The following is a 57,671-nucleotide window of genomic DNA, read 5'->3' on the forward strand; positions in this document are numbered from 1 at the left end:
ACCCTAGCTCTATTTCTTGAACAACTTGTAGTTTTAGACTTAAACTGTAGTCCTTTTGCGTGCGCTTTTTGTAATTTGATTCTTGTGGTTCCATGAATGATTAAGTGTTAAGTGTAACACTATTCTAGGACGTCACAATTACTTTAATTTAAAAGCCTCCTGTTTACAGGAGGCTTTTTTAATTCAATTCATTACTAATGTTATAATTTAATAAGCTTACTGGTGCTTTGTTCACCCAAACTATTGGTTATTTTTATTAAATACATACTTTTTGGAAGACTTGAAACATTAAAATTGTAACCTATTTCAAAATTGCCTTTGAATGATTTAATGCGCTTTCCAGTGATATCGTAGATATTTAGTTCTTCAACTGTTTTGTTTATTGAAAACGAATCGTTCACTGGGTTTGGGTGTAATATAAGATTTAAATTTCTTTCTATTGAATCTGTACTTAAGGTAGCCTGTTTATTTCCATAAATTTTAAATTGACCTGCTTCTAAAGGGATTAATGCAGTAGTGTTAGTAACGTTCATCGAGGTGTTATCCATTAAATTAAACCATTCGCCAGTATAAGGGAAATTTGGATTTACGCTTTGTGCTTGAATATCGAAATTGGCAAGTACAACTATGTTTTTAAGTTCTGTTGAAGGGAGGCTATCATCAAAAACATAGATTTTAGGTGTTAAGGTTCCGGATTCAATTGTGTAATCTCCTTCAAATACAGCTTCTTGTGTTTTTAATTGAATAAGCCTTGACCAGTCATCATATACTTGTTTTCTATTAGGATTTCCAAGCCAATTTTCAGACCATTGAGGTTGTGGTTTCGTACTCAACTTACAATCACCAGAACTGCCATCATAATCCGTGTTTACCGTAATGCCATCTGAACATAACCAGATGGAATCATCCATTCCTAAGTCGGCAAAATGCCATACCATTTTTGGTCCAGGAATGGTTAATGTGATAGCGCCAAGCGCAGACATTCTTGATAAGGCTGTATTTAAATCTTTAATATTATAACTGGTTCCTGTTTTTCCATAAGTTACCATTTCATACATGATTCGGTCTTTATCGTGGCTTTCTGGGTAACCTAATGTGCGTTTTTCTGTAAAACCATGAGCAACATGCCCCATTCTGTCGAAAGAACTTGCATTTCCATTGGATAGTTCTTTGTAATCATTCCACATTTCATTCCACATCATGATACCTTTGCCCTCATCAATTCTGTAATTTGCCCATTGTTGCTCTTCCGCATCAGATCCTAAATGCTCAAAAATCACATAATGTTCTGGATCAATACTCCAAGAATAATCAGCATAGGTTTTTAAAACAGCAACTCTATCCGTCTGTAAACTGTTCGTGCAATTTTCATCGGTTCCTGAACAATTTTGTGTAAATCCTTTAGTTAAATCCCAACGAAAGCCATCTATTTTAAATTCTTCAATCCAATGTTTAATAACGCGTTTTGTGTAATTTTGAGTTGAATTTTTTTGATGATTAAAGTCGTTTCCAACGCTGTAAGCATGTTTAGCTACTGTGTTGAAATATGGGTTTTCGGTGTTCGGCTCGCCATAACTGTCGCCATATCTATTGTCATTCCACATTCTTACCATGGGGTTTTGGCCGAAAGCATGATTAAGTGCAAGGTCTAAAATTACTGCAATACCGTTTTGATGGCAAACATCAACCAGTTCTTTTAATTTATCTTTTGTACCATAATATTTGTCTAAAGCCAAATGGAAAGAGGTATTATAACCCCAACTTTCATTGCCTTCAAACTCCATAATAGGCATTAATTCAATGGCATTGATATTTAAATTTTTAAAGTAAGATATTTTATCAATAATATCTTGGAAATTTCTATTAGCATCAAAATCTCGTAATAAAACTTCATAAACCACTAAATCTTCTTTTTTAGGTTTATTAAAGTTTGTAATCTGCCAATTGTAAGTAGATTGATTTGTTTGCAGTACTGTTACAGCATAATTTTGCCCCGACGGATACGCAGGTAAATTAGGATATGTTGAAGAAGGTATGTATTGGTCATCATTTGGGTCTAATATCAAAGTAGAAAAGGGATCGGCAACTTTAACTAATGATAATGCAGACCCTAAAGGGGTTTTATCAACAACCCAATACTGGTAGGTTTCAATTTGTCCTGGTGTTAATCCAGATAATTTAATCCAGTGTTTACTTCTTGTAGGGTCGTAACTCATTGCATAGCTAGAGCTTGGTTGCCAATTATTAAAGCTACCAGCTACATATATAAAATCCTTACCAGGCGCATATAACACTAATACGGCTTCAGTATCACTTAAATAAGTTATCCCATCCTGATAAGTAGTTGGCATGATAGCAGTAGCCGTTGTATGATTTACTAAAACATCAAAATTTTTCGATTTCACTCCTGTACCCGGTAGGGTTATTTGTAATTCATAATTTTGATATTGCGTAATGTTAGTGTGTGTAAATGTATAGGATGAAATGTTATTTTGAGTATTAATTACGGTGCCATTTGCGGTTAAAACATAATTGGCATTTCCGCCAGTATTTGAAGCGGAAATGTTAAATGACTCTCCGGAATTTAACATGGTTGTTGAGTTTTCAGCCGGATTATTTAACACCACCTGAAATAAACCTACAGGAATCTTTAAATCGGTTGTTTGTTGTGAAGCATCAGCACTTCTTAAAACAATATTTATAGAAGTAATAGTTCCTGAGCCCGTATAAGAATAATATGCCTTTATTGAAGGTGTTAAATCTAGTTTGTAGATATTTCCAGAAACCAATTGTAGCACAGGTTGGGTGGCATTATTGCCCCAGCTTCCTATAACGTTTTGCCAATCGGTGTTATCGTTAATTGTTACCCCAGTATGAGCATAAATGTCACCTGAATAAGACGCTAAACCCGTACCTGTTTTGTCAAATAGTAAGGTCGCAGAATTTGTTTCTTCTGGTATTGTACCTCCTTGCCATGAAATTTGAGCGGAGGTAGTAATGGTGTAAATTGTTAAGGATAGTAAAAGTAAAAGCTTTTTCATAGGATAGAAATTAATTAATAAGCAAAATGGGGTTGCATTTTTTTTTTTACAACCCCGTTTTGAAATAAAATATTAATGGAAACTATCATTTAGTTTCTTTTTCCTAAATAATACTTAGGACCTGAAGGATCGTTAAAATCAATTGAAATAACATAGTTTCCTGCTACTGTTGGAATGTTATTTTCAGCTTCTTGATCTAGAATATTATCGAGAGGCGCTAAATCTCCATAGTCACCACCCCAATTATTGTTAGGTCTAAATTTAATTAAGCCATCTAATAAGTTGATGTTTTCAGCATACCACACTCCTGGTTGTATTTCTGTAAGTGCTGCATCTGAAACTTTTACTTCAGGGGTGCTTGCATCGCCATCATGATTCCAGGTGTCTTGTCCCCAATTGTTGTAACCAGAACCAGTAATTCCCATAACTGTTGTAGGTTCTATAGTGTAGCTATTGTCCTTTAAGTTTAAGGTAATTAGGTAATGGCCCTCGGTAACAGCTATATTGTTATCGGAATCGGTATCCAAAATGCCATCAAGGTTTGCATCACCCATGTCGCCCGACCATGTGTTTAAGGGTCTGAATTTTATAAAACCATCAAAAAGTTTTACACTAGTTTTAAAGGTGTCCGTTGTGTAATCGTAATAAAATTTAGCATCTATTACACCAGGTGTATTGCCCCAGTTATTGAATCCAGAGCCAACAATTCCCCAAGAAAATGGTTCAATGGAGTAAGACATATCGTTGGTGTTTATTGTTATTTTATAATCTCCTGCTGTAACTGGAATATTATTTTCAGCATCTGAATCTAAAATGCCATCAAGGTTCGCATCACCTAAATCGGATCCCCAAGTATTATTTTCGCGGAATTTAATTTCACCAGTTAATAAGTTTACATAAGAAACAATAACACCAGCTGTTGCAGTTGTATAAAATTTGGCATCTGCAAATTTTCCCCAATCGTTATAACCTGAACCAACAATTCCCCAAGAAGAAATAGCAAGACCTCCACTGGTACTTTGTTCTGGTAAGTACAAACTTAAGGCCTGAATTGGAGATGTTATTTGTAAAGCATCGGTACCTACAGAAGCATTTAATCTAAAATAAACCAAACCTGTATCGGGATTTGCTGTGTTTGGGTCGTTATCTAAACCTATCTCTGTGGCGTAAGTTAATAATTTCCCTATGGTTACTGCTATTTCATTTCCAGTAGTTTCACCAACTATTTCGGCGTCGGTAAAATCTCCGATTATCGATTTTTCAAGTTTATAGGTCACTACCGTTGGAACTCCATAATTAGCACTGTTCCAGGTAAAACGTTCCCCTATGTTACTTGAAGTTGCTGTTGTAAGTATGTAAGATTCAAGAAAAGTATTTGTAAAACTTATTTCAGTTGAAGGTTCTTGAGCTGTAAACATGAAATCATCATCCTGCTCGCAGGCGATTAAGCCAATAACAGCTAATATTAAAAGTCCTAGTTTTTGTATATTTTTCATTTTTATCGAGTTTTATTTAGTAACCTGGGTTTTGTTGTAAGTTGGAATTTGCTTCTAAAGCGGTAAGAGGGATTGGAAATAAATTATAAGTATCTGGTATCGATGTACCATTTAATGTATTTCCTTTCCAAGGCCATAAGTAACTGCCTCCCGTAAATTTCCCGAATCTGATGAGGTCTGTTCTTCTTTGTCCTTCAAAATTTAATTCTCTTCCACGTTCATCAATAATGAAATCTAGTGTTAAAACGGATTGTGTTATTGGGCTGGCATGAGATCGTGTTCTTACATTGTTAACATATTGAGTGGCCGTGCTCAAATCGGTTCCGGCAGCTCCTCTTACAGCGCATTCTGCATAAATTAAATAAGCATCTGCAAGTCTAAACAACGGGAAATCGGTTCCTGAAAAAGATGTTGGGCTTGATGTTGAGTTGAAATTTGAGTTTCTAAATTTGATGGAAGGATAACCGTCAGTCCATTTTTTGTAATCTGTCATTTCATAGGAATGTCCAGTAGTCCAAAAAAGTTTAGCTCTATCATCGGTAGATGTGGCTAAATCACCAAATAAACCATACCATGCTTTAGTAGTTCTATGTCCTCCCCAACCTTCTGAAGCGCCATAATTCGACAAGGTCATTGTTTCTGCGCTAAGGCTACCATTAACGATGTAAGTTGTGTTACCGTAACTTTGGCTGTTCACAGCATCGGCAATTAATGGGAATATTATTTCAGGAGATGTATTGTTGTCTCCAGAAAAGATTGCAACGAAATTAGGGTCTAAAGTATACCCGCCTTCATTAATTACTTTTTTAATATATATGGCAGCATCATCATATCTTTGGGTTCCCACATAAACGTTGGCGTTTAAATAGAGTTTTGCCAATAGCATTTGTGCAGCGGCTTTATTTGCTTGCCCATAACCGTTGGTTTGAGGTAAGGCTTCAATGCTTTCTAGTAATTCAGTTTCAACAAAATTGAATAATTCTGCTCTACTTGCTTCTGGTAGTGATTCAGACGTTCCGAAGTTATCTTCGGTAGCTAAAACACCTTTACCGAATACATCAATAAGATAATAATAAGCTAGAGATCTAATAAATCGAACTTCGCCAATTACCTGGTCTTTATTATCTAAATTCACATTTTCCAATACAGATAATAAGTTGTTACATTGTGGAATTGTATAATAGATTCTGTTGTATAAGTATTTAAAAAACTTATTGTTTTCATCCCAATCAGATGTGGTTGTAAGTTGGTCCAAACCATCATCTCCCCATCGGTTTTTTAAGGCATCGGCCGTAAAGTCTTGAAGATTTATAATCCCTCTTAAAAAGGGAGATTCTCCTGCATCATCACTTACATCTGAACTTCCAGGACCGTTAGGGCCCGACAATGCAAAGGATGCATAAAGTCTAGAAACTATACCAGAAACGGCATCTGGGTCTTTAGCTAAAAGCTCATCCAAGGTAAGTTCTACTTTTGGATTTGTATCTAATTCATTGGTGCATCCTACAAAGGAAAACACGGTTAGAACTAGAAAGGTATAAATTATTTTTTTCATGATTATTTTTTTAAAAGTCCAGATTAATACCCAATGTGTATACTGTAGGTCTTGGATAAAAATTATTATCTATCGCGTTAAAGTTTTCCGGATCCTGTCCACTGTAGTTTGTAAATATGAATGGATTATTAACCGACCCATAAATGCGTAATGTGGTGTCCTTCAGTATACTATCTAATCTACAGCCTAATACAATGTTTTCGCAACGTAAGAATGAAGCATCTTCAAGAAAGTAGTCTGAGAATGGTACATTACCTATTACATTTTGAAACACAGGGTTAGCAGTACCAGAATAGAAATCTAATACATTACTTAAGCTATTAGAGTTAACAGGTATAGCTTTGTCAATCCATCCGGAAGTAAGGCGTCTTGAGTTATAAACTAAACCGCCAACTTGACCTCTTAAACTTGTGCTTAAATCCCAGTTTTTATAGTTTACTGTCATACCAAAACCATATGTCCAATTTGGGCGCATTGTTTTGTAATATCTATCGTCATTGGATATCTCGTTATCGCCATTCTTATCTACAAAACCATTAAATACGGGATTACCATCAACATCATAAAGTTGCTTGTATACCCAAGCGGAGTAAGGTTGGTAACCTACTGCGTGGTATCCAATAAGTACTCCGGTTCCAGTAGGAATTCCAGATTCGCTTGCAGTAATTCTTGATGATCCTTTTAAATCGGTAACCTCTGTTCTGTTATATCCAACATTGGAATTAAATTCGATATTGAAATTATCAGTTTTAATTGGGTTTAAATTAAAATTTACTTCAAATCCTTTACTCTCTGTTGAACCAACGTTTTGAACAAAAGTATCAGACAAACCTTGTCCTGGAGGTAAAGAAGTTCTAGCTAATAAATCATTGGTTTCTTTTTGGTAGAAGTCAACAGATCCACTAATAATATTATTATTGAAGAAAGCAAAATCAAGTCCAATGTTAGAAGTCGTTGTTTTCTCCCAGGTTAAATCTGGGTTAAAGGCACTTGCCGAGTACAATGATACACCTGGTAAATATTGGCTTGTGCTAGAACCTGCTATGAATAATGGAGATGATGGATAGAATCCTACGGCTCCTGTTATGTCTTGTTGTCCGGTTTTACCAAAACCAATGCGAAGTTTTAAATCGTTCACAAAGTTAACCTCTTTTAAGAAACTTTCTTCTTTCACTTTCCAAGCAAGGGCTGCAGCTGGGAAATAACCCCATCTGTTTTCTTTTGTGAATAGTGAAGAAGCATCAGCTCTTAATGATAAGGTTACAAGATATTTATTTAGGATATTAATGTTTGATCTTCCAAAGAAGGATTGTAAGTTTAGTACATTGTAATATCTGTTATTCGGATTATCAAGATTTTCTTGTATTTCTCTTAAACCAGTATCATTGTTGTATTGATAAATCTCTTTATTACCATCATTTTTAAAATTTTGATAAGAGTAACCTCCTTGTATTTCAAATCTCGTAATAACATCATTAAGTTCAGTTGCGTAAACCAAATAACCATCCATTGTTGTGTTGGTAATGGTTTGATTTTCTAAATAATTAACACCAGGATTAAATAAATAGTTTGTATTTATATCAGTATCGCTATTATCAAACTTATAAGTTGCAATTGAGTTGTCCGAATAAGTTTCTTTTATTTTTGCTTTAGACGCTTCCAACCCGAAGTTTGCTACAGCTCTTAATTCTGGTAAAAAAGGCATTTTATAGTCAAATTCTATATTACTTAGAATTTTATATACATTTTCAGGTCGTTGGCGTTGTTCTAAAATAGCTAAGGGATTCCATTGTCCATCTAGAATTAATCTGTTTCCATCAACACTTGTCGGGATATTATAACCACCAAAGCGGTTATCGGAGGCATAATTATATACGGGTTTTGTTGGGTCCATATTAACGGCTCCTCCTATAGCTCCACCCTCATCAATAGCATTTTTTTCAGAATAAAGTCCTTTAGCGTTAAAGTCTATTTTTAAATTATCATCTAATAATGTTGGCGTTAATTTAACCGACATACTATAACGTTCGTAATCATTAGTTTTTACAATACCTTCATTTTTAGTGTATCCCAACGATCCTCTGAAAGGAATATTACCAAAAAGGTTAGCCCGTGCGCTAAAGTTGGTATTGCTCGATATGGAAGTTCTGTAAATTTGATCTTGCCAATCTGTATTGTAAATGGCTCGGCCATTAATAATTTGAGCAATTGGCTCGTTCGTTTGAACACTGTTTACAGGAACCCCTAATAAATTAATATAACTAGGGTGATTTTCTTGGATAAAGGTGACAAACTGATTACCGTCCATTAAATCGATTTTATCACTTACATTACTTATAGAAACATCAGTAGAGAAGTTGTATTGAACATCTCCAGAAGTTCCTTTTTTAGTAGTAATAATAATAACACCGTTGGATGCTCTAGAACCATATATTGCGGTAGCAGAGGCATCTTTTAAAACACTGAAGCTTTCTATATCATTAGGATTAATTAACGATAAAGGGTTGCCAACCCCAGCAGGATTTGTATTATCGATGGGAATACCATCAATTACAATAAGCGGATTGTTGTTGGCAGATAATGAAGAGCCACCTCTAATTCGAATATTTGGGGAAGCATCTGGTTGTCCGCCATTGGATGTAATTCTAACACCGGCCAATTTTCCAGTTAGTAATTGGTCTGCGGAAAGTACAGCCCCTTTGTTAAAATCCTTGGAAGAAATAACGTCAACCGAGCCCGTTAAATCCTCTTTTTTAACACTTCCATAGCCAATTACTACAATTTCTGCTAATTGTGAAGCATCTTCTCTTAACTGAATGTTTAAGGTGGCTTGTCCGGCATATGTTATTTCCACGGGTTGGAAACCCACATAGGAGAATACAATAACATCACCTTTTTTTGCTTCAATTTGATAATTCCCATCAAAGTCTGTTGCAGTACCCGTTGTGGTGTTTTTAATTACAACATTTACACCGGGCAGTGCAATTGAGGTTGATTGTTCTGTTACTGTTCCTTTTAGCCTTGTTTGCCCAGATAAGAGTACCGGACTTAAGAGCATAAAAAACAGAAAACTAAATGCAGTTGTTTTCATAAAACCTTATTAAATTAATGTTTAGTTTAGTTCATTATATTTTCACTTCTCACCTCAAATCTATGTAAATTTATTGTAAAGAAATAAACGAAAATTATTGAATTAACAACGAAAACGTTTTCGTGTTGACAACTTTTTATTATAAATAAGATATTTTGAATATTTAACAATGCAACTCGTTTTTGAAACCAATAGACAACAAAATAGAATTACACTTTTTAAGCCCTTTTATACTTAAAGATTTTTATATTTAAAGAATCTATTAAAGAACTATATTTTTAGCATGAAACGTAAAATAACCCTAAAACAAATCGCAAAAGAATTAGATGTTTCCATATCAACAGTTTCCAAAGCCTTAAGTGGTAGTAAAGAAATAAGTGAAGACACTACCCAGAAAATTCAAGCATTTGCAAAACTGTATAATTACAGGCCTAATAACATAGCATTAAGCCTAAAAAACAGAAAAACAAAAACCATCGGAATCATTATTCCTGAGATAGTTCATCATTTTTTTTCAACTGTAATTCGAGGTATAGAATTGGTTGCTAATAAACGGGGTTATAACGTAATCGTAGGCTTATCCAATGAGTCTTTCACCAAGGAAATTATAAATATGGAAATGTTGGCTGGTGGTAGTATTGATGGGTTTATTTTGTCTATTTCCAAAGAAACCTTACTAAAACAAGATTATCACCATTTTAATGCCACAATAAACCAAGGGATGCCCATTGTATTGTTTGATCGGGTTGTAAATGAAGTTGATTGTGATAAAGTAATTGTCGATGATTTTAAGGGGGCTTCAAAAGCTGTAAAAAAACTGTTGTCAACAGGTTGCAAAAACATAGGACTTATTACAACAATGGATTATGTTAGTGTTGGCAGACTAAGAACCCAAGGGTATTTAGAAGCATTGCAAGAAGCTGAAATGAATGCAGATCCTAATTTAATTTTGAAAATTGACGACAGCATAAATGTTGAAGGTCATTTAGATATTTTAGAAAACGAAATTGAAAGATTCTTTAAAAGCAATAAAAAAATTGATGGTGTTTTTGCGGTTAACGAGTTGTATGCCGTAACCGCCATGAAGGTAGCTCGTAAACTCGGTTTTAAGATTCCTGACGATATTCAGGTTATAGGCTTTACCGACGGCGTATTGTCTAAACATGCCACGCCAAGTTTAACTACGGTAAGTCAGCATGGTCAGAAAATAGGAGAGCAATCTGCTGATTTGTTGATAGATAGATTGGAGTTAGATAACGAGGAAAATGACATGTATTTTGAAGAAAATGAATATGAAGAACATTTTAAAACCATAGTAATTGAAACTGAATTGATAGAAAGAGATTCCACCAAATAAAATTTTTATTAGGTTGAATTAAAAACTTTTATATCTTTGTTGCAATCAAAACTTATATTTTCACTTCTCACCGAAATTAAGTTTTGATAAGTTAATCGCTTATCAAATAGTATCAATTTAAACATACTATTTAATGGAAAAGCGTAAGTTAAGTTTCTGGCAAATCTGGAACATGAGTTTTGGATTTCTAGGAATTCAAATGGGTTTTGCCCTACAAAATGCCAACGCAAGTAGAATTCTTCAAATTTTCGGAGCCGATGTTCACGAGCTTTCTTGGTTTTGGATAATAGCCCCACTTATGGGTTTAATTGTTCAACCCATTATAGGGCATTACAGTGATAAAACGTGGAGTAAATTTGGCCGAAGAAAACCTTATTTTTTAATTGGAGCCATCTTAGCATCTGTTGGATTGGTTCTTATGCCGCAAGCAGATATTTTTATTGCATTCTTACCAGCTTTATGGGTAGGTGCAGGTATGCTCATGATTATGGATGCCTCGTTTAACATTGCCATGGAACCTTTTCGTGCTTTGGTAGGCGACAATCTTAGAACTGACCAACGTACTCTGGGCTTTAGTGTACAAACAGCCCTTATTGGTTTTGGAGCTGTAATTGGTTCATGGCTGCCTTATGTTTTAACTAATTGGTTTAATATTTCAAATGAAACAGCACAAGGAACGGTTCCTTTAAATTTAATTATGTCGTTCGTAATTGGAGCTGTTATTTTAATAGGTTCCATTTTAGTAACGGTTTTAACCACAGATGAATATTCTCCAGAAGAATTAGACAGTTTTGTTGATGAATCTGCACATGAAACAACCAATGCTACAGATGAAGAAATTAAGGAATCTAGGCTTTGGGATATTATTGAAGATTTCAAAAAAATGCCAGATACTATGCGTCAACTTAGTTGGGTGCAATTCTTTTCCTGGTTTGGTTTATTTGGAATGTGGGTTTTCGCTACACCAGCAATTGCTCAACATTTATACGGGTTACCATATACCGATAGTAGCAGTGCTTCCTACCAAGATGCCGGAGACTGGATCGGGATTCTTTTTGGAGTTTATAATCTAGTGTCGGCATTTTATGCTTTTGCTTTACCGTATATCGCTAAAAAAATAGGTCGTAAAAAAACGCACGCCATATCTTTAATTATTGGTGGTCTTGGGTTATTGTCTATCTATATCATGCCCGATAAAAACTGGTTAATTATTTCTATGGTAGGTGTTGGTATTGCTTGGGCAAGTATTTTGGCTATGCCTTACGCTATCTTAGCAGGTTCTATACCACCTAAAAAAATGGGTGTATACATGGGGATTTTCAATTTCTTTATTGTGATTCCACAAATTATTAATGCCTTTATTGGCGGTCCTCTAATAAAATACGCATATAACAATCAGGCAATTTTTGCTTTAATGCTAAGCGGTGCAAGTTTTCTTATTGCAGCAGCATTGGTGTACAAAGTGAAGGATGTTGATGATGTAATACAATCTTAATTAATGAGTAAAAAAGGATTTATATTCGATTTAGATGGTGTCATTGTAGACACCGCCAAATATCATTATTTGGCTTGGAAAAAATTAGCAAACCAGTTAGGTTTCGAATTCACCGAAGAACAAAATGAAATGTTTAAAGGTGTTAGTCGTAAACGCTGCTTAGAAATATTACTCGAAATAGGCGGTGTTAAGGCCACGCAAGAACAATTTGATACTTGGATGATTGATAAAAATGTAGATTATCTACAATATATCGAAAAAATGGATGCATCCGAAATTCTGCCTGATGTTGAAAAAATATTAAATTTTCTTGTAGCAAATAAACAGCCAATTGCATTGGGTTCCGCTAGTAAGAATGCGCAGCCCATTTTAGAAAAAGTAGGACTATTATCCTATTTCAATGCTATTGTAGATGGTAATAGCGTAACAAAAGCAAAACCAGACCCGGAAGTGTTTTTAATTGCTGCAAATCAATTAGGGGTTAATCCGCAAGATTGTGTTGTTTTTGAAGATGCCATTGCTGGTGTAGAAGCAGCGAAAAATGCAAATATGATGGCCATAGGAATTGGAGAAAAAGACGTGCTTGTTAAGTCGGATTTTGTCTTTAAAGACTTTACAGAACTAAGTCTGGAGTTTCTTGAAGGACTAGTAAAAAAATGAAGTAATTAATCCTGTTAATTAGGGAGTTACACAGGAATTAAAATACAACAGATTCCCTTTGATTAGGAATTTAAGAAAAGAAAAAAACAAAATGAATCAAGATTATATCATACCAGATAACTGGTCAATAATAGAGGAGGGATTTGATGCGGCACGTGTTGAATCTTCAGAAAGCCTTTTTAGTATTGGTAATGGAGCCATGGGGCAACGCGCCAATTTTGAAGAGCATTATTCGGGTGAAACCTTTCAGGGAAGTTACATGGCTGGGGTTTACTATCCAGATAAAACCCGTGTAGGATGGTGGAAAAATGGCTATCCCGAATACTTCGCGAAAGTGTTAAATGCACCTAGTTGGATTGGAATAAATGTGTCTGTAAATGGAGCACAACTCGATTTACATACCTGTAAAAAAATTGAAAACTTTAGAAGAGAGCTTAACATGAAAGAAGGTTGGTTGTCTAGAAGTTTTACTGCGGTTTTAAAAAACGATATGCAAGTTGAAGTAATCTCCAAACGTTTTTTAAGTTTAGAACTGGATGAAGTTGGTGTTATCAATTATTGTGTAAAACCTTTAAATAACGATGCAACTATAATTTTTCAACCTTATTTAAACAGTGGTATAACCAATAAAGATACGAACTGGGATGATAAATTTTGGGATACTTTAGAAGTAACTCACAAAAATCAACAAGCTTTTATTCAGGCCAAAACTATGAAAACAGGTTTCCATACGTGTACGTTTATGGAATCGAAACTATTCTTAAATAATGAAACCTTAGCGATTGAGCCAACAATTGAAACTGCCGAAAATTTTATTGCTTTTCGCTATAAACAAGAGGTGAAAAAAGGAGAAGTGATTTCCATTCATAAATTTGGTGGCTATACGGTAGATAGAAATCATGACAAAAATGAGTTAATTTCTGCCGCTAAGAATGCTTTAAAAACAGCCACAGATTTAGGTTTTTATGGCCTTTTAGAAAAGCAAAAGGAATCTTGGGCAACCATTTGGGATATGGCCGATATCGGTATTCAAGGCGATGTAAAAGCACAACAAGGTATTCGCTTTAATATTTTTCAACTCAACCAAACTTATTTGGGTAAAGATTCACGATTAAATATTGGTCCAAAAGGGTTTACGGGCGAAAAATATGGCGGAAGTACCTATTGGGACACTGAAGCCTATTGCATTCCTTTTTATATGGCAACAAAAGACCAGCAGGTGGCTAAAAGTCTTTTAGAATATCGCTACAATCATTTAGAAAAAGCAATCGAAAACGCCCAAAAATTAGGCTTTAAAAACGGTGCAGCTTTGTACCCGATGGTAACCATGAACGGTGAAGAATGCCATAACGAATGGGAAATTACCTTTGAAGAAATTCATAGAAATGGCGCAATTGCATTTGCTATCTATAACTACCACCGCTATACGGGCGACTATTCATACATTCCAGAAAAAGGACTAGAAGTGTTAATAGGAATTGCACGATTTTGGCAACAGCGCGCCACGTTTTCTACCCATAAAAACAAGTATGTGATTTTGGGAGTAACGGGCCCAAATGAATACGAAAACAACGTTAATAATAATTTTTACACCAATTATATAGCACAGTGGTGTATTAATTATGCTTTAGAAACCATTGAAAAAGTAGCCTCGGAATATAACTCAGATTATAACCGAATTATGACTAAAACTAATCTGTATAAAGCCGAATTAGAGCAGTGGAAATCGGTGGCTGATGGCATGTATTTTCCATATTCAGAAGAACATCAGGTTTATTTACAGCAAGATGGGTTTTTAGATAAAGAGTTGATTACCGTAGCAGATTTGGATAAATCACAAAGACCAATTAATCAGAAATGGAGCTGGGATAGAATTTTACGTTCTCCCTATATAAAACAAGCAGATACTTTGCAAGGTTTTTACTTTTTTGAAGATCAGTTTACTAAGGAAGAATTGGAACGTCATTTTGATTTTTATGAACCTTTTACGGTTCATGAAAGCTCGTTGTCGCCATGCGTACACAGTATTCAAGCGGCAAAATTGGACAGAATGGAGCAAGCTTACACCTTCTATTTAAGAACTTCTCGTTTAGATTTAGATGATTATAATCATGAAGTCCACGAAGGATTACACATTACTTCTATGGCAGGAACTTGGATGAGTATTGTTGAAGGTTTTGGTGGTATGCGAATTAAAAATGATATGCTGTCTTTCACGCCAAAAATTCCAAAACAATGGGAGGCGTATTCCTTTAAAATTAATTTCAGAAATAAAATTTTAAAAGTGCATGTAAGTCAGGGCCAAACAACGTTTACCGTGGAGGCTGATTCGGATTTGCAGATTGAGGTTAATGGTAAACAACTTACTATTAAGCCTTATAATTTGGTAGTTATTTAATCCATTATAATATTAAAACATGAGGTCATTCATAAGTATATTAACATTTTTCCTATTCACTTTTAATGCTGTTTTTGCACAAGAATTAAAATCTCCAAATGGGGAATTAGTCATGCAATTTTCGCTAAAAAGTGATGGAATACCTACATATCAATTGTCCTATAAAAACAAAGCTGTTATAAAAACGAGTAGCTTAGGTTTGGAATTGAAAAATGATGAGAAATCCTTATTAAATGATTTTGTTGTATCGAATTCGCATTCAACAACTTTTAATGATACTTGGTCTCCAGTGTGGGGAGAAGATAATGTTATTAAAAATCATTACAACGAATTAGCTGTAACCTTAAAGCAGAATATAACCGATAGAATTTTAGTAATTCGTTTCAGGTTATTTGATGAAGGTTTGGGTTTTAGATATGAATTTCCTTCCCAAAACAATCTGGTATATTTTGTAATTAAGGAAGAGAAAACGCAATTTGCTATGACTGGCAATCATACGGCATTTTGGATTCCAGGTGATTATGATACTCAGGAATACGATTATACCGAATCTAAATTGTCTGAAATTCGTAGCAAATTTGACGCTGCTGTAACTTCAAATGCTTCCCAACAGCAATTTTCTAAAACAGGTGTACAAACAGCATTGATGATGAAAACCGATGATGGATTGTATATTAATCTTCATGAAGCAGCATTAATCAACTATTCTTGTATGCATCTTAATTTAGATGATAAAAATATGGTTTTTGAATCTTGGTTAACCCCAGATGCTATTGGCGATAAGGGCTACATGCAAGCACCGTGCAACTCTCCTTGGCGAACCATAATAGTAAGTGATGATGCACGCGATATATTGGCGTCTAAAATAACATTAAACTTAAATGAGCCTTGTAAAATTGAAGATACCTCATGGATAAAGCCTGTAAAATATATGGGTGTTTGGTGGGAAATGATAACGGGAAAAAGCTCCTGGGCTTATACCGATGAATTGCCTGCAGTACAGCTAGGTGTTACAGATTATACCAAGGTACAACCAAATGATACGCATGCTGCAAATAACACAAAAGTGAAACGTTATATAGATTTTGCCTCACAACATGGTTTCGATGCTCTTTTAGTTGAAGGCTGGAATGAAGGTTGGGAAGATTGGTTTGGGAAGTCTAAAGATTATGTTTTTGACTTTGTTACGCCTTACCCAGATTTTGATGTTCAGGAAATCCATGAATATGCAAAATCTAAAGGTATCAAAATGATGATGCATCATGAAACATCAGGATCGGTTAGAAATTATGAGCGCCACATGGATCGAGCTTATCAATTCATGAAAGACAATGGTTATGATGCTGTAAAAAGTGGTTATGTAGGCGATATTTTACCTAATGGTCAAAATCATTACAATCAATGGGTTAACAATCATTATCAATACGCCATTGAAAAGGCGGCCGACTATAAAATTATGGTAAATGCCCATGAAGCTGTTAGGCCAACAGGTATTAGCAGAACTTACCCCAATTTAATTGGGAATGAATCGGCCAGAGGTACAGAATATCAGGCTTTTGGTGGCTCCAAACCCAATCATGTTACTGTTTTGCCATTTACCAGATTAATAGGAGGTCCCATGGATTATACGCCTGGAATTTTCGAAATGAATATTAGTAAATTCAGTCCTAATAATAATTCACATGTAAATAGTACAATTGCAAATCAATTGGCTTTATATGTAACCATGTATAGTCCGTTACAAATGGCTGCCGATTTGCCTGAACATTATGAGCAATTTATGGATGCATTTCAATTTATAAAAGATGTGGCAATAGATTGGGATGAAAGTATTTATCTGGAAGCAGAACCTGGAAAATATATTACGGTAGCCAGAAAAGCTAAAGATAGTAATAACTGGTTTGTTGGAAATGTGAATGGGGTTAATAAGAGAACCTCCAATATTCAATTTGATTTTTTGGATAAGGGTAAAAAATACACAGCCACCATTTATGCTGATGCTAAAGATGCACACTATAAAACCAATCCGCAAGCTTATACCATTCAAACAAGAAAAATAACAAGCAAATCTAAATTATCTGAAGTGTCTGCACCTGGTGGCGGATATGCAATTAGTATTATAGAAATAAAATAGGAATAAGGATTTTGTAGGGGTTTTACAGGTTTTGTTAAAAGTGACATTTATTTGTGAAGTTTCAATTAAAATGAAGAAAATATGATAAAGGTAATTGGTATATTTATTCTTTCTCTGACGGTTTTAAATTTGCCTCTGAGGCATATAAAAGCAGGAAGTGTTGTTGCTAATAATAAAAACACTGAAATAGTGGAATACAACGAGATTGAACGGATAGAGCCATCCAATTGGTGGATAGGTTTTAAAAACACTGAATTACAGTTGCTTGTAAAGCATCCGGATATTATTAATGCTAGGCCAGAAATCAATTATCCTGGGGTTTCCATTAAAGAAGTACACAAGGCAGATAGTCCGAACTATTTGTTCATTGACTTAAATATCGATAAAACAACAAAACCAGGTAAATTTAATATTGTATTTAATTTTGAAAATGGTTTAAAAAACACACATACTTACGAATTAAAATCAAGGAAAAAACCTGCAGAATCTTATGTGGGTTTTAATAGCTCGGATGTAATTTATCTTATTACGCCCGATCGGTTTTCAAACGGCGATCCTTCAAATGACATAAATGAAAATTTACTTGAAAAAACTATTGATAGAAAGGATAATTATGCCAGACACGGCGGTGATATAAAGGGGATAATAGATCATTTGGATTATATTGAGAGTATGGGGTTTACAGCTATTTGGTCTTGTCCTTTACTAACAAATGATATGCCTAGCGGTTCTTACCATGGGTATGCCATGACCGACTTTTATGAAATCGATCCGCGTTTTGGAAGCATGGAAGATTATTTGGAATTAGCCGATAAAGCTAGAGAAAAAGGCATAAAGTTAGTTATGGATCAGGTAGCAAATCATTGCGGATTGGAGCATTGGTGGATGAAAGATTTGCCCTTTAAAGATTGGGTAAACTATCAGGAAAATTATGAAGAAAATTTAGATTCTTGGGGCAAGAAAGCAACCATTACTTCAAATCATCGTCGTACAAGTAACCAAGATATTTATTCTTCGAAAATTGATAAAGAAGAAATGAGTGATGGCTGGTTCGTTTCTGGAATGCCAGATTTAAATCAACGTAATCCATTTATGGCAAAATACATCATTCAAAATAGTATTTGGTGGATTGAAGCAGTTGGTTTGGGAGGTATTCGTCAAGATACCTATCCGTATTCAAATAAAGAATTCATGAGCCAATGGGCAGGCGCTATTATGGAACAATACCCAAATTTTAGCATTGTTGGCGAAGAATGGAGTTATAACCCATTAATAGTTGGTTATTGGCAAGATGGTGCAAAAAACAGAGACGGTTATAAATCTAATTTAAAATCGCCTATGGATTTTCCCATGCAAAGGCAAATAGTAAACGGGCTGAATGAGTGGGAAGACTGGGATACGGGTTTAGTTAAAATGTATGAAGGTCTGGCTAACGATTTTCATTACGCATCTCCAAAAGACATTATGATTTTTCCAGACAATCATGATATGAGTCGTATTTTCACTCAATTAATGGAAGATCTTGTTAAAACAAAAATGGCCATAGGTTATCTGTTAACCTTACCAAGGATTCCTCAAATATATTACGGAACTGAAATTTTAATGAGCGATTCGGCAAACCCTGGAGACCATGGCTTAGTACGATCAGATTTTCCAGGTGGTTGGGACGGTGATCCTGTAAATGCTTTTACAGGTAAAGGTTTGAGTGATGATCAAAAGGATATGCAAGGTTTTATTAAGCAAATATTAAACTACCGTAAAACCAGTAAAGCCATACATGAAGGTAAAACAGTACACTTTGCACCTTTGATGGGTGTATATATGTTGTTTAGAATTTTTGAAGGTGAAACCGTTGCAGTGATAGTTAACAAGAATGAGCAGCCCATTGATATTGAATTAAAAAGGTATGATGAGATTGGGTTGAATGGCAAAACCATGAGGAACATTGTAACCAACGAAACCTTCCTATGGAATAAGGTTTTAACTTTAAATTCTAAAGGCATCAATATTTTTACAACCAAAGCAAAATAAAATGAAAGTTGTTTTGCAACTAATTTGTCTGGTGTTTTTTCAAACATTCTACGGTCAGGTTACTTGTATTATAGATAGTTTACCAAATAATCACAATTATAATCAAAACGTATTTGTTTCTGGAGATTTTGAAGGATGGTCTGGCGGAAAAGAAGAATTCAAACTATTAAAAAGTAATGGTAAGTACCATATCACAATCCCGAAGCTAAAGGAAACCATAAGTTTTAAGTTTACCTTGGGTTCCTGGGATTTTTCAGAGTGCGATGGCAATGGAAATCCAATTACTAATCGGGTATATACTTTTGGAAATACCTCTGATACGATTTATGTTAAAATAGCTAAATGGACTGATAGTACTTCTAAAATAAAACGTTCTACAGCATTGAAAAATGTACATGTTTTTTCAGAAGAATTTAAAATACCACAATTAAATAGAACACGAAGAATAAGTGTGTATTTACCACCAAATTATGAAAGTTCATCAGAAAATTATCCTGTTTTATATATGCATGATGGGCAAAACGTATTTGATTTAGCCACGTCGTATGCTGGTGAATGGGAAGTAGATGAGACCTTAGATAGATTATATAAAGAAAGGGGATTGGGTATAATAGTTGTCGCCATTAATCATGGTGGTGAAACAAGGTTAAATGAATATTCACCTTGGTTTAATCCCAAATATGGAGTGGCAGAAGGTGATGCTTATTTAAAATTTATTATAAATACATTGAAACCAGAAATAGATAAAAGTTTCAGAACCAAAAAGGATTCAAATAATACGGCTATCATGGGCAGTTCCATGGGAGGTTTAATATCTCATTATGCAGGACTTAAGTATTCAAAGGTTTTTGGAAAAGTCGGGGTTTTTTCGCCCTCCTTTTGGTATTCAGAAGATGCTTTTTTATTTACCGAAACAAAATCCAAATTAAAACATGGAAAAATGTACTATTTGGTTGGTGGAAAAGAAGGTGAAGGTATGGTTGAGAATGTTGAGAAAATGGTGAACATAATGAAGCTGAATAAGTTTTCTAAAAATAATATAAGGACTAAAGTAGTGCTTAATGGCACGCATAGCGAATCATTCTGGAAAACAGAGTTTGAAAGTGCTGTACTTTGGTTGTTTCATTAAAAAATAAATAAAAAATGAAAAAGCAGTATACCTATATTTTATTGATGTCCATTACTATGTTATGTAGCTGCAGTAAAACTAAAAAAGTAAATTTAGAAGAAGTGAATACGATAAATAAAACAAAAAACAAACAAGTTGTTTATCAGGTCTTTACTAGGCTTTTTGGAAATACCAATACCACAAATAAACCTTGGGGTACCATTGAGGAGAATGGTGTTGGGAAATTCAACGATTTTACAGATAAAGCTTTAAAAGAAATTAAAGATTTAGGGGTCACATATATTTGGTACACGGGTGTGCCACATCACGATGTTATAACAGATTATTCTAGATTTGGTATTTCAGCCGACGACCCAGATGTTGTTAAAGGAAGGGCAGGTTCGCCTTATGCCGTTAAAGATTATTATAACGTAAATCCAGATTTAGCGGTAAATGTGGAAAACAGATTGGATGAGTTTAAAGCACTTATTCACCGAACGCATAAAGCGGGGTTAAAGGTGATTATTGATATTGTTCCAAACCATGTAGCGAGAAATTATCAAGGATTAGCTAACCCAAAAGGGGTTAAAGATTTTGGTGCTACCGATGATAGGTCTAAAACCTATGATGTTAATAATAATTTTTATTACAATCCTAACGAAGCGTTTAAAGTGCCTGTTTGGGAAAATGGTTATTCCCCATTGGGTGACGAGACGCATCCGTTAGAAGATAATTATTTTGATGAACATCCAGCAAAATGGACAGGTAACGGGTCTCGTTTGTCACAACCAGATATAAATGATTGGTACGAAACGGTAAAAATTAATTATGGAATTTCACCAGAAGGAACAAAAGATTTTGATGAATTACCTAATGGCTTTGAAAACGAAGACTATAAAAAACATTTTGAGTTTTGGAAAGACAAAATTGTGCCAAATTCTTGGGAAAAATTTAGAGACATTGCTCTGTATTGGTTAGATTTTGGAGTAGATGGCTTTAGGTATGATATGGCTGAAATGGTTCCGGTAGAATTTTGGAGTTACATGAATTCCAGTATTAAAATGAAAAAACCCGACGCTTTTTTAATGGCAGAAGTTTATAATCCAGATTTGTACAGAGATTATATTAAACGTGGTAAAATGGATTATTTGTATGATAAAGTGCAATTATATGATACCTTAAAACATGTTATACAAGGTTATGGAAGTACAGATAACATCCCGCCTATTCAAGAATATCTAAAAGATATTGAACATAACATGTTGCATTTTTTAGAAAATCATGATGAACAGCGTATCGCAAGTCCAGAATTTGCTGGAAATGCCGAAAAAGGTAAGCCGGCTATGGTGGTTTCGGCAACCATAAGTACATCGCCAACCATGATTTATTTCGGACAAGAATTTGGTGAGCCAGCTTCCGAAGATGCTGGTTTTGGTAAACCATCTAGAACTTCAATTTTCGATTATGTAGGTGTGCCTACATTGCAACGTTGGGTGAATAATAAACAATTTGACGGTGGTCAATCAACCAATAGCGAAAAGAGTCTCAGAGATTTTTATAAACGATTATTAAATTTTACTATTAATAGTTCGGCGTTGGCTGGGAACTATCAAGATATTCATGTGTACAACCGCAAGACTACTCAAAATTATACTGATAAGATTTTGTCTTTTGTGCGTTGGAGTACCAATGAAAAATTAATCATTATTACAAATTTTGATTCAAATAAAGGGTATGAGTTCGAACTAAAACTACCTGAAACTATTATAAAAACTTGGGGTTTGAGTGATGGAAGTTATAAGCTTTCAGAAATGCTTTACAATCAGTTTTCATCCAATATGAATGTGAAAAATGGTGTTGGGTATAGTGTTGTGAAGTTAAAACCTTTAGAGTCTTTCATATTTAAAGTGCAATAAAATGAAACAGATAATTTTAATTTTTTTAACATGTTTTTTTCTTTTTAATTGTAAAGAGAATCAGTCTGATACTTCAAAAAACCAACCTAAAATACCCTTTGTTTGGGAAGGAGCGAATGTCTATTTTCTTCTAACGGATAGATTTAATAATGGCGATACTTCCAACGATATTAATTTTGATAGAACCCAGGAAACTGGTAAACTCCGTGGTTTTGAAGGCGGTGATATAAAAGGAATTACTCAAAAAATTGAAGAGGGTTATTTTACCGATTTAGGGATAAATGCCATTTGGATGACGCCAATTGTAGAACAAATACACGGCGGTACCGACGAAGGAACTGGATTTTCGTATGCATTTCATGGATATTGGACAAGTGACTGGACGGCTATTGAACCAAATTTTGGAACTAAAAATGATTTGCATGCACTAATTGAAGCTGCACATAAGAGCGGAATTCGCGTGTTGTTAGACGCGGTAATAAATCACACAGGTCCGGTAACCGATATGGATCCTGTATGGCCAGAAAATTGGGTAAGAACGGGTCCGCAATGTGCATATAATAATTATGAAAATACCACCTCTTGTACATTAGTTAAAAATCTTCCAGACATTAAAACCGAAAGTAACGATGCCGTGGAATTGCCCCATCGTTTAGTTGAAAAATGGAAGACTGAAGGGCGTTACGAGCAAGAAATACAGGAGTTAGATGCGTTTTTTAATAGAACGGGATACCCCAGAGCCCCAAGGTTTTACATCATCAAATGGTTAACCGATTATATTACTGAGTTTGGAATTGATGGTTACCGAGTGGATACCGTAAAACATACCGAAGCCTATGTATGGCAGGAATTTAAAAAAGAATGCGATATTGCTTTCGCAAAATTTAAAAAGAATAACCCTAATAAAGTTTTAGATAATAATGGTTTTTATTTAGTCGGTGAAGTTTATAATTATGGCATTAGTACAGGGCAGATCTTTGATTTTGGTGATAAAAAAGTAAATTATTTTGATAAAGCTTTTCATAGTTTAATAAATTTTGAATTTAAATGGCATGCGGCAGAACAAGATTATGAAACCTTATTCCGGACCTATTCAAATTATTTGAGTAGTGATTTGAAGGGTTTTGGTACTTTAAATTATTTGTCGTCACATGATGATGGATCACCTTTTGATGCGGAGCGGGTAAAACCCATTGAAGCAGGTACAAAATTGCTTTTAGGTCCAGGTACTTCTCAGGTATATTATGGTGATGAAACTGCGCGTTCTTTAACTATAGAAGGTGCAAAAGGCGATGCTACCTTACGCTCGGTTATGAATTGGAATGATATTCAAGCAAATGCTAAATCAAAAGCGGTATTAGCTCATTATCAAAAATTAGGGCAGTTCAGAGCAAACCACCCAGCCGTAGGTGCGGGTAGTCATCAAATGATAATGCAAAGTCCTTATGTGTTTTCAAGACGCTATTCTAAAGGACAGTATAACGATAAGGTTGTAATAGCTATAGATGTTCCAAAGGGCAAGAAGGAATTAGATGTCTCAAAAGTCTTTAAAAATGGTGATAGGTTACGCGATGCATATTCTAATAAAATCGCCGAAGTAAAAAATGGAAACGTTGAGATCAAATCAGAATTTAGCATAATACTTTTGGAAAAAATATGAGGTTATTGTTGAAGTTTTAATGAATTGTGGCTTGGTAGTCATTTCATTTTTAAATTTATATCTAGCCAGAGAATTTATGTTTCTCTGGTTTTTTTATTAATTATTTTTAACTTTAAAAAGAGGCTTGTTGAAAGGAAACAGGTATCTTGTCGACTATAAATAAATCAAAATTTCACTAAATTTAAGATTAAAGAAACGCAACTATATACTATGATAACTTGGAAAGATGTAATTAATTTTTCAGTAAAAGGAACTCCGGAACCAGATAAACGTGTTGAGAAATCGGAAGCCGAATGGCGAGAATTGTTAACACCAGAACAATTTAGGATTGCACGGCAAAAAGGAACAGAGCGTCCGCATAGTGGAGCACTTTGTACTATTCATGAGGCTGGAAAATACAATTGTATATGCTGTAATACGCCTTTATTCGATTCTACTATTAAGTTTAATTCTGGTACTGGTTGGCCTAGTTTTACCCAGCCAATAAAACCTAATGCAATTAAATACGAACGCGATACGGCTTACGGCATGGTGCGTGTTGAGGTTATGTGTAATACTTGCGATGCCCATTTAGGACATGTGTTTCCCGATGGGCCAGAACCTAGTGGATTGCGTTATTGTATTAACTCGGAATCCATGCAACTAGAAACCACAACTGAAAATGGGAAATAAAAATTTGCAACAGGCAACCATAGGAGGAGGCTGTTTTTGGTGTACAGAAGCTGTCTTTTTAGAATTAAAAGGCATTGAAAAAGTCGTGTCTGGTTATTCTGGTGGTACGGTTCCTGGGTATCCAACGTATCGTGAAATTTGTTCAGGTTTAACAGGTCATGCAGAGGTTGTTCAAATAACATTTGACGCCGATATCATTTCATTTGAAGAAATCTTGATTATATTCATGTTAACTCATGATCCAACAACCTTAAACAAACAAGGTGCCGATGTAGGAACACAATACCGTTCGGTTATTTTTTATCATGATGAGCAACAAAAGGCAACAGCTGAAAACGTTATTAAAGAAGTTTCTAAATATTACGACGCAGCCATTGTAACAGAAGTGAGTCCGTTGGACGTGTTTTACAAAGCGGAAGACTATCATCAAAATTATTATAGAAACAATAAAGAACAAGGTTATTGTAGTTTTGTAATTACGCCTAAATTGTCAAAGCTTCGCAGCATGTTTTCAGATAAATTGAAATAATGAAACTTAATATAGAAGATACGTTTAACAAAGAATTACCCGCAGATCCTATTCTGGAAAACAGCCGACGGCAAGTTGAAAAGGCGTGTTTTTCATTCGTGCATCCTAAGCGAACTAAAAATCCTGAAATGATGCATGTATCACCAGAAATGCTTGATAATTTAGGACTTTCAAAAGCAGATTCAGAAAGTGAAGATTTTCTAAAAATATTTACGGGTAATGCTATTTTACCAAATTCAAAACCTTATGCAATGTGTTATGGTGGACATCAGTTTGGCAATTGGGCAGGGCAATTGGGTGATGGGCGTGCTATAAATTTAGCCGAGGTGGTTCATAACAATCAGCGTTGGGCACTCCAATTAAAAGGCGCCGGCGCGACTCCATATTCTAGAACTGCCGATGGTCTGGCGGTACTGCGTTCTTCCATCAGAGAGTATTTGTGTAGTGAAGCCATGCATCACTTAGGTGTGCCAACTACTAGGGCGTTATCCCTTGCTTTATCTGGCGATCAGGTTATGCGAGATGTTATGTATAACGGTAACCCTGAGTATGAAAAAGGCGCCATTGTTTGTAGAGTAGCACCATCGTTTTTGCGATTTGGGAATTACGAAATTCTTGCTGCAAGAGAAGATAAGACGACTTTAAAAATTTTGGTAGATTACACTATTAAACATTTTTTTAGTCATTTAGGAAAGCCCTCAAAAGAAACTTATATCGCATTTTTCAGTGAAGTGTCGCAACGGACCTTAGAAATGATTATCCATTGGCAACGAGTTGGTTTTGTACACGGTGTTATGAATACCGATAATCTGTCCATTCTTGGTTTAACCATTGATTATGGTCCGTATGGTTGGTTAGAAGGCTTCGATTTTGGCTGGACCCCGAATACAACCGATAGGCAACATAAACGCTATCGTTACGGCAATCAACCCAATATTGGATTGTGGAATTTATATAAATTAGCAAACGCCCTGTATCCGTTGATTGAGGACGCGAAGCCTTTTGAAGCTATATTTGAAGCGTATAAAGAAGGGTTTCAAAAGCAATCTTTAGCGATGATGCGCTCGAAATTAGGATTGCTAAAGGAAGATGATTCTGACGGTTCTTTAATTCAAGAATTAGAAGATAATTTGCTGTTAACCGAAACGGATATGACTATTTTCTTTAGGAAATTAAGTGATTTCAATATAGAAAATGCTTCAAAAGGATTAGAAATTGTGAAGGATGCATTTTACGTTCCTTCAGAAATTTCAGGAGATATTGAAACAAAATGGCAAGCTTGGTTTAACCGTTTTGCTAATCGATTAAAGCAAGAAGAAACTACATTTGAAGCAAGAAAAGAAAAAATGAACGCAGTTAACCCTAAATACGTATTGCGAAATTACATGGCGCAACTCGCTATTGATGATGCTGATAAAGGCGATTACAAGGTAATTGATGAATTGTTTCAGTTACTTAAAAAACCATATGAAGAGCAACCCGAATACGAAAAATGGTTTGCAAAACGACCCGAATGGGCACGCCATAAAGTAGGATGCTCTATGTTATCGTGTAGCTCATAAAATTGTTTTATTAAAAAATATTATCGTGAATTTAGGATTAGGAATGGCGGCTATAGGAAGACCGCATTATATAAATGTAAGAACCAATACCGTAGCAAAAAGTAATGTAAATGAACTTAAAACGGACGGTTTTAAGGTGCTTGACGAGGCCTATAAATTAGGCGTACGTTATTTTGATACAGCACCTGGCTATGGGTTGGCAGAAAACTTACTGATAGATTGGTTAGCAGATAAAAAAGGCCTAAACATAGAAGTTGCAACTAAATGGGGATATACCTATGTGGCTAATTTTGACCCTAATGCGAAGGTGCATGAGTTGAAAGAGCATAGCATTTCTAAATTAAAGGAGCAATGGCAAGTGTCTAATAAACTATTGCCATTTTTAACGACTTACCAAATTCATTCGGCCACCTTAGAAACGGGTGTTCTAGAAAATGAGGCTGTTTTAAACGAATTGTTTTTTTTGAAAAATGAATTCAATTTAAAAATTGGCATTTCAACTACCGGTGAAAATCAGGTAGAAGTTATAAAAAAAGCACTAGATGTTTCGGTTGAAAACAAACCATTATTTGATACGTTTCAAAGTACTTTCAATATGTTGGAACAGAGTCTTTTGAGTGTTCGTGGGATCTTGAAAAAAGAAAACAAAAGACTTATTGTTAAGGAGGCCTTGGCAAATGGTAGAATATTTAAAAACTCAAATTATCCGGAGTATCAAGAGTTTTATCGCACAGTTGAAAACCTATCTAAAAAGTATGAAGTAGGAGTAGATGCTATCACCTTAAATTTTTGTGCTAACATTTTTCCTGAAGCCATTATTTTAAGCGGCGCAAGTACAATTAATCAACTGCAAGAAAATTTGAAAATCAATTCATTTAATTTATCCGAAGATGAATTAAATCTCCTAAAAAAATTTAAGGTAGAACCTGCAAAGTATTGGAATGAGCGCAAGAAATTAGAATGGAATTAGTCTAAAAAGCATTGCCGATAACTATTTTGTAACATTTGGTAGAATAAAAGCAGATAACACAGGAATTATTACAATTAAAATATTAACTGATGTATTTTTGCAGTCTTAAAGCGATTATATGACTACTGTAGACGATTTATTAAACCTGTTAATTTTAGATAAAATAAGTGATACCGAATTTAATGGTATTAGTAAAACCATTGGTAGCCCTATTGTTTTTGGAGGTCAGGTTTTGGCTCAAGCCATTCATGCGGCTAGTAACACCATTACTAATAATCGGGTGCTGCATTCCATGCATTCTTATTTTTTGGAGGCCGGCAATTTAGAATTACCAATTACCTACAACGTGAGTATTGTGAGAGATGGTGGTAGTTTTTCGGTGCGCCGGGTAACGGCACATCAAAAAGAACGAACCATTTTTATATTATCAGCTTCCTACCATAAAGTTGAGTCGGGTTACGACCATCAATTTGATATTAAAACAGCTTTAAAGCAACCTGAGGATTTATTAAGTTGGACAGACATTCTTCGGCAATATGGTGATTATTTACCAAAAAGTTTGAAGGCTTTTTTTGAGATTGAGCGTCCAATAGAATTTAAGCCGACCGAAATAGTAAATCCTTTAGATAAAAAAGATTTACCACCGTATAATGATGTGTGGTTTAAATTGAAGGGAGACCCAAATGGTTTGGATTTATCAACCAAACAACAAATTTTAACTTATATATCCGATTATAATATATTAACTTCGGCTTTGTATCCGCATGCTAGTAAGGCACATTGGGGCAACACTCAAACGGCTAGTTTAGATCATTCCATGTGGTATTTTAGAGATTTCGATTTTGATGATTGGTTATTGTATTCTATGGAGTCTCCAAGCACATCAAATGCGAGAGGCTTTGCTAGAGGTAATATATTTACAAGAGACGGTAAATTAATTGCATCCGTAGCTCAAGAAGGTTTAATGAGGCCTTTAAAGAAGTAACCAGTTAATTACTAGTTTGTTTTGTAACGATATGGCCTTAGTGTCGACTAAGCAAATTAATTGTATTTTTGCAATTGTAAATTCCTTTTAGAAATATTATGTTCAATTATTCAGAATCTCCAATGGCTTTAACTATTAGTTTTAATAAACTGATAGAGCAATATGAGAATTTCACTAATAGTGATGATGAACTTACAGCTAAAAGAGCAAAGCGCATATTGCAAATAGGTAAGGACATTCCGGTGCTCCGAGAAGGTTTTACAGATGTTTCTATTCTTGAAACTTACAAAGATGAAATTCACTATATTCTTCAAGATTCATTTAGTCCTATTTTAACACATAATGAAATTAAAGCGGCTTCGGTACCTTTTGAGGATGTGGTTTTTAATTCTTCGGAGCGTTTTAAAAAAATAATTCAAGCGGCTGGAAACCAATTTAAATTAAAAATTAAAAACATGCCGGAAGATGATTTTTATATCATCGCATGCAGTGTTATTTTAAATTTTTGTTACGGGTATAATCTGAATTTTAAACGCCCTTTTTTATACGAAATACCAGACGCTAATGGTATTTTAAGGTACTATAAAATTTTATATAATGCCGACTTTACAGAAATTATACCTTCGGAAAATGCGCCTAAAATAACAGAAGACGATTACAATTTGTTATTGGATAATTTTGATAATATAGATCTGTGGAAAGAAAAATTTCCCCCTAATAGTTATACCTACAAAGGTTTTGTAATATCTAATATTTTTGATGTAACCGATGATCAATCTATTTCAAATGTTAAGTCGAGTCTTATAAGTGAAAAGAAGGTGAACGATGAAAAATTCACTAAAGATTTTCAAGAAATTTTCAGATCTCTTTTCGGAATTAAAGACCTAAGAGTAGGTTTTTCTAGTTACAATAAAGAAGAAAATTCGTTTGAGCGTATTTTTGGCGATGAGATAGAAAGTTTCTTATTAGATAAAACGGATTCATCTAAATGTCATGATGTACTATGTGACGCATCCTATACGCGTTTACTTGAAAAAAATAAGTTTTTAGCTATTTCAGATGTTGATGAAAAGTATACATTATCAAATTGCAAAGTGCCGCAGTTGAATATTTTTAAGAGACAAGGCATTAAAAGCGTACTATTGGCACCTATTGCAGTCGATTCCAATTTATTTGGTATTTTAGAAATAGTTTCAAATAAACCGAAAATATTAAATAGTATCAATGCTAATAAGTTGGTTGATGTAATGCCATTTATAGTTTCGGCAGTTAAACGTTCCAAAAGGGAAGAGGATAACTTAATAGAAGCAGTAATCCAACAGGAATGTACGTCAATACACCCAAGTGTACACTGGAAGTTTAAAAAGGAGGCCAAACGATTTGTTTATGAATTAGAAAAAGGTAATCAAGCAACCTTTAACAAAGTTGCATTCAAGAATGTTTATCCATTATATGGTCAAATCGATATTAAAGGATCGTCTGAAGCACGAAATTGGGCAACTAAGGAAGATTTAACGGTGCAATTAAAAGCGCTCAGATCTATTTTAAAAGCTGCTTTAAAAATAGAAGATTTGCCTATTTACCAACACTATATATATCAAATTGATGTGTATCTGGAAAGTATAAAGAATCAATTTCAAGTTGATAGTGAGCAGCAAATAAGTGAATTTCTTCAAAATGATATCAAGCTCGTACTTGAGCATTTAGATAAATTAGACAGTTTGAAAGAATCAATAGAATCTTATTATCAAGGGATTCATAATGAATTGAATATTGTTTATCAAAGTAGAAAAAAGTATGACGATACAATTTCGATGATTAACAAGCAAATGGCTGCCTTGTTAGATAAAAAGCAAGAAGAAGCACAGCTTATGTACCCGCATTATTTCGAGCGTTTTAAAACAGATGGCGTAGAACATAATATGTATATTGGTGAATCTATCAGCAAAGAAGATAATTTTAACCAAATATATTTGTATAATTTACGCTTATGGCAACTACAGGTGATGTGCGAAATGGAAAATGCTTATTACCAAATACAACCTAATTATCCGGTTAAGTTAGATGTTGCTTCCATGATTTTAGTGTTTAGTCAACCGCTATCCATTAGCTTTAGAATGGACGAAAAACAGTTTGATGTGGATGGTACCTACAATGCGCGTTACGAAATTGTAAAAAAACGTGTAGATAAAGCCTTTATAAAAGGCACTAATAAACGCGTAACGGATAAAGGTAAAATATCAATTATATATTCTCAAAAACAAGATGAAATCGAGTATTTAAGATATATTAAATTTTTGCAGGCTAAAAAGTATTTAGATACCGATGTTGAAATTGTAGAGCTACAAGATTTGCAAGCGGTAACTGGTTTGAAAGCTATTCGAGTGAGTATTCTATATCACAAAACACCGGAAGATAAAGTATTCTATACTTACGAAGATTTAATGAAAGAGATTAGAACTTAGTTTTATTTTCCTGCGTATTGAAATGCCAGCGTAAAAGCAATGACACTGGCAACAATACCAATCATAAAAATAGTATAAGTAATTCGAAGAATTTTGTATTTTCTGTTAAGTACCAAGCCTAGGTAATATAAGTCTTTTTTCATGGCGGAATAGAGGTATTCGCGGTCTTCCATCATTTCGCCCATAGCCCATTCAAAATCTTCTAAGTTCATTTTATGAAAGTTGCCAAAAAACAATAAGTTTACTTTTTTGTTTTTTACATCTTCCTTTGTAAATTTTCCACTGGTTACATTTGGCCTTGTTGCTATAATAGATAAAACCATCGCAATCACTGTAAAAAGGGTGAAAATAACGGTTGGCATGATTAAATAATGGTTGGAAGGACTATCTAGTTTCGGAATTAAATTAGATAATACCATCGATACAATAATTGCATTTACAGACAATAAAATATTTGCTTTCGTATCCGCAATATTACTTAAGGTGATATGGTTTCTTAAAGTTACCCGAAACATGGTTTCTATTCCACGCTCTGGCGATTTATTCTTGTCTTTTTTTCTTTTATTTGTTTTCTCGGCTTGATCTTGTTTTTTAACTGTTTTAAAAAGTGCTGTTAAGTTTTTTTCTTTTCCCTGCAACCAATTTTCAATCGCATATTTCGTATGAAATTGATGCTGTTTAGTTAAAAATGATATGTTTTCTTGGGTCCACTCACTATCCTTAAATGTTTTATTACAAGTTTGTTCCCATTCAAAACGAAGCAATTCACTAGTGTCAATAAAATTCTTGGATCCAAAATGGGCACAATCGGCATCTTGAATAATTTGTTCCAATAAATTTTGGGGTTCATGCTTTAATTTGGTAGCCAAAATAATATTGCTTATGGTCTTAATGCGTTCGGGTTCTAATCCGTGTTTTTTTAAAAAATCAGAAGCTATTAAAACGCTTTGTTCTTCATGATTTTCAGTTCCTTTAGTATATCCCGTATCATGAAACCAAGCGGCAAGGCGTAAATTTTCAGCATCAATTCCGCTTACTTTTTCGCCTTCAATAAGTTGATTTGTGTATTTTACAACACGTTGTGTGTGATTTAGGTTATGATAAATAAAGGTGTCAGGTAACTCGTTTCTTAGTAATTTTGAAACGTATTTCTCGACTGTAGAAAGCAAATCATTCATTTAAAACATTATTTTTACGAAAATAGCAATTAATCTATTAACATGGGGTTTCGCCAAAGTATCATTTTAATCATATCAACTTTTTTTGTTGTTGCTTGCGCAACGTATAAACCGCAGTACTCAGTTGAAAACAATCAAGTAAGCTTTCCCGTAGACAAAACGATAACGCATACTTTTTATTTTATTGGTGATGCAGGTAATTCACCTATTGGTAGCGAAACGGAAACCCTTCAGTATTTTAAAGGGGAATTAAGTGAAGCTTCAAAAAATAGTACGGCCATTTTTTTAGGAGATAATATTTACCCGAAAGGCTTGCCTAAAAAAAATAAGTCGGGAAGAGATTTTGCAGAGCATCAACTTAATGTTCAAATAAACTCAGTAAAAGATTTTGAAGGTAAAACAGTGTTTATTCCTGGAAATCATGATTGGTATTCTAATGGACTTGAAGGATTAAAGCGGCAAGAAGAATTTATAGAAGATGCCTTGGGGAAAAATACTTTTTTGCCAGAAAATGGGTGTCCTATTGAAAAAGTGAATATTTCAGATGATATTGTTTTAATTATAGTCGATTCGGAGTGGTATTTAACCAATTGGGATAAGCACCCAACAATGAATGATGAATGTGAAATAAAAACCAGAACCAAATTTTTTGATGAGTTTGAAAGTGAAATTAAAAAAGCTCGTGGAAAAACAACCTTAATAGCAGTGCATCATCCTATGTTTACCAATGGAAGTCATGGTGGAAAATACTCATTCAAAAGTCAAATGTCGCCAGTTCCTGTTCTTGGAACCCTGAAAAATTTGATTAGAAAAACGAGTGGTATTGCATCGGTGGATACAGAAAACAAGCGCTATAATGAGTTTAGAAAGCGTCTTATAACCCTGTCTCAAGAAAACGATAAAGCCATTTTTGTTTCGGGTCACGACCATAATTTGCAATACATTCTTCAAGACAATTTAGTTCAAATTGTGAGTGGTTCCGGATCAAAGTTAACGCCTACCAAAAATGTTGGTGGAGGTAAATTTTCATATGCTACGCCTGGTTTTGCGCGGTTGGATGTGTTTGATGATGGTTCATCTTACGTTAGGTTTTATGCCACTAATAGTAAGTCTGTGGTTTTTGAAAGTGAAGTGTATTCAGAAGATACATCTGTGGATTTTTCAAAGTCGTTTAGCGAGGTGTTCCCAAAGGAGAAATCAGCTTCCATTTACACAAATGAAGAAACTACGAAAGGCTGGTTTTATACTTTAGCGTGGGGCGATCGCTATAGAAAATATTACAGTACCGAAGTAAACTTGCCAACAGTTAATTTGGATACTTTATTTGGAGGCGTTCAACCCGTTAGAAAAGGTGGAGGACATCAATCTAAATCACTGCGTCTGGTTGATAAAAATGGTAGCGAGTATGTTATGCGTGCGCTTCGTAAAAGTGCCGTGCAGTATTTGCAAGCAGTTGCTTTTAAGGACCAATATATTGAAGGTGAGTTTAAAAACACCTTTGCGGAAAACCTATTGTTAGATGTATTTGCAGGGGCACATCCGTACGCACCCTTTACAATTGGTACCTTGTCTGATGCGATTGGTGTATATCATACCAATCCAAAACCCTATTTTGTGCCAAAACAAAAGGCATTAGGGCAATATAATAAAGAGTTTGGAGATGCTATTTATATGATTGAAGAAAGTGCCGATTCTGGTCATGCGGATAAAGCGAGTTTCGGGTTTTCCGATAATCTAATTAGTACAGATGACGTACTTAAAAAATTAAATGAAGACGAAGATTTTCTTTTAGATGGACCGGCTTACATACGGGCGCGCTTGTTTGATATGTTAATTGGCGATTGGGACCGTCACGAAGACCAATGGCGTTGGGCGGAATTTAAAGGAAAAGGTAAAACAACTTATCGCCCTGTACCACGTGATAGGGATCAGGTATTTTCAATTATGGCAGATGGCGCATTATTATGGTTCGCCACAAAAGCCATACCAGCATTGCGATTGATGCAAAGTTATAATGAAGATTTAAAAAGTCCGAAGTGGTTTAATTTAGAACCCTATCCGTTAGATATGGCTTTGATAGTTGGGTCCGATAAAGCGGTTTGGGATCAAGAAGTAAATTACATCATTAATCATTTATCTAATGAAGTTATTGATAAAGCATTTTTGAATTTTCCGGAAGAAGTTAATGATGAAACTGTTAAAGAAATAAAGCAAAAATTAATTGGTAGAAGACAAAATCTTCAAAAAATTGCCGATGCTTATTATAAACATATCAATAAATATGCGGTTATAAAAGGAACCAATAGAGATGATTGGTTCGATATTAAGCGTTTGCCAGAAGGGAAAACAAAAGTAACAGCTTATCGAATAAAAAAAGGAGATAAAGACGGTGTTTTTCATACCAGAATTTATGATGCAGCAGATACCAAAGAGATTTGGATATATGGTTTAGATGATGACGATGTGTTTAAAGTATCAGGAAAACAAAGCGATAACGAAATTATACTTCGATTAATTGGCGGACAAAATAATGACAGATACAACATTAAAAATGGCAAGCGTGTTAAAATTTATGACTACAAAACAAAACCAAACGAATTTGAAACCAATTTAGGAAGTATAAAGCTGACAGATGATTACTCTACAAACGTTTACGATTACAAAAAACTTAAGAATAATTCGAATCAATTAATTCCAACTATTGGTGCAAATCCAGACGACGGTTTTAAAATCGGACTTACAAATACCTACACAAATTACGGATTTGAAAGAAATCCATTTACCTCACAGCATATTTTAAAAGCGTCCCATTATTTCGCGACCAATGGTTTTGAGTTGGGGTATTCAGGTGAATTTGCCCATGTTGTTGGAAAGATGAATTTGGGTTTTGATGTGAATTATACGAGTCCTAATTATGCAATAAACTTTTTTGATTTTGGTAATGAAACCATCAATCCGGAAACCGATAAGAACGATGGGCTGGAGGTTAATATGGATTATAATCGTGTAAAAATTCAGGCTTTAAATGTGGCGCCTTCTTTAATTTGGAAAGGACAATTGGGAGCTAGTTTTAAAATTGGATTATCGTATGATGCATATGAAGTAGAAAGAACTCACGGTCGTTTTATAAACCAAATAATAGGAAATGGCGTTGAGGTTAGCAATAGTTTTATTGGTGCTGAAGCAGCCTATAGTTATGAAAATTATGATAATAAGGCGTTCCCAACAAATGGTATAAAAACCAATTTGAAGATTGGTTATAAATCCAATGTGAATAATTCTAATGAGTTTTTTTACATCATTCCGCAATTAGGTTTTGATTACAAAATATCACCCGATGGTAATCTTGTTTTAGCAACCAATTTGTTAGGTCATATAAATTTTAATGATGGTTATGAGTTTTACCAGGCAGCTGCTATTGGGGCTAGTAATGGGTTGCGTGGTTATAGAAATCAGCGTTTCACTGGTAAAAATGCCTTTGTTCAAAGTACCGATGTACGTTTAAATTTACGAAGAGTAAAAACAGCTTTGTTACCAATTAATTATGGTTTGTATGGCGGATTCGATTACGGACGTATTTGGCTGGAGGATGATAATTCCAGAAAATGGAATACATCAATTGGAGGAGGTGTTTTTGTTAACGCTGCAGATTTAGTAACTTTTAATTTGTCTGCTTTTCATAGTAATGATGGCATGCGTTTATCATTCAAACTCGGTTTTGGGTTTTAATCTAAATTGAATTGGTAAATAGTTCCGTCCTTTTTGCCATCGCGCTCATCTGAAATAATGAGTTTGGAATCAGTTAAAAAACAAATGCCTTCTTTTTGTGAGTTATGTTCTAAGTTGTGTTTTTTAATTTTTCCAGAAACGAAATTATCAGATTTGAAATTAGTAAGCTCCCAAATGCGTTCATGACCTAATAAAATTATTGTTTTACCATCTGAGCTAATATCAGCTGCAGTTATTTTGTTGTTTTTTCCTTTCAAATTAAAAGAAGAAACATACTCAGCAACATGGGTTCCGGGTTGGTTGGGAATTTTAATCACGATAGCCTTTTTATCCGATTTACTAAAAATGTAAATGTGTTTTTTGAAAATAAAAAAAGCTTCAAAATCTTCATCATCAACTTTGTCTGGTAGTGAAAAATGAATGCTTTCGGCTGTGGTTTTATCAGTTTTTAAATCCGAAACTTTATAAACAGTGAATTTTTTCCGGTTTTTACTATTGTTGCCGAAATCTCCAATGTAAAGATTACCTAAGTTATCTGAAGCTAAATCTTCCCAGTCTATATTTTCCGCATTGGTAATAACCACATCTTTTTCAATATCACCTTTGGTGTTTAATCCATAAACATGATTTTTGTTTCCCGAATCTTCTATTACCCAAATTAAATCGGAATTAACTAAGGTTTCCATTCCTGAAACTTCATTTAATTTGTTGGGTAAATTCGCCATAACAATTAGCTTTTCCTTATTACAAGCAAAGAAAAAACCAAAACATAATAAAAGTTGCTTGAGTTTTAAAATCATAATTTTTAATTAGTAAACCAATATAAGAACTTTATGGGCTATACAGACATTAAATTGTAGAGTATCATTTTTAGTTTTTTCCAGATTGCAGGGCAATTTATGTATAATGATACGTTTTATGTTAACTTGATTTACCTTTATGGTGTTTATAATGAGGGTTTTAGATTGGTAATTTTGGATAGGCCAAGTATTATTGTTAAATTTAACTTTAATTACGAGTTGGATTTAAAATTCAAATTTAAAATTCCGCCATTATTTATAAATGATTTCAGAAAAATGAGACATTAATACAAGCCATAAAACGATTATTCCCATCAATACATCTAATTATTCTAAAGTCTTTTTTTAGTATGATATATTTAGAATAAATAGACTAATTTTGATTCTGTTTTAAGCATTCAACAATCAGTAATAAATTTACTACAAAACCTTCAGTTTTAATTTTTTCATGGATAATACAATTTTAAAAATAGGCCATCGTGGTGCAAAGGGACATTTAGCAGAAAACACGATAGAATCAATTAAAAAAGCATTAGAACTAGGTGTAGATGGGGTTGAAATAGACGTACATAGATGTTCAACGGGACAGCTTGTGGTGTTTCATGATTATACGGTTGATCGAATGACGGATGGTACTGGTGAAGTATCTAAGCACACACTTAACCAATTAAAGCAGTTGGAAGTAAAAGGGCACTGCCAAATACCTTCCTTATCAGAGGTATTAACGTTCATAAACAATAAGTGTTTATTAAATATTGAGTTAAAGGGTCATGATACAGCCAAAGAGGCTAGTAGACTAATTGATTTTTTTGTAGAGAAAAAAGGTTGGGAGTATAAAAATATTATTGTGTCTAGCTTTCAGAAAGAATTATTAAAAACTGTTTTTGAAGCAAATAGTAAAATTCCATTAGGTGTTATCATCGATTCAAATCTTGATGCGGGAGTGGAATTTGCAAAATCAATAAAAGCAGTTTCTGTTCATGTAGATTATACCATGCTAACCGAAGAAATTGTTCAAGAATTAAAGAAGAATTTTAAAGTATTTGCATTTACAGTTAATAATTTAAAACCTATTAAACGTATAAAATCATATGGAGTTGATGGTATTATATCCGATTTTCCGAATAGATTATGATTGAAAAAGATGTGATAATCGTTGGCGGAGGAGCTGCTGGTTTTTTTGCAGCTATTAATATTGCAGAGTTAAACCCAAACTTAAAAGTGGCAATTTTAGAGCGTGGTAGTGAAGGGTTGCAAAAAGTAAAAGTTTCTGGTGGCGGAAGATGCAATGTAACTCATGCCGAGTTTATTCCTCAAGAATTGATTAAGAACTATCCGCGCGGAGAAAAAGAGTTGCTAGGGCCTTTTCATCAATTCATGACTGGTGATACTATTGATTGGTTTGAAAAACGTGGTGTAGCATTAAAAATTGAAGAAGACGGGCGCATGTTTCCGGTTTCCAATTCATCCCAAACAATTTTAGATTGTTTTCTTTCTGAAGCACAGAAGCATGATGTGGAGGTTTTATATAACAACTCAGTAAAATCAATCGCGAAGTTTGAAAATAAATGGCTTATTAAAACATCCAACGCCGATTTTTTAACGCAAAAGTTACTTATTGCCACAGGAAGCAATTCCAAAATTTGGGAACTGCTTAGCAACTTGGGGCATACAATTATACAGCCAGTGCCGTCTTTATTTACATTCGATATTAAGGATGATCGCATTAAAGAGATTCCAGGGGTTGTGGCTCAAAATGTTGAGGTAAAAGTGGTTGACTCTAATTTGTGGAGTGAAGGCCCCTTATTAATTACACATGTTGGTATGTCTGCGCCTTCTATTTTAAAATTATCGGCTTTTGGTGCAGTAGAATTAGCCAAGCGTAATTATAAATTTCAAATTGAGATTAATTTTATAAAACAGTCTTTTGAGGATTGTTTAGATGTTTTGAAAGAATTAAAACACGACTTGGCAAAAAAATCAGTTTTCAAGTCGACACAGTTCGATTTGCCAAAACGTTTATGGCAAAAATTGGTTTTAGCTACCAATATGAATGAAGAATCACGCTGGGCAGATTTAAATAAAAGTCAGTTAGAAGGATTAGCCGCCCAACTCACACAGGCCGTATTTAATGTAACCGGCAAAAGTACCTTTAAGGAGGAATTTGTAACTGCTGGTGGTGTCGATTTAAAAGAAATCAATTTTAAAACTTTTGAAAGCAAACTTCATAATAATCTATTTTTTGCTGGCGAAGTTATAAATGTAGATGCCGTTACAGGAGGTTTTAATTTTCAAAACGCATGGACGAGCGGGTATATTGCTGCCAAATCTATAGCAGAATGTTAACCTAAGTAGCATCTTTAAAAGGTGTAAATTATCTTGTTAAGTGATATGTCTGATAGTAATTTATTAGTTGAAATTGCAACAAGATGTTTTGAAAATGAAGAAGTTGCAATAGTTCAAGATTGACAGTGTTTTTATTCTTCTACTGGTTTTGGGAAAGCAAAATTCAACATAAAAACTCTATATGCGAAAGCTAGGAGTAACAGTAACAGCAAGAAACTACAATACATTGGTAAAACTATTATCTTTGTGTGCTGAAAATTAAGAAATGACAGAACAAAACTTCATCCCGAAACCATATGGTAAACATATTGAGAGTGGCGTTGTAGCTTGGGAATCGCCCAGTAACATTGCTTTAATTAAATATTGGGGTAAAAAGAAAGATCAGATTCCGGAAAATCCATCTATAAGTTTTACACTTAATAGTTGTAAAACCATTACAAAAGTATCGTTTTTTAAAAAAAACGACGTCGTAAACTTTGAGTTTGATGTTTTTTTAGATGGTAAAAAGAAAGTTGATTTTAAACCAAAGATTCAAACGTTTTTTGAACGTGTAGAAGATTATCTACCATTTCTTAGAAACTATAAGTTTAAAATTGAAACTGAAAACACCTTTCCGCATAGTTCCGGAATTGCATCATCGGCATCTGGAATGAGTGCTTTGGCATTGTGTTTAATGAGTATTGAAAGAGATCTCTTGACTCCGCTTGAAGTAACAGACGAATATTTTAACCAAAAAGCATCCTTCTTAGCACGATTAGGTTCTGGCTCAGCATGTAGAAGTATTGAAGGCGATATCATTGTTTGGGGAGAAACTAAGCAAATTGAAGGAAGTAGCGATTTATTCGGAATAAAATATCCCTATAAAGTTCATGATAATTTTAAGGATTATCAAGACACTATTTTATTGGTTGATAAAGGTGAAAAGCAGGTGAGTAGTACGGTTGGACACAATTTAATGCATAACCACCCTTATGCAAAGAATAGGTTTCAACAAGCACATGAAAACTTTGAAAAATTAAAGCCAATTTTAGAATCTGGCGATTTAAAGGCGTTTATTGCCTTAGTAGAAAGTGAAGCGCTAACACTGCATGCAATGATGATGACGAGTATGCCATATTTTATTTTAATGAAGCCAAAAACTTTGGAAATAATAAATAAAATCTGGAAATTCAGACAAGATACAGGCTCAAATATAAGTTTTACATTGGATGCAGGAGCAAATGTTCATGTATTATATCCGAAAAATGAGTCATTCGAAGTTTTGGAATTCATTAAAAATGAATTAGTTGTATATTGTCAAAACGGTCATTATATTTGCGACCAAATTGGCATGGGTGCAAAAAAAATTAATTAATTTTGCAAAGTGTTTAAAAATATTCTTATATTGTTAAACAGAATTTAGAATACACATGAAAGGACCATTATTTTACTCTAAAATATTACTCTTCGGAGAATATGGAATTATTAAAGATTCTAAAGGATTATCAATACCTTATAATTTTTATAATGGAGCTTTGAAAACCGATAAAAATCCATCAGAGGCAGCTTTAAAATCTAATCAAAGTTTAAAACGATTTGCAAGCTATCTTGAAACTATTAATCCGGAGTTGGTTACTTTCGATATTGAAGCCTTAAAAAGTGATGTTGAGGCCGGAATGTATTTTGATTCTTCTATTCCGCAAGGGTATGGTGTAGGCAGTAGTGGTGCTTTAGTGGCCGCTATTTATTATAATTATGCACACAATAGAATCACGGTTTTAGAGAACCTAACTCGAGAAAAATTATTGACTTTAAAATCTGTTTTTTCAGAAATGGAATCTTTTTTCCATGGAAAATCGTCTGGTTTGGATCCGTTAAATAGCTATTTGAGCATCCCAATTCTTATCAATTCTAAAGATGACATTGAAGCCACCGGAATTCCATCTCAAAAAGTAGATGGAAAAGGAGCTGTGTTTTTATTAGATAGCGGAATAATTGGCGAAACAGCGCCCATGGTAAGCATTTTTATGGAAAGTATGAAACAAGAAGGTTTCCGTAATATGCTTAAAGATCAATTTATAAAGCATACCGATGCTTGTGTGGATGATTTCTTAAAAGGAGATATTAAATCCTTGTTTAAAAACACCAAACAATTATCAAAAGTGGTGCTTAATAACTTTAAACCAATGATTCCTCTGCAGTTCCATGAATTATGGAAAAAAGGAATTGAGACCAATGAATATTACCTTAAACTTTGTGGTTCCGGCGGTGGTGGCTATATTTTAGGTTTTACTGAAAATATTGAAAAAGCGAAACAATCATTAAAAGATTATAAATTAGAAGTAGTTTATAATTTTTAATCATCCTTTTTCGTTCTGAATTAGATTCGGAAGCCTATTAAAATATTTTTTTCATGTTATCACGGAAACAGAAACACATACTACTTAAGTTTTTCAGCATGTTTTCTGTTGTAAGAGGTTACAATATTCTTATTATTGTAATCGCTCAATATTTGGCATCTATTTATATTTTGGCTCACGACAAACCCTTAAGAAGTGTTGTCTTAGATCTTAATTTGTTTATGTTGGTTTTAGCTTCGGCAGCTACCATAGCGGGGGGGTATATAATTAATAATTTTTACGATTCGGAGAAGGATTTAATTAACAGGCCCATAAAATCGAAGTTAGATAAATTGGTTAATCAAAACACAAAGTTATCCTTCTACTTTGTTTTGAATTTTATGGCGGTTATTATGGCAAGTTATGTGTCGTTTAAAGCTGTTGTTTTCTTTTCAATATACATTTTCGGTATTTGGTTTTATTCACACAAATTAAAAAAGATGCCTTTTATAGGAAATCTCACTTCTGCAATTTTAACCATTACGCCATTTTTCGCCATTTTCATGTATTACAAAAATTTTGAAACTGTCATTTTTGTTCATGCAGTGTTCTTGTTTTTACTCATTTCTATGCGAGAACTCACAAAAGATTTAGAAAATATTGCAGGCGATTTTACTCAAAATTACCATACCATACCCATTGTTTATGGCGAAAAGGTTTCAAAAAAGATGTTAACTGTGTTAAGTCTGTTATCTCTAGTTCCAATTTATTTGTTATTATTTAGGTTCGAAATTGGTTACATGTATATTTACTTTTATTTTAGTATATTATTGTTATTGATTTTTTTAATAATCCTTTGGCGTTCAAAAAGTAAGTTGCACTATTTAATAGCGCATAATATTTTAAAATTTATCATAGTTATTGGTGTTTTTGGCATTTTATTGATAGATATTAATTTGTTGCTTAATAGGATTTTATAAAAACGTAATTCAAAAATCGTGAATCGTAAATTTTAGAAGTATCTTTGTAAAAAATTAAAGTGATGAGCAGAACGCAAGGAACAAGTGGAAAAGGGAAACCTTCAGGAAGAGGACAGCAAAATGGAACAAGCAAACCTACAAGTAGGGGAGGTAATTCATCTAAGGGTAAAAGCTTTGCTAGAGGGAATGCGCCTATACGTAATGTAAACCCACCAGCTAAAAAAATAGCTAATCCGGACGAGATTCGTTTAAATAAATACGTGGCTAATGCTGGTATTTGTTCGCGTCGAGAAGCCGATGTGCATATTGCTACAGGACTAGTTACAGTAAATGGTAAAGTAGTTACCGAAATGGGTTATAAAGTGAAGCTTGATGACGAGGTGCGTTATGATGGAGCAAGAATTAACCCAGAGAAAAAAGCATATGTATTATTAAATAAACCAAAAGGCTTTGCAACCACAACAAGCGAAGGTAAGGGTAGAACAGTAATGGATTTGGTGGCCAACGCAACATCTTCAAGAATTAAACCAATTGGTCGTTTAGGCAGAAACTCAAAGGGTTTGTTGTTGTTTACAAATGATGATGTGATTGCCGAAAAATTCACAAATTCCAAAAATGGCATTGCTCGTTTATTTCATATAGAATTAGATAAGAATTTAAAACTAGAAGATTTAAAAGCAATACAGGCAGGTTTTAAAGTAGAAGGTAAACTGATATCGGTTGAAGAAATAAGTTATATTGATGGCGCTTCAAAATCAGAAATTGGATTAAAAATAAAAAATATTGGAAATACCTTAATTCGCACCATATTTGATCATTTTAAATATGAAATATTGAGTATTGACTGTGTTGCTATCGGACATCTTACTAAAAAGGATATTCCGCGTGGACATTGGAAACACCTAACAGAGCAAGAACTGAATACTCTGAAGATGCTTTAAAAAAAATCTAAAAAAAAAACCTAAATTACTTCATAATTAAATTTTTTATATTTCATTTGCAACCTAATTACTGAACAAATTGAAACGTGTTTATATGTTTGGGTTTTTGAAAGTTAAGAAGTTTTTTTCAAAAATAGCTTATAGAAAAAGTAACCGAATTTTAGAATTAACTTCTGCTTATACCATTGCTGGAAGTCAGCATATCTATGGCTTTATTCCAACAACCCAAAGTCAAATTCGAATTTGATTAATAGGTAATATAATTTGATTAGAAACGAATGTTTCTTAACTTTAAAAAATTATCATTAAACTATTACATCTAAAAATAAAGAATGAATACCAAATACATTGATTTAATAAATCAATCTTTTTATTTTCCGCAAGAAGAATTTGATCTAAACGAAAGACATTTACGATTCCATGGCATTGATTTAATGGGATTAGTTGAACAATATGGTGCACCTTTAAAATTTACGTATTTACCGCAAATTTCTAATAATATTCACCGCGCAAAAGGCTGGTTTGATAAAGCCATAAAAGCTAATAAATATAAAGGCAAATACAATTATTGCTATTGCACAAAAAGCTCGCACTTTAAACATGTTTTAGATGAAGCTTTAAAGAACGATATTCACATTGAAACATCTTCAGCTTTTGATATTGATATTGTTGAAAGTTTAAAAGCCGAAGGTAAGATAACCGACAAAACTTACGTTATTAGTAACGGTTTCAAAAGAGATAAATACATTTCTAACATAGCAAGATTAATTAATAGCGGACACAAAAACTGTATTCCTATAATTGATAACTACGAAGAAATAGATTTGCTTTCAAAAGAAATAAAAGGAAAGTTTAATGTCGGAATCCGAATCGCTTCAGAAGAAGAACCAAAATTTGAGTTCTATACTTCACGATTAGGTATTGGTTATAAAAACATATTACCTTTTTACAGAAGCCAGATTAAAGAAAATAGTAAAGTGAAACTAAAAATGCTTCATTTTTTCATTAATACTGGAATTCGTGATAATGCGTATTACTGGAACGAGCTTACAAAATGTTTAAAAGTTTATACGAGTTTAAAACGTATTTGCCCAAGTTTAGATAGTTTAAATATTGGTGGTGGATTTCCGATTAAGAACTCTTTGGCTTTTGATTTTGATTATGAATATATTGTAGGCGAAATCATTAACCAAATAAAGTTAGTATGTGAAGAAGAAGAGGTAGAAGTGCCACACATTTTTACTGAGTTTGGCAGTTTTACTGTTGGAGAGAGCGGCGGTGCTATTTACGAGGTCTTATACCAAAAGCAACAAAATGATCGTGAAAAGTGGAACATGATTAACTCATCTTTCATCACAACATTACCAGATACTTGGGCTATTAATAAACGTTTCGTTATGTTGCCAATTAACAGGTGGCATGAAAGTTACGAGCGTGTTTTGTTAGGAGGTTTAACATGTGATAGTGATGATTATTACAATAGTGAGCAACACATGAATGCCATTTATTTGCCAAAATATAATAAAGATAAGCCTTTGTATATTGGCTTCTTTAATACAGGTGCCTATCAGGAAACTATTGGTGGTTTTGGAGGGTTACAACACTGTTTAATCCCTATGCCAAAACACATCTTGATTGATAGAGATGCCGATGGAAATATCACAACCGAGCTTTTTAGTGAACAACAAAAAAGTGAAGACTTACTTAAAATTTTAGGTTATGACAAATAACACGTATGCTGGTATAGCAGAAGAATTTGGGAAGTTAGAGCAAGCCAAAATTGTTTTAATTCCTGTGCCTTTTGAAAATGCAAACAGCGTTCAAAAAGGGTCTGAAAAAGGTCCGGAAGCCTTTTTAAAAGCTTCAGATAACATGGAACTTTACGATATTGAAACTGATACAGAAGTTTACCAGCAAGGCGTTTTTTTAGCAGATGCTATTGAAGAAAACACCTCGGCAGAAGCCATGGTTGATGCTGTTCATCAAATCACAAAAAAATATATCAAAAAAAATAAATTTGTTACTTCTTTTGGTAGCGAGCATGTTGTTTCTATAGGAACCATTCGTGCGTTTAATGAAATGTTTCCAAGTTTAACAGTGCTGCACATTGGTGCACACGCTAATTTGAGAAAAACCCATAATGGTAGTGCCATAAATAATGCATGTGCGTTGCATGAGGCAAACCAAATGACTAATTTAATTCAAGTTGGTATACGATCAATGAGTGCCAACGAGAAAACAATCGCAGAAATTGAGAAAACATATTTTGCTCATGAAATGGCGGTTGATGATACTTGGATAGATTCAGCCATTGACCAAATGACAGATAATGTTTTTATCAATTTTAATTTAAATGCATTAGACATTTCCATAATGCCAAATACAGCATCACCTCTTCCCGGAGGCTTGTTTTGGTATGAAACCTTGGATTTTTTAAAGCAAGTTTTTGCCGAAAAAAATGTGGTAGGGTTTGATATTGTAGAACTATGCCCAAGTGTAAAACAAAAAGCATCCGATTTTTTAGCTGCAAAATTGTATTATAAAATGTTAAGTTATAAATTTATGGGTGAAGAAGTAGGTGATGATTATGATAACACCTACGATAATTCAAAACAAAAAAATAACGCTTTAAAATTTAATGACGACGATGAGTACTAAAGGACCAATATCACAATTTATAGAAAAAAATTATTTACACTTTAACGCTGCTGCTTTAGTAGATGCCGCAAAAGGCTACGAAACACACTTGCTTGAAGGTGGTAAAATGATGGTGACATTAGCAGGTGCGATGAGTACTGCCGAGTTGGGAAAATCCTTAGCAGAAATGATTCGTCAAGATAAAATTCAAATCATATCTTGTACAGGAGCAAATCTTGAGGAGGATATCATGAATTTAGTTGCGCATAATTCCTATAAACGCGTGCCAAATTACAGAGATTTATCTCCAGAAGAAGAGCGTGATTTATTAGATAATCATTTTAATCGTGTTACCGATACTTGTATCCCAGAAGAAGAAGCTTTTAGAAGATTACAATCGCATTTATACGATATTTGGAATAAAGCTGATAAAGCTGGAGAACGCTATTTTCCACATGAATTTATGTATCAAATGATAAATTCAGGAGTGTTAGAGCAATATTACGAGATTGATCCAAAAGACTCTTGGATGGTAGCTGCTGCCGAAAAAAACTTGCCAATCGTAGTTCCAGGATGGGAAGATAGTACCATGGGTAATATCTTTGCTTCTTATTGCATTAAAGGCGAATTTAAAGCATCAACTACCAAAAGTGGTATTGAGTATATGATGTGGTTAGCCGATTGGTATCCAAAAAATTCAGCGGGTAAAGGTGTAGGTTTCTTCCAAATTGGTGGAGGTATTGCGGGCGATTTTCCAATTTGTGTTGTACCAATGCTTTACCAAGATATGGAAATGCACGATATTCCGTTTTGGAGCTATTTTTGTCAAATTAGCGACTCAACAACTAGCTACGGTTCATATTCTGGTGCCGTGCCAAACGAAAAGATTACTTGGGGTAAACTAGATGTAGATACTCCAAAATACATAATAGAAAGTGATGCAACAATTGTTGCACCATTAATTTTTGCATATTTGTTAGACCAATAATTCCAACCCAAATAAAATGTTACGCAAAATTGTAGATTACAAAAAATTAAATGAAGATATCTTAAATCTTCTAGTTGAAAAGTTTCCTGATGGATACGATGAAACAGATGTGATTTCATTTAGAAATGCTCAAAATGAAATAATAGAAGCTGTAGAGGTAAGAACCGAGGACACTATTTATTTAGTAAAAGTAGGTAAACGCCTTGTGCAAGCTATGGAAGACTTCGGTGACGATGATACGGATGTTGCTGATGATTTTGAAGAAGTTAAAGTTGATGATGCAGATACGGATTTAGACGATGACGACGACGAAATAGAAGTTAAAAAGGTAAAACCCGTAGATGACGACGATGAGGATGATGACGATATGGATGATGCCGATTCAGATTACGACGAGGATGAGGATGATGAAGATGATGACATTGATTAGTTTTTAGATATGAGAACAGCTGTTTTTAAGTCTTACAAGAACGGTTACTTTACGTTTTGGTTTGAAAATGGAGAAGAGTTAGTATTCGAGGAAGTGCATCCTAGAGTACTAAAGCAATACGATTTAAAGAATGATAAAAGTCTTATAGACAAAAGTTTTAGAATAACTTTTGTTGAAGATTTTGAGGATGAAGACGAAGATTTTGTAATTTATAGAGTTGAAAGTTTAAAGCCTATTTAAGTAATTGCTTTTGAAAGAGCATGATTTTTATTAGGGTTGATAAATTTTTGTTTATTAACCCTGAATAATCTATTACAAGGTAAGATATTGTCATCTTCATTTTGGCAATTATTATTGCCTAATTGATAGATTGAGAATAAACGTATGGAGCCTTAATTCAGAAAAATTAGTTTGGTAATTCAAATTTAGTTTTTAAGAATAATGAACAAACACATTTCGTTCTTTATTAAAGTTCGTAACGGAGACATGTTGAAGTTTAAGAGTTTTAAAAATTCATCTGAAATTTTCAATACACAATGTACGCCACAGTTGCTTATCAGGTAGCGAACACAATTAATATTAAAGAAAGTAAAAGTCACTTATCATGGTCGTTAATCTTCCATGGTAGTGACGAGCTTTTTTATAAAGTATCCAACAATTCCTTTATTTATATATTCCAATATGGTATTGTAAGCTTCTTTAATTTAGATGAGGATACCATCAATAGTGTATTTAACAAAATCAAACCTTTTTGCACCAACTATTTTATTGATAAACTTTCCGATGTGGTGGAAGTATCAGTATCAAACAACACGCTTAAAGTAGGTTTTAACAGCGTTATTCTTCCTAGTTTGGATGAAGAGATGATACGTTTAGTAATGTTGAATACCTCGCAGTCCGTAGCTCTTGATCGCTATTCCGAAATAACCGAGGCGTTGTTAATAGAAACCAATAAGCATACTACCTATTTAGAAAATAAAGGGAAATTGGATATTTCTGGTTATACCTTAAAGCGGTTTATAGGCAGGGTCTTAAACATTAAAAACCGCATTTCTGAAAACTTATACATTTTTGATTCTCCTGATAGTACCTGGGAAAATGAACAACTTAATAAGTTAAACCTAGAACTTAAACAAACCTTCGATTTAACGGATAGATATCGATTAATTCACGACCGTATTGAAATTATTAAAGAGAATCTAGACCTCTTTAAAGATATTATGTACCATAAGGAGAGCAGTAAGTTAGAATGGATTATTATTATTTTAATTGTTATTGAGGTGGTTGATATGTTTATTGCTAAAATTTTCTTTAATTAAAACTTCCCAAATAAACACCGAATAAATAATTAAATACTCCAAGGCTATAATCCATAAATTCTCAGAATTATTCGTATTCAAATAGGCTAAATAGCTCAAAATAATGGTGAAACTCCAAACCAATGGAAATTTGTAATTAGTAAACACGGATAGTATTAACAGTGTTGAAATATACCAAGGATGTACAGTTGTTGCCGTAAAATAGTAAAATGAAAGCACGAAAAGCATGCTAGTTATAAGCTGCGTTGTAGTTTTATTTTTTCTTAAAAAAGTAACACCCAGCACAAATAAAATTACAATTACGGGTATGGTTTTGCCAATAGTTGCAATCTCGTTATAGCCCCTAAATGAATACCCAATTTCACGAGCTATATAGTAAATACTCGCATTAAATTCAAAGTTTTGAAACCACAAGCCAACTGTTTTAGTATAGTTATTAATGAATTGTGTTGAAAAGAACGGTGCAAATAATACCAAAGTAGAAATTCCAACCAAGCTGTAAAACCCTATAAGTTTCAAAAATCCAATGGTTTTAAAAGATTTTGTTTCAAATACTTCAGTTGCTGAACTATTTTTATACTTCACAAACCAATAAAAAACCAAAGGTAAAAACATTAAAGGAACCAATTTTGTAGCAATAGATAAAGCGAAAATTACAGCAGAAAATTGCCATTTTCCTGAATGCAGCAAATACAAACTCCAAATTAAAAAGAAAATCATAACCCCTTCAAAATGAAGGTTTCCAGTTAATTCAATAATTATAAATGGATTTAATAGGTACCAAAAAATGTGATAACTGGGAATGTTTAATTTAAGTAGTAATTTTTTTCCAAAAACTAAGGTTCCAAAATCGGCTGCAATTATAATTAAACGCATAACCACTACCGAACCAAGTATGCTTTTCCCAGCAAATAGTGCAGCAATGGCAAAACACAATTGGTTTATAGGAGGATAATTGGTGAAATGACCAGCATTAAGTTTTCCCATGCCATCATATAGCATTTGAGATTCTGCCACGGGAAATTTTCCTGTGCTTATAAAAGATTCCACGGTATGTAAATAGGGATTAAATCCTTCCAAAATCATTCTGCCATCCCATATAAATCGGTAGAAATCTTGAGATAGGTTTGGGATGGCCAAAATAAAAACAGTCCTAAAAATAAAAGCTAACCAAGTTAAAAATACCAATCGGGTTTTTAATAAGTTAACTAGTTTGTAAAACAGAAAAAACAACGCAGTAAAAAGTGTTAAAAGTTTTATATAATCTGTTCTATGTAAATCGTATGCAAATGAAATATAGAGTAAAATGCAAGAAAACACCCAGAATAAAGGTGTTTTATTTCGTTTTAAAAATGCTGTTTTCGGTAACATATTTCAAATATAAACCTATTTGTTTGGCGGGCTAAAAAATAATTAAAATACTATAACGATATAGTTTATATTTATTCTAACTATTTGACTAATACATGACATCCGTCATAATATTAAGTAGTTTGTTCCTTTAATTTTGAAGCAAAATAAAATAAAACATATTATTATGAATATTTCACATATTGAGCACATAGGAATTGCTGTTGAAAACCTTGAAGAATCTATTAAATACTACGAAGGCGTTTTAGGTATGAAGTGTTATTCTATAGAAGAGGTTGTTGATCAGAAAGTGAAAACAGCCTTTTTTTTGGTAGGTGACACAAAAATTGAACTTCTTGAAAGTACAGCTCCAGATGGACCAATCGGTAAATTTATTGAGAAAAAGGGGCAAGGTATACATCATATAGCTTTTGCTGTTAAAAACGCTACAGAGGCCTTAAAACAAGCAGAGGAAAGAGGTGTTACACTTATAGATAAAGTATCTAGAAAAGGTGCTGAAGGACTTAATATTGGTTTCCTACATCCGAAATCAACATTAGGTGTTCTTACAGAGCTTTGTTCTAAGGAATAAAACGACTTTAAGAATAAAGCAAATTCATTTAAATAATGGCAAATCAGGATAAAATAAACGAACTCATAGCAAAACGGGCTAAAGCACGGTTGGGTGGTGGTGAAAAACGCATCAATTCACAACATGCCAAAGGCAAGTTAACAGCTCGTGAAAGAATAGATATTCTTTTAGATGATAATAGCTTTGAAGAGTTTGATATGTTCGTTACCCATAGAACCAAATCTTTTGGGTTGGATAAGGAAATTTATCTTTCCGACGGTGTTGTAACCGGTCATGGAACCATTGATGGAAAAATTGTTTATGTTTTTGCTCAAGATTTTACGGTTTTTGGAGGTTCTCTTTCAGAAACCTATGCATTGAAAATATGTAAGATTATGGATATGGCCATGAAAATTGGTGCGCCCGTAATCGGACTTAATGATAGTGGTGGGGCCCGTATTCAGGAAGGAGTACGGTCACTTGCCGGTTATGCCGAGATTTTCCAAAGAAATATCATGGCATCGGGGGTTATTCCTCAAATTTCATCCATTTTAGGGCCTTGTGCTGGTGGTGCGGTTTATTCACCGGCGTTAACAGATTTCACCATAATGACCGATAAAACAAGCTATATGTTTGTTACCGGTCCGAAAGTAGTTCAAACCGTTACTGGCGAAGTGGTTACGGCTGAAGAGCTGGGGGGTGCCAATATCCACTCATCGAAATCTGGTGTGTCTCATTTTTTAGCTGAAAACGACGAAGAAAATCTGCTTTTAATTAGAAAGTTGTTAAGCTATTTACCTTCAAATAATCTTGAAGATCCACCAACGATAACAACATCAGATCCTATTGATAGATTAGATGATATTTTGAATACCATCATTCCAGAAAACGCTAATCAGGCTTATGACATTATTGATGTTATTGCAACCATTACAGATAATGGTGAATTTTTGGAAGTACACAGAAATTATGCAAAAAACATAGTTGTAGGTTTTGCTCGTTTTAATGGACGTTCGGTTGGTATTGTTGCAAATCAACCCAAATATTATGCAGGTGTTTTAGATACTGAATCCTCTAGAAAAGCCGCTAGATTTGTTCGTTTTTGCGACGCTTTCAATATTCCTATAGTTACTCTAGTAGATGTTCCTGGATTTTTACCAGGTACAGGACAAGAATATGGTGGTATCATTTTACACGGGGCAAAATTACTATTTGCTTATGGTGAAGCCACAGTGCCTAAAGTAACCATCACATTACGAAAATCATATGGTGGTGCACATGATGTAATGAGCTGTAAACAGCTACGAGGCGATTTAAATTACGCATGGCCAACAGCCGAGATTGCAGTAATGGGAGCAAAAGGTGCTGTTGAAGTTTTAGAAGGCACCAACATTAGCAAGATTGTAGATGAAGGCGAGAAAAGGCATTACATTGAAGAAAAGGAAAATGAATATAATACCAAATTTGCCAACCCTTATGTGGCTGCCAAATATGGGTTTATAGATGATGTTATAGAGCCTAGAAATACACGTTTTAGAATTATTAGAGCGCTTGAATTACTAGCCAATAAAAAGGATGTAAATCCGCCTAAAAAACACTCAAATATCCCGCTGTAATGACACCAATATTTTTAACAACAGATACTATTACCGAAGGTTATATCATTTTAATTACAGGCTTATTAATAGTTTTTAGTGGCCTGCTATTACTAACGCTGTTTTTTAAATATGGAATGCCTACAATGCTTTATTTATATAAAATTATTACCAAAGGTCCTGATAAAAAAATTAAAGAAATATCACCTAAAGTGAGCCCGCAATTTACAGGAGAGATAGCCGCTGCAATTTCAGTAGCAATTCACTTGTACTTAAATACACAGCATGATCACGAGAACGCTATTTTGACCATAAAACAAGCAAGAAAAATGTATTCTCCGTGGAGTTCCAAAATTTATAGCGCTTATAGAAATAGGCTCTAGTTTGGAATTATTTTTAATCTGATAATAATATTAAGAATATGAAAAATTTCACATTCAACATAAATGAAAATAGTTACGGGGTTAAAATTGTATCACACGAAGATAATGTTATAGAGTTGGAAGTAAACGGTACTGTTTATTCTGTTAAAATGAAAGAAACAGTTAAAACGGTAAAAACACCAACACTAGTTCGTAAACCAGCAAGTTCAACAATAGAGCCAATTAAAATAAATCCAGCTGCTTCAAAAACTAAAATAGTAGCACCAATTCCTGGGGTTGTTTTATCAATTAACGTAAAAGTTGGAGATACAATTAAGGTGGGCGATGAGTTATTGGTTTTAGAAGCCATGAAGATGGAAAATAGCATAACCTCTGAGAAATCAGGCCTAGTTACGGCTATTAATGTTAATGTAGGCCAACAAGTACTGCAAAGTGAAGTAATGATAGAATTGGAATAAAAAAGTAAAGGTGATTTAGAATTTAGATAAAGAACCTAAAAAAGAAAACATGAACAATTCGGTTAATTTGAGAGCTTGTTTATAACAAAGAAATGAAAAGAGTAATATTAATATTTGGAGTTCTATCGCTGCTAGTTTTTATTCGACCTGTTTTAGGGTTGAATACAAATACTAACAATGCTATCTCAACTACGGCTGATGTTCAAGCAGATGAAGACACAAATAATGAAAGTTTTATTTCGGAGGCTCTCGACGGGATTAACCGATTTTACAGTTTCACAGGTTTTGCAAATGCACAAGGTGGTAATATCCTCATGATCTTTATTGGAATTGTATTTATCTACCTCGGGATTAAGTTCGATTACGAGCCTTTATTGCTAATTCCTATTGGTACGGGTGTGATAATAGGGAATATTCCTTTTGTAGCAGGTTATCAAACAGGAATTTATGAAACAGGATCGGTACTAAATTACCTGTATTTTGGTGTTGTTAAAGGGGTCTACCCACCACTAATATTTTTAGGTATTGGAGCCATGACCGATTTCTCATCTTTAATTGCAAACCCTAAATTAATGCTTTTAGGTGCGGCAGCTCAAATTGGTGTTTTTGGTACGTTTTTAGGAGCTTTGTATTTAGGGTTTAGCCTTCCAGAAGCTGGTGCTATTGGAATTATTGGTGGCGCAGATGGTCCAACGGCCATTTTCTTATCATCAAAATTAGCCAATGGTGTAAATATTTTACCAGATGGTACTACGGTAAAAAACTTAATAGGACCTATAGCAATTGCAGCCTACTCATATATGGCATTGGTACCCGTTATTCAACCACCTATTATGAGGCTGTTAACTTCTAAAAAAGAACGATTAATTAGAATGAAGCCTCCAAGAGCCGTCACTCAAAAGGAAAAAATGATTTTCCCAGTGGTAGCGTTATTGCTTACAACTTTTATATCGCCAAGTGCCTTGCCTTTATTAGGGATGTTGTTCTTCGGGAATTTACTTAAAGAATCTGGTAGAACTGAACGATTAGCTGATACGGCTCGCACCAAATTAATTGATATCGTTACCATATTGCTAGGTGTTACAGTTGGAGCATCAACACAGGCCGATATATTTCTAACTGCAGATTCAATGAAGATTTTTGCACTGGGAGCTATTTCATTTGTAATAGCCACTATGGGCGGTTTAATGTTTGCAAAATTCATGAACCTGTTCCTAAAGGGTGATGATAAATTAAATCCACTTATTGGAGCATCGGGCGTTTCTGCGGTTCCAGATAGTGCAAGGGTAGTACATGCTGAAGGAATTAAAGCCGACCCGCATAATTATTTATTAATGCATGCTATGGCACCCAATGTTGCCGGCGTTATAGGTTCGGCCATTGCAGCAGGTATCATATTAAGTTTTTTAGGATAAATATAAGAACATAAACAAATAAGACATAAAAATTAAATAAATTAGACAATGAATATACCGAACAAAATGTCAGCTGAAGATGCTGTAAAACTAATTAAGTCAGGTGATAGAGTGTTAATTCAAGGAGGTTCAGCAACACCTCAAACACTTATTAGAGCAATGGTGGCAAGAGGGCCTCAATTAAGAGGTGTAGAAATTTGCCATTTACATACTGAGGGCGAATGTGGCTATATAGCACCAGAATTCCGAGATAGCTTTCATACAAGTGCTTTTTTTATAGGAGGAAATGTTAGAAAAATGGTAGGAGATACTGTTGATTACATTCCAATTTTTTTAAGTGATATTCCGAGTTTATTCCGACAAGGCTATATGAATTTAGATGTTGTTATGGTAAATGTGTCTCCACCAGATCAACATGGGTTTTGCTCTTTAGGCGTTTCAGTAGATATTGTTTTAGCTGGAATTGAGCATGGTAAAACGGTTATTGCCCAAATTAACCCAAGAATGCCAAGAACTTTTGGTGACGCCCAAGTTCATTTAAGAAATTTTTCTGCTTGTGTAGAAGTAGTTGAGGAAATTTATGAAATGAAATTTGTACAACCAACTGAAGAAGAACAAGCCATAGGTAAAAATATTGCAGCAATTATTGATGACGGTGCTACACTTCAAATGGGTATTGGTGGTATTCCAAATGCCGTTTTAAGGTATTTAACAAATCATAAAAACCTAGGAGTACACACCGAAATGTTCTCTGAAGGTTTAGTAGATTTAGTTGAAAAAGGCGTAGTAAATGGTTCTAAAAAGAAAACAAACCCATATAAAATTGTATCAGGATTTGCAATGGGTACCAGAAGATTATATGATTTTATGGACGATAATCCAGAAATTGAAATGAGAGATATTGCTTATGTGAACGATACGTCTATTATCCGTCAAAATCCAAAAGCAACAGCCATTAACTCTGCTATAGAAATAGATATTACAGGACAAGTTTGTGCCGATTCAATTGGGCCAAGAATGTTTTCTGGTGTTGGTGGTCAAATGGATTTTATGAGAGGTGCTGCTTTATCTAAAGGCGGAAAACCAATCATTGCAATTTCTTCACAAACATTAAAAGGCGTTTCTAAAATTACACCTATGCTAAAACAAGGCGCTGGCGTTGTTACAACACGTGCTCACGCCCGATTTGTTGCAACTGAATATGGTGTAGCCGAATTATTTGGAAGAACTTTAAAACAACGTGCCGTAGCTCTAAGAGACATTGCTCATCCAAATCATAGAGAAGCATTAGACAAAGCTATTTTCGAAAGATTTGGAAGTAGCATTACAGTTTAAATATATAAGTTAAACATAATAATAATAGTATGGATACTAACAAAAAACTTTTCTCAGAATTTGCTCCTGTTACTAAGCAGCAATGGATTGAGAGAGTAAACGCCGATTTAAAAGGTGAAGATTTCAATAAAAAACTAGTTTGGAATAATCTTAGTGGTCTTGATTTTCAGCCTTTTTATACTGCTGAAGACACCATTACTCAACTTAAAAATACAGGACAAAATTCGCAATCTTTAGTCAATTATAGAAGCATTGCTGTTTGTTGTGCTGAAACAGGAAATGATTTAGCAAAAAAAGCTATTGAAGAAGGGTTGAATGGCATCATATTTCAATTAATTGATGCTGTGCCTGTTGCAGAGCTTTTAAAAGGAATAGACTTAAATGAAGTTACAGTTTCTTTTGAGTTGTACAATAATGCGATTGCCTTTACAAAAGACTTGGTTGCTGTGGCAAAAGGTAAAAACTTAAAAGGTTTTATCAATACAAGTTTAATTTCTAGTTACGTAACAACGGGGTCTTTCGATGAAAGTAAAGTAGAAGATGCTGCAGAATTAATAAAATTAACAGCCGATTTCCCTAATTTTAAAGCCATAACAATTTCGGGAACTGAATATTTAGACTCTGGCGCTAATCAAGTTCAGGAAATTGCTTATACCTTAAACTCGTTAGTATTTTTAGTTGAAAAATTAAAGGCAAAAGGCGTTTCAGAGCAATCTATTTTTAACAACTTAAATGTACTGTTAGCTATTGGCTTAGAATATTTTGTTGAAATTGGCAAATTCAGAGCTTTTAATAATTTATTAGCAGAAGTAGCTGCCAAATATGGAGTTACAGATTTTTCAAATATTACTACTGCTAAAACCTCTATTTGGAGTAAATCGGTTACAGATGCTGAAACAAACTTATTGCGTTGTACCACAGAAGCCATGTCTGCTATTTTAGGAAATGTAGATGGTGTTTTAATTGACCCTTACGATAAAGAGTTTAAAAGCGCTTCTGATTTTTCAAGTAGAATAGCAGGAAACATTACCACTATTTTAAGAGAAGAATCTTATTTTGGTAAAGTAGCAAACCCTGTTGATGGTAGCTATTATATAGAAGAAGTAAGTACTAAAATTGCTGAAAAAGCTTTAGAATTATTTAAAGCCATTCAGGCAAATGGAGGTTTTTATGCTGCTTTTGAAGCAGAAACCATTCAACAACAAATTGCAGAAATTCGTTTGCAAAAATTAAAATTATTAAGCCAGCGACGTTCAGCTATGGTGGGTATTAATAAATATCCTAATTTAATGGAAACGGTTGATAAAGATAGGCTTTCAACAAATGTTACTGAAAATTCTAAAGTATTAACGCCAAGAAGAGCTTCCTTAGAAATTGAGGCCATGCGTAAAGTGACTGAGGAAATCGTTGCTGCTACAGGTGTTCGTCCAATTGTGCAATTGGCTTCTTATGGAAATTTAACCATGCGTAAAGCAAGAGCTGCTTTTTCATATGATTTTATTGGTGTAAGTGGTTTTGATGTTCATCAGGAAGAAACCTTTGCAAATGCAGTAGTTGCCGCTACCAAAAGTGCGGAAGCTAATTCTCATGTCGTTGTAATTTGTAGTTCAGATCAAGATTACGACGAAACTGCACTAGACTTTATAAAAACATTTAGAGCTATAAATACGGATAAGGTATTGCTATTGGCTGGTGCTCCTAAAAATATGGACGAATTAACTGAAGCTGGTTTAGATGGTGTTGTAAATATGAGATCAGATGTTCTTGTAACAC

The 57,671-nt window shown here is 34.0% G+C and carries 43 protein-coding genes (1 of these 43 running past the window's edge); 36 read left to right on the forward strand and 7 right to left on the reverse strand.

Annotated elements, in window-relative coordinates; all coding sequences use genetic code 11:
* Nucleotides 1-200: 200 nt before the first annotated feature.
* The 4 genes from ABYI63_RS09915 to ABYI63_RS09930 all read right to left on the reverse strand — a co-directional run bounded on the left by ABYI63_RS09915 (nucleotide 201) and on the right by ABYI63_RS09930 (nucleotide 9,183).
* Complete coding sequence (locus ABYI63_RS09915; RefSeq protein ID WP_372756013.1) at nucleotides 201-3,041, reverse strand: alpha-amylase family glycosyl hydrolase; 2,841 nt, start codon at nucleotides 3,039-3,041, stop codon at nucleotides 201-203.
* 89 nt (nucleotides 3,042-3,130) lie between these two features.
* Nucleotides 3,131-4,537: a SusE domain-containing protein gene (locus ABYI63_RS09920; protein ID WP_372756015.1), complete on the reverse strand. Its 1,407-nt coding sequence runs from the start codon at nucleotides 4,535-4,537 to the stop codon at nucleotides 3,131-3,133.
* Nucleotides 4,538-4,553: 16 nt separating this feature from the next.
* Entirely contained in the window at nucleotides 4,554-6,092 is a 1,539-nt protein-coding gene (locus tag ABYI63_RS09925; protein WP_372756017.1) for a RagB/SusD family nutrient uptake outer membrane protein, read from the reverse strand.
* A gap of 10 nt (nucleotides 6,093-6,102) precedes the next feature.
* Nucleotides 6,103-9,183, reverse strand: a complete 3,081-nt coding sequence (locus ABYI63_RS09930) for a SusC/RagA family TonB-linked outer membrane protein (RefSeq protein ID WP_372756019.1) — start codon at nucleotides 9,181-9,183, stop codon at nucleotides 6,103-6,105.
* A 283-nt stretch (nucleotides 9,184-9,466) separates the two neighbouring features.
* Between ABYI63_RS09930 and ABYI63_RS09935 the strand changes: the two genes are divergently transcribed.
* From ABYI63_RS09935 to ABYI63_RS10005, 15 genes are all read left to right on the forward strand, one after another.
* Nucleotides 9,467-10,540 (forward strand): LacI family DNA-binding transcriptional regulator, encoded by a 1,074-nt coding sequence (locus ABYI63_RS09935; protein ID WP_372756022.1) that lies wholly within the window; start codon nucleotides 9,467-9,469, stop codon nucleotides 10,538-10,540.
* A gap of 133 nt (nucleotides 10,541-10,673) precedes the next feature.
* On the forward strand, nucleotides 10,674-12,035 hold the full coding sequence (locus ABYI63_RS09940) for an MFS transporter (protein WP_372756024.1): 1,362 nt from the start codon (nucleotides 10,674-10,676) through the stop codon (nucleotides 12,033-12,035).
* A 3-nt stretch (nucleotides 12,036-12,038) separates the two neighbouring features.
* Nucleotides 12,039-12,695, forward strand: coding sequence for a beta-phosphoglucomutase (gene pgmB, locus ABYI63_RS09945; protein ID WP_372756026.1), 657 nt, complete (start codon nucleotides 12,039-12,041; stop codon nucleotides 12,693-12,695).
* A 91-nt stretch (nucleotides 12,696-12,786) separates the two neighbouring features.
* Complete coding sequence (locus tag ABYI63_RS09950) at nucleotides 12,787-15,093, forward strand: glycoside hydrolase family 65 protein (RefSeq protein WP_372756028.1); 2,307 nt, start codon at nucleotides 12,787-12,789, stop codon at nucleotides 15,091-15,093.
* 19 nt (nucleotides 15,094-15,112) lie between these two features.
* Nucleotides 15,113-17,227 carry a glycoside hydrolase family 97 protein gene (locus ABYI63_RS09955; RefSeq protein ID WP_372756030.1) on the forward strand — a complete coding sequence of 705 codons (2,115 nt, stop codon included), beginning with the start codon at nucleotides 15,113-15,115 and terminating at the stop codon, nucleotides 17,225-17,227.
* 81 nt (nucleotides 17,228-17,308) lie between these two features.
* On the forward strand, nucleotides 17,309-19,258 hold the full coding sequence (locus tag ABYI63_RS09960) for a glycoside hydrolase family 13 protein (protein WP_372756032.1): 1,950 nt from the start codon (nucleotides 17,309-17,311) through the stop codon (nucleotides 19,256-19,258).
* Between the two features lies 1 nt (nucleotide 19,259).
* Nucleotides 19,260-20,387, forward strand: a complete 1,128-nt coding sequence (locus ABYI63_RS09965) for an alpha/beta hydrolase (RefSeq protein WP_372756034.1) — start codon at nucleotides 19,260-19,262, stop codon at nucleotides 20,385-20,387.
* 14 nt (nucleotides 20,388-20,401) lie between these two features.
* Nucleotides 20,402-22,282 carry an alpha-amylase family protein gene (locus ABYI63_RS09970; RefSeq protein WP_372756036.1) on the forward strand — a complete coding sequence of 627 codons (1,881 nt, stop codon included), beginning with the start codon at nucleotides 20,402-20,404 and terminating at the stop codon, nucleotides 22,280-22,282.
* Between the two features lies 1 nt (nucleotide 22,283).
* The gene (locus ABYI63_RS09975) at nucleotides 22,284-23,942 is read left to right on the forward strand and encodes an alpha-amylase family glycosyl hydrolase (RefSeq protein ID WP_372756039.1); all 1,659 of its coding nucleotides are present in this window, start codon (nucleotides 22,284-22,286) and stop codon (nucleotides 23,940-23,942) included.
* A gap of 210 nt (nucleotides 23,943-24,152) precedes the next feature.
* Nucleotides 24,153-24,614 (forward strand): peptide-methionine (R)-S-oxide reductase MsrB, encoded by a 462-nt coding sequence (msrB, locus tag ABYI63_RS09980; RefSeq protein ID WP_372756041.1) that lies wholly within the window; start codon nucleotides 24,153-24,155, stop codon nucleotides 24,612-24,614.
* A complete protein-coding gene (gene msrA / locus ABYI63_RS09985; protein ID WP_372756043.1) occupies nucleotides 24,604-25,143 on the forward strand; it encodes a peptide-methionine (S)-S-oxide reductase MsrA in 540 nt (179 codons plus the stop codon). Before msrB ends, msrA begins: the two co-directional genes overlap by 11 nt.
* A complete protein-coding gene (locus ABYI63_RS09990; protein WP_372756045.1) occupies nucleotides 25,143-26,705 on the forward strand; it encodes a YdiU family protein in 1,563 nt (520 codons plus the stop codon). Before msrA ends, ABYI63_RS09990 begins: the two co-directional genes overlap by 1 nt.
* A gap of 25 nt (nucleotides 26,706-26,730) precedes the next feature.
* Nucleotides 26,731-27,675 (forward strand): aldo/keto reductase, encoded by a 945-nt coding sequence (locus ABYI63_RS09995; RefSeq protein ID WP_372756047.1) that lies wholly within the window; start codon nucleotides 26,731-26,733, stop codon nucleotides 27,673-27,675.
* A gap of 118 nt (nucleotides 27,676-27,793) precedes the next feature.
* Nucleotides 27,794-28,660, forward strand: a complete 867-nt coding sequence (locus tag ABYI63_RS10000) for an acyl-CoA thioesterase (protein WP_372756049.1) — start codon at nucleotides 27,794-27,796, stop codon at nucleotides 28,658-28,660.
* Between the two features lie 98 nt (nucleotides 28,661-28,758).
* Nucleotides 28,759-31,125, forward strand: coding sequence for a GAF domain-containing protein (locus tag ABYI63_RS10005; RefSeq protein ID WP_372756051.1), 2,367 nt, complete (start codon nucleotides 28,759-28,761; stop codon nucleotides 31,123-31,125).
* 2 nt (nucleotides 31,126-31,127) lie between these two features.
* Here ABYI63_RS10005 and ABYI63_RS10010 read toward each other — a convergent pair whose 3' ends face one another.
* Nucleotides 31,128-32,303, reverse strand: a complete 1,176-nt coding sequence (locus tag ABYI63_RS10010; protein WP_372756053.1) for a Pycsar system effector family protein — start codon at nucleotides 32,301-32,303, stop codon at nucleotides 31,128-31,130.
* A gap of 42 nt (nucleotides 32,304-32,345) precedes the next feature.
* Between ABYI63_RS10010 and ABYI63_RS10015 the strand changes: the two genes are divergently transcribed.
* On the forward strand, nucleotides 32,346-36,032 hold the full coding sequence (locus tag ABYI63_RS10015; protein WP_372756055.1) for a metallophosphoesterase: 3,687 nt from the start codon (nucleotides 32,346-32,348) through the stop codon (nucleotides 36,030-36,032).
* On the opposite strand, the gene ABYI63_RS10020 is transcribed toward ABYI63_RS10015, so the two are convergent.
* Nucleotides 36,029-36,832, reverse strand: coding sequence for a hypothetical protein (locus tag ABYI63_RS10020; RefSeq protein ID WP_372756057.1), 804 nt, complete (start codon nucleotides 36,830-36,832; stop codon nucleotides 36,029-36,031). The genes ABYI63_RS10015 and ABYI63_RS10020 overlap by 4 nt on opposite strands.
* Before the next feature lie 448 nt (nucleotides 36,833-37,280).
* On the opposite strand from ABYI63_RS10020, the gene ABYI63_RS10025 reads away from it, so the two are divergent.
* From ABYI63_RS10025 to ABYI63_RS10085, 13 genes are all read left to right on the forward strand, one after another.
* Nucleotides 37,281-37,967 carry a glycerophosphodiester phosphodiesterase gene (locus ABYI63_RS10025; RefSeq protein ID WP_372756059.1) on the forward strand — a complete coding sequence of 229 codons (687 nt, stop codon included), beginning with the start codon at nucleotides 37,281-37,283 and terminating at the stop codon, nucleotides 37,965-37,967.
* Nucleotides 37,964-39,178 (forward strand): NAD(P)/FAD-dependent oxidoreductase, encoded by a 1,215-nt coding sequence (locus ABYI63_RS10030; RefSeq protein WP_372756061.1) that lies wholly within the window; start codon nucleotides 37,964-37,966, stop codon nucleotides 39,176-39,178. Before ABYI63_RS10025 ends, ABYI63_RS10030 begins: the two co-directional genes overlap by 4 nt.
* 265 nt (nucleotides 39,179-39,443) lie before the next feature.
* Nucleotides 39,444-40,532: a diphosphomevalonate/mevalonate 3,5-bisphosphate decarboxylase family protein gene (locus tag ABYI63_RS10035; RefSeq protein ID WP_372756063.1), complete on the forward strand. Its 1,089-nt coding sequence runs from the start codon at nucleotides 39,444-39,446 to the stop codon at nucleotides 40,530-40,532.
* A 55-nt stretch (nucleotides 40,533-40,587) separates the two neighbouring features.
* Nucleotides 40,588-41,517 carry a mevalonate kinase gene (locus tag ABYI63_RS10040; RefSeq protein ID WP_372756065.1) on the forward strand — a complete coding sequence of 310 codons (930 nt, stop codon included), beginning with the start codon at nucleotides 40,588-40,590 and terminating at the stop codon, nucleotides 41,515-41,517.
* Nucleotides 41,518-41,570: 53 nt separating this feature from the next.
* Nucleotides 41,571-42,476, forward strand: coding sequence for a geranylgeranylglycerol-phosphate geranylgeranyltransferase (locus ABYI63_RS10045; protein ID WP_372756067.1), 906 nt, complete (start codon nucleotides 41,571-41,573; stop codon nucleotides 42,474-42,476).
* 62 nt (nucleotides 42,477-42,538) lie between these two features.
* Nucleotides 42,539-43,417: a pseudouridine synthase gene (locus ABYI63_RS10050; protein WP_372756069.1), complete on the forward strand. Its 879-nt coding sequence runs from the start codon at nucleotides 42,539-42,541 to the stop codon at nucleotides 43,415-43,417.
* A gap of 94 nt (nucleotides 43,418-43,511) precedes the next feature.
* Nucleotides 43,512-43,664, forward strand: a complete 153-nt coding sequence (locus ABYI63_RS10055; RefSeq protein ID WP_372756071.1) for a hypothetical protein — start codon at nucleotides 43,512-43,514, stop codon at nucleotides 43,662-43,664.
* An 85-nt stretch (nucleotides 43,665-43,749) separates the two neighbouring features.
* A complete protein-coding gene (locus tag ABYI63_RS10060; protein ID WP_372756073.1) occupies nucleotides 43,750-45,147 on the forward strand; it encodes an arginine decarboxylase in 1,398 nt (465 codons plus the stop codon).
* The gene (gene speB, locus ABYI63_RS10065; protein WP_372756075.1) at nucleotides 45,137-46,075 is read left to right on the forward strand and encodes an agmatinase; all 939 of its coding nucleotides are present in this window, start codon (nucleotides 45,137-45,139) and stop codon (nucleotides 46,073-46,075) included. The genes ABYI63_RS10060 and speB overlap by 11 nt, the downstream gene beginning before the upstream one ends.
* Nucleotides 46,065-47,042, forward strand: coding sequence for a deoxyhypusine synthase family protein (locus tag ABYI63_RS10070; RefSeq protein ID WP_372756077.1), 978 nt, complete (start codon nucleotides 46,065-46,067; stop codon nucleotides 47,040-47,042). Before speB ends, ABYI63_RS10070 begins: the two co-directional genes overlap by 11 nt.
* Nucleotides 47,043-47,058: 16 nt before the next feature.
* The gene (locus tag ABYI63_RS10075) at nucleotides 47,059-47,472 is read left to right on the forward strand and encodes a hypothetical protein (protein WP_372756079.1); all 414 of its coding nucleotides are present in this window, start codon (nucleotides 47,059-47,061) and stop codon (nucleotides 47,470-47,472) included.
* Between the two features lie 9 nt (nucleotides 47,473-47,481).
* Nucleotides 47,482-47,712, forward strand: coding sequence for a hypothetical protein (locus ABYI63_RS10080; RefSeq protein WP_372756081.1), 231 nt, complete (start codon nucleotides 47,482-47,484; stop codon nucleotides 47,710-47,712).
* A gap of 296 nt (nucleotides 47,713-48,008) precedes the next feature.
* The gene (locus ABYI63_RS10085; RefSeq protein ID WP_372756083.1) at nucleotides 48,009-48,791 is read left to right on the forward strand and encodes an RMD1 family protein; all 783 of its coding nucleotides are present in this window, start codon (nucleotides 48,009-48,011) and stop codon (nucleotides 48,789-48,791) included.
* On the opposite strand, the gene ABYI63_RS10090 is transcribed toward ABYI63_RS10085, so the two are convergent.
* On the reverse strand, nucleotides 48,738-50,162 hold the full coding sequence (locus ABYI63_RS10090; RefSeq protein WP_372756085.1) for a mannosyltransferase: 1,425 nt from the start codon (nucleotides 50,160-50,162) through the stop codon (nucleotides 48,738-48,740). The genes ABYI63_RS10085 and ABYI63_RS10090 overlap by 54 nt on opposite strands.
* Nucleotides 50,163-50,328: 166 nt before the next feature.
* Between ABYI63_RS10090 and mce the strand changes: the two genes are divergently transcribed.
* The 7 genes from mce to ABYI63_RS10125 form a co-directional block, all read left to right on the forward strand.
* Nucleotides 50,329-50,733, forward strand: coding sequence for a methylmalonyl-CoA epimerase (mce, locus tag ABYI63_RS10095; protein WP_372756087.1), 405 nt, complete (start codon nucleotides 50,329-50,331; stop codon nucleotides 50,731-50,733).
* Nucleotides 50,734-50,768: 35 nt separating this feature from the next.
* Nucleotides 50,769-52,328, forward strand: coding sequence for an acyl-CoA carboxylase subunit beta (locus tag ABYI63_RS10100; protein WP_372756089.1), 1,560 nt, complete (start codon nucleotides 50,769-50,771; stop codon nucleotides 52,326-52,328).
* Nucleotides 52,328-52,690: an OadG family protein gene (locus ABYI63_RS10105; protein WP_372756091.1), complete on the forward strand. Its 363-nt coding sequence runs from the start codon at nucleotides 52,328-52,330 to the stop codon at nucleotides 52,688-52,690. The genes ABYI63_RS10100 and ABYI63_RS10105 overlap by 1 nt, the downstream gene beginning before the upstream one ends.
* A 38-nt stretch (nucleotides 52,691-52,728) precedes the next feature.
* The gene (locus ABYI63_RS10110; RefSeq protein ID WP_372756093.1) at nucleotides 52,729-53,148 is read left to right on the forward strand and encodes a biotin/lipoyl-containing protein; all 420 of its coding nucleotides are present in this window, start codon (nucleotides 52,729-52,731) and stop codon (nucleotides 53,146-53,148) included.
* Nucleotides 53,149-53,240: 92 nt separating this feature from the next.
* On the forward strand, nucleotides 53,241-54,563 hold the full coding sequence (locus ABYI63_RS10115; protein ID WP_372756095.1) for a sodium ion-translocating decarboxylase subunit beta: 1,323 nt from the start codon (nucleotides 53,241-53,243) through the stop codon (nucleotides 54,561-54,563).
* A 48-nt stretch (nucleotides 54,564-54,611) separates the two neighbouring features.
* A complete protein-coding gene (locus ABYI63_RS10120; RefSeq protein WP_372756097.1) occupies nucleotides 54,612-55,898 on the forward strand; it encodes an acetyl-CoA hydrolase/transferase family protein in 1,287 nt (428 codons plus the stop codon).
* A 29-nt stretch (nucleotides 55,899-55,927) separates the two neighbouring features.
* Nucleotides 55,928-57,671: the 5' portion of a methylmalonyl-CoA mutase family protein gene (locus ABYI63_RS10125; protein ID WP_372756099.1), read on the forward strand. The gene runs 44 nt beyond the window's last position; 1,744 of the gene's 1,788 nt are visible here — the first part of the coding sequence; the start codon lies at nucleotides 55,928-55,930; its stop codon lies off the right edge, out of view.

Origin of the sequence: Mariniflexile sp. (assembly GCF_041583155.1) — a bacterium.
Lineage (GTDB): Bacteria > Bacteroidota > Bacteroidia > Flavobacteriales > Flavobacteriaceae > Mariniflexile.

Coding starts and splice junctions, on each gene's coding strand:
- ABYI63_RS09915 (WP_372756013.1), bottom strand. CDS start 3,041: ATGAAAAAGCTTTTACTTTTACTATCCTTAACAATTTACACCATTACT.
- ABYI63_RS09920 (WP_372756015.1), bottom strand. CDS start 4,537: ATGAAAAATATACAAAAACTAGGACTTTTAATATTAGCTGTTATTGGC.
- ABYI63_RS09925 (WP_372756017.1), bottom strand. CDS start 6,092: ATGAAAAAAATAATTTATACCTTTCTAGTTCTAACCGTGTTTTCCTTT.
- ABYI63_RS09930 (WP_372756019.1), bottom strand. CDS start 9,183: ATGAAAACAACTGCATTTAGTTTTCTGTTTTTTATGCTCTTAAGTCCG.
- ABYI63_RS09935 (WP_372756022.1), top strand. CDS start 9,467: ATGAAACGTAAAATAACCCTAAAACAAATCGCAAAAGAATTAGATGTT.
- ABYI63_RS09940 (WP_372756024.1), top strand. CDS start 10,674: ATGGAAAAGCGTAAGTTAAGTTTCTGGCAAATCTGGAACATGAGTTTT.
- pgmB (WP_372756026.1), top strand. CDS start 12,039: ATGAGTAAAAAAGGATTTATATTCGATTTAGATGGTGTCATTGTAGAC.
- ABYI63_RS09950 (WP_372756028.1), top strand. CDS start 12,787: ATGAATCAAGATTATATCATACCAGATAACTGGTCAATAATAGAGGAG.
- ABYI63_RS09955 (WP_372756030.1), top strand. CDS start 15,113: ATGAGGTCATTCATAAGTATATTAACATTTTTCCTATTCACTTTTAAT.
- ABYI63_RS09960 (WP_372756032.1), top strand. CDS start 17,309: ATGATAAAGGTAATTGGTATATTTATTCTTTCTCTGACGGTTTTAAAT.
- ABYI63_RS09965 (WP_372756034.1), top strand. CDS start 19,260: ATGAAAGTTGTTTTGCAACTAATTTGTCTGGTGTTTTTTCAAACATTC.
- ABYI63_RS09970 (WP_372756036.1), top strand. CDS start 20,402: ATGAAAAAGCAGTATACCTATATTTTATTGATGTCCATTACTATGTTA.
- ABYI63_RS09975 (WP_372756039.1), top strand. CDS start 22,284: ATGAAACAGATAATTTTAATTTTTTTAACATGTTTTTTTCTTTTTAAT.
- msrB (WP_372756041.1), top strand. CDS start 24,153: ATGATAACTTGGAAAGATGTAATTAATTTTTCAGTAAAAGGAACTCCG.
- msrA (WP_372756043.1), top strand. CDS start 24,604: ATGGGAAATAAAAATTTGCAACAGGCAACCATAGGAGGAGGCTGTTTT.
- ABYI63_RS09990 (WP_372756045.1), top strand. CDS start 25,143: ATGAAACTTAATATAGAAGATACGTTTAACAAAGAATTACCCGCAGAT.
- ABYI63_RS10000 (WP_372756049.1), top strand. CDS start 27,794: ATGACTACTGTAGACGATTTATTAAACCTGTTAATTTTAGATAAAATA.
- ABYI63_RS10005 (WP_372756051.1), top strand. CDS start 28,759: ATGTTCAATTATTCAGAATCTCCAATGGCTTTAACTATTAGTTTTAAT.
- ABYI63_RS10010 (WP_372756053.1), bottom strand. CDS start 32,303: ATGAATGATTTGCTTTCTACAGTCGAGAAATACGTTTCAAAATTACTA.
- ABYI63_RS10015 (WP_372756055.1), top strand. CDS start 32,346: ATGGGGTTTCGCCAAAGTATCATTTTAATCATATCAACTTTTTTTGTT.
- ABYI63_RS10020 (WP_372756057.1), bottom strand. CDS start 36,832: ATGATTTTAAAACTCAAGCAACTTTTATTATGTTTTGGTTTTTTCTTT.
- ABYI63_RS10025 (WP_372756059.1), top strand. CDS start 37,281: ATGGATAATACAATTTTAAAAATAGGCCATCGTGGTGCAAAGGGACAT.
- ABYI63_RS10030 (WP_372756061.1), top strand. CDS start 37,964: ATGATTGAAAAAGATGTGATAATCGTTGGCGGAGGAGCTGCTGGTTTT.
- ABYI63_RS10035 (WP_372756063.1), top strand. CDS start 39,444: ATGACAGAACAAAACTTCATCCCGAAACCATATGGTAAACATATTGAG.
- ABYI63_RS10040 (WP_372756065.1), top strand. CDS start 40,588: ATGAAAGGACCATTATTTTACTCTAAAATATTACTCTTCGGAGAATAT.
- ABYI63_RS10045 (WP_372756067.1), top strand. CDS start 41,571: ATGTTATCACGGAAACAGAAACACATACTACTTAAGTTTTTCAGCATG.
- ABYI63_RS10050 (WP_372756069.1), top strand. CDS start 42,539: ATGAGCAGAACGCAAGGAACAAGTGGAAAAGGGAAACCTTCAGGAAGA.
- ABYI63_RS10055 (WP_372756071.1), top strand. CDS start 43,512: ATGTTTGGGTTTTTGAAAGTTAAGAAGTTTTTTTCAAAAATAGCTTAT.
- ABYI63_RS10060 (WP_372756073.1), top strand. CDS start 43,750: ATGAATACCAAATACATTGATTTAATAAATCAATCTTTTTATTTTCCG.
- speB (WP_372756075.1), top strand. CDS start 45,137: ATGACAAATAACACGTATGCTGGTATAGCAGAAGAATTTGGGAAGTTA.
- ABYI63_RS10070 (WP_372756077.1), top strand. CDS start 46,065: ATGAGTACTAAAGGACCAATATCACAATTTATAGAAAAAAATTATTTA.
- ABYI63_RS10075 (WP_372756079.1), top strand. CDS start 47,059: ATGTTACGCAAAATTGTAGATTACAAAAAATTAAATGAAGATATCTTA.
- ABYI63_RS10080 (WP_372756081.1), top strand. CDS start 47,482: ATGAGAACAGCTGTTTTTAAGTCTTACAAGAACGGTTACTTTACGTTT.
- ABYI63_RS10085 (WP_372756083.1), top strand. CDS start 48,009: ATGTACGCCACAGTTGCTTATCAGGTAGCGAACACAATTAATATTAAA.
- ABYI63_RS10090 (WP_372756085.1), bottom strand. CDS start 50,162: ATGTTACCGAAAACAGCATTTTTAAAACGAAATAAAACACCTTTATTC.
- mce (WP_372756087.1), top strand. CDS start 50,329: ATGAATATTTCACATATTGAGCACATAGGAATTGCTGTTGAAAACCTT.
- ABYI63_RS10100 (WP_372756089.1), top strand. CDS start 50,769: ATGGCAAATCAGGATAAAATAAACGAACTCATAGCAAAACGGGCTAAA.
- ABYI63_RS10105 (WP_372756091.1), top strand. CDS start 52,328: ATGACACCAATATTTTTAACAACAGATACTATTACCGAAGGTTATATC.
- ABYI63_RS10110 (WP_372756093.1), top strand. CDS start 52,729: ATGAAAAATTTCACATTCAACATAAATGAAAATAGTTACGGGGTTAAA.
- ABYI63_RS10115 (WP_372756095.1), top strand. CDS start 53,241: ATGAAAAGAGTAATATTAATATTTGGAGTTCTATCGCTGCTAGTTTTT.
- ABYI63_RS10120 (WP_372756097.1), top strand. CDS start 54,612: ATGAATATACCGAACAAAATGTCAGCTGAAGATGCTGTAAAACTAATT.